Raw genomic sequence first — 57,671 nt, 5'->3', positions numbered from 1 at the left:
CGGGACGATTGAAGGCTCCGGTACAACCGGACTCATCGTTGCCCCAACTGGAGCGCCGGCTACACGTTATCTTTTCAGCAATAACCATGTACTCAACCCGTCCAATATAGACAATCGGGAGGCCACGCTTCAGCCAGGCGGAGCCGATGGGGGGACGGATACCCGAGATCGTATAGGGCGGCTGTATCGGTATATACGCCTGAACCCAAAGGGAACCAATTTCATTGATGCGGCGCTTTCCTTGCCGACTCGCAACAGCTTGCTCAGTCCGCGTTACGCTACGGTAGGAGTAGTTCCGGGCCATGTGACCGCTTATCGTGTGGGAGAAAAATTCAAAAAGGTGGGGCGCACGACCGGATTAGTGAATGGCACGGTGGAGTCTGTCTATACGGATTTGCAAATTAATTACGGCGGAAGCTTGGGGCTGCTGACCTTCCAGGATCAGACCGTTATTAAAGGTACCAATCCTGTATCTCTGCCCGGGGATTCCGGCTCTGTCTGGCTGAGACGGTCGGATAATTATGCGGCTGCGGTCAATTTTGCAGGCACGGCAGACGGTCGTCTGTCCATTGCTTTCCCGGTGCAGTGGTTCATGCAGGCGTTCAACACACGGGTAGCCCGCCCCGTCGGGGCAGGCAGGGTGCGCAGAGTAGATACAGGATCATCTCCACGCTCTTATACAAGACAGCTCACCAGCGAGGAATTGGCACGTTTGAAGCCAAGAACAACGCGGATTAGACGGAGCTAATGATCTACAGGTGGAAAAGCTGCCGCTAATCATCCCGGTGAAGCGGTCGCTTTAAAAGCTTTCCATAGGAAGGCTAGCTTCGGAAGCACCATCCATCTGCGCAGTGGCAATATTGGTAACCTTTAAGATCGGCTTATATAGCGTGAATGATTCACGATGCAAATCATTCACGGCACGAATCATTCACAAGTTAAACAGTTAATGGCATAAAATAATTACATCCGTTTAATCTGCCCCTTCGGCATACGAGCTGGCTACCTTGTAAAATTTAAAGGCATACGTTTTGCTTTCGCCTGGAGCCAGCGACAGACTGGTGTTGGAAAGATAGCCACGGTTGGTGCTCCTCGACTCTCCGCAGGTCCTGATATTCAAGACCTGCGCCTGTAGAGGAATCAGGGACAAGCAGTAGATAAGGCCCGATGCCGCCAGACCAATACTCGTTAAACGGCAGCGGCAGCCCTCAATGTCCGATTTCCAGCGTTGATTGGAAGTGCTCGTTACTTTCATCTGCCGTATTTTGTTTGGGTGCATTGGAGCTGTTCATGACATAGTTCGTATTGAATGTGTCTCCTACCAGACGTAAGGAAGAGATATCGCCGTAATCTCCGACCGAGATAGAGAACACATTATTGGATAGCTGTACTGCCATGCTATCAACCTCCTTAAAAAAAGGTTCGTGAGTATACTCACAACGTTAATATATGTGACAGACATGCTTTTGCTACGCTATGTGTGGAGATTGATAGAAAATAGATTCGTATATTCGGGTGCATAGATGACAGATTCGAAATCCGGTGACCCTCTGGGTAGCGCGGCTTTTTTCATTTTTCAGGTACGTGTATAAAGCCATTGTTACTGCGCTGCATCATCATATAAACTAGACATATGCCGGAATAAGCACTCAGAAGGTGGAGATAGCTATGGAAATTAAGATAGAGTTGCCGAAAATTCCTTCAGACTTACCTGTATTAACCGATGAAATGTACTCCTTACGATCTAAGGATGAATTTAACACGGGGTCTGTAGAGGATATGACCATGGATAGTGTGGAAGCTACCAGGGTTTCGTTTGAGAAGATGATTTTCAAAAATGTGACTATTATGGAATCGTCATTGCCGGAAAGTGAATGGACAGATGTTATTTTCGATAAATGCGATCTGTCCAATATTAACTTTTCCGGTTCCTTTATTCACCGGGTAGAGTTCAGAAATTGCAAGCTGCTCGGAACAGACTTCTCCAGAAGCAGACTCCAAAATGTTCGTTTTCTGGATTGCTTAGGAGATTATTCGATGTTTCGCTTTGCTAATTTCAAACACGTTGGTTTTGAGGATTGTTCATTGATAAGCTCCGACCTTTACCATTTGACGCTGCAAAAAATTTCTTTTACCCGTTGCAATATGGATCAGGCAATGCTGTCGGGGTCCAAGCTCAAGGGGGTTGATCTGAGCGATTGTGAATTCGATGGACTACAGGTGGATATTGAAGACCTGGATGGGTGCATGATCTCACCGCATCAAGCTTCGTCTTTTGTGGGGCTGTTAGGGCTAGTTATTAAATAAGGGGGACCCATGATGTTTCAGTATCAGGAGCAGCAATATGAGGGCATTGATTATAGCGGGAAAGATTTAAGGGATGGTGAACTTATTCGTTGCACCTTTGAACGTTGTACGTTTACGAACGGTTCGTTGGAGGAAATCATGACCAGCGAATGTCGTTTTATCGAATGTGATTTTCAAGGTGCGCTGTTGAACGGTTCCATTCATACTGAATCGGCTTTTATAAATTGTAACTTTATTGAAGCCAACCTGTTCGTCTCCAAATTCAGCAATTGTAAAATGACGGGGTCAGACTTTTCAAAAGCAAAGATAGACGGCATTACGCTCGTTCAGGGGGATTGGTCTTATACCAATTTGCGGCAGGCCCGTCTGGAAAAGCAGGATTTGAGAGGAGTACGCTTTTATGAAGCGGATCTCTCGGATGCCAATCTACAGAAGGCAGACCTCAGAGATTGTGACCTGACCAGAGCTATTTTAGCTCATGCCAAGCTACAGGGAGCCGATTTACGTGGTGCTAATATGGATGGAGTCGATTTTAAAGCATTTATTGTCAAAGGTGCACGGATGGATCGAGACCAAGCTCTATCCTTCTTGCGCTCATATGGTGCCAAGGTCGATTGAGGCGAAGGTGCCACTCATTTTTTAATACTATCCCAAGCCTGGCTCAGACGGTGAATGCCTTCAATGATTTGGTGTTCCGTTAAATGGGCAAAAATAAAACAGGCAGATGGGGGGCCTGGTGTCAGTTGGTAATCGGCTGCATCACGCCATGTGACTCCGAAAGACCGTGCTGCCTGCATCAAATGGTGATACTGAGCAGGCTCATGCTTCCAGATGGCGTAGGCATGCAGGCCGCAGTCGGTCTGATGCCAGTGGAACAGTCCACTCAACTGCTGCATTTCACGCTGGAGCACGTCGTAGCGTGATCTGTACATCCGGGTCATCCGGCGCAGATGGCGAACATAATCGCCGCGCATCATAAAGCGTGCCAGTGCGCGCTGTTCCAGACGGGCAGGGGGGAGCGGGTCATAGAGTCGTTTGGCGGCGGTCAGCGCTTGGGCCAGTGCAGCGGGCAGAATAGCGTAGCCCAGTCGAAGACTGCTGAACATGCTCTTGGAAAAGGAACCGACATAGATTACACAATCCGCGCGATCCAGTGCTTTCAGCGGCTCAATCGGTCGTCCTGCCCAACGGAATTCGCTGTCATAATCATCTTCGATAATCCACGCGCCCCGGGACACCGCCCATTGCAAAATGTGTTGACGGCGTGCTAATGGCAATACAGCTCCGGTTGGAAACTGTCGTCCCGGTGTAACAAACAGCAAGCTGGAATCCCAATCCTGCGGGATAATTCCTAGCTGATCCATCTCAGCAGTTTGTACCAGTCCGCCCGATGCAGTAACCGCACGGTGGATACCGGGGTAACAGGGATTTTCCAGCACGATTGGATCTTGCTCATTAATAAGCAACTGGCATAATAACGTTATCACTTCCATGGAACCACTGCATAATACGACTTGGTCCGGGTGGGCCGCAATTCCCCGTGTTCTTCCAACATGCTGACAAATCGCTTCGCGCAACCATTCATCGCCATTCACCGGTGCTGTCATCAAGGCAGACGAAGGCTTTTGCAGGTCTTTTCCAGCGGCAGCCATTGCGCTTTTCCATGCGGTCTGTGAACTGCCTTCCAACACGACTTTTCCTGCCTGAAAAGAAATCAAGGGTTGTGGAGCCTCATCTTCATTCACGGCAGAAGCAGAAGACGGCTGTGACTCTCTTTCCATCTGCATGATCCGTTGTCCCCATGCTGACAGAGCTGGGGGAGTTTGTTTTACAGAAGGTGCTTGCCTGTTTTGCTCATCCATCTGTGATTTGTCCGGTAGCATCGCTGTCTGTTCAATGACAAAGGTCCCTCTGCCTACCGCCGTTTCCACATATCCTCCCGCCAACAGCATATCGTAGGCTTCTGCAACACTGCCCCGCGAAATTTCATACATCACAGCCAGATCACGACTGGAGGGCAGGCGTGTACCGCTGGCAAGTGAACCGTTCAGAATTCCTTCCCGGAGGGCATGATACAATGCCAAATATTTATGGTGATACATTTGAATAGCACGCTGATAAGCAATCGTAATATCCATATCATTCTCCTTCATTGGACTACTCATTTTCAATCATATTGGATCTATCCATTGATCCATTTTCAACATAATCTTAAATGTATCGCTGGTCAATAGACGAAAGGAGCATGATCCATGAGAAGAAAAGAATTTACGGTGGCAGAAGAAGAGGAAATAGAGCAATTTCTGAGCGAGGTCAGCTTCGGATTTCTGGGCATGAATAGCGAGGATGGGTTTCCGCGGGTTGTACCCCTGAATTTTGCTTATGGAAATGGTGTTTTTTATATTCATGGCAGCCGTGCTGGAGAGAAGATGGAACGGATGAAGAATGACAACCGGGTCACTTTTTCCGCCGCCAAAGAGTATGCGCTAATTCCATCTTATTTTACGGATGAACATATGGCATGTCCGGCGACTTCATTTTTTAAAAGTATTACCGTGCGTGGTCATGCGGAGCAGGTAGTGGAACTGGAAGAAAAGGCGTCTGCGTTTTCCATTTTTATGAGTAAATTGCAACCGGAAGGCGGCTATGATGATATTGATGCCAGCGATCCCCGGTATGCTTCACGTCTGAAAGGGGTCGCGCTGATCAAGATTGTACCGGATGAGTGGACTGCCAAATTCAAATTCGGACAGAATATTAAAGATCAGGAGCGTCAACAGATTATCGACGGTTTGCAAAACCGAGGGCTGGATGATGATCTGACAACCATTGAAATGATGCACAAATTTTGTCCTCACCCCTGATCCGGCGTCATCATTCTTGCTTGCTCACGGTCTAATTGGTTAATACTACCTTAAAGGGAGATGCCCTTATATTTTCAAAACCTTCATTTCTTCTGTATTAGGACTTTGGAAGGACAGGCATATATCATCCTCAAGCCCATTGTTCTTACCGCAAGGGAACTTTATAATACGATAGATTTGTGGAGTAAGGGGGCAGGGACCGTGACGAGAGCAGGAGTCAGAAGTCGGGAAGGTCGACGGTTGTTACTGGAGGCGGGGGCTGAGGAGTTCGCTCAGACCGGTTTTTATCAGACCAAGGTAAGTTCGATCGCGGCGCGTGCGGGATTGACGCAGCCGGATTTTTATATTCATTTTGAGAGTAAGGAGCAAATGTATGAGGAGCTTGTTGAGAGCTTCCGAGTGTTGGTGAATGAGACGGTTCAATGTATGAAGGTGGAGCCGGAGCAAAGCCACGCTGAAATTTTGAGCCAGGGACAAGTGTTTCTGGAATCGGTTTTTCGTATGTTATCCAATAATCCGGCGATAACCCGTGTCGGATTTTACCAGGCGGCAGACTCGGTGCGTATCAAGGCAGAAATGGCAGGTCATATTAAAAAAAATCTGCTTGCTGCACAACGATGGGGCTCTTGCCGTGAGGAATTGGACCCGGAGCTGACGGCGGAATGCGTCGTTGGCTTGATTGAACGGTTGACGTTAACCAAATTGCTGACTGGACGCGAAAGTCCATCCGTGCTTGCCAAGCAGACGCGAAGCCTGCTGTATCACGGCATGCTGGCGCATGAAGGATAACGGAACCAAAGCGAATGACCTACATTTGGGCGGGAGGCGCGGCATCTGTACCTATCATGGTTGGCAACATACGCATAAGATGCTTTTGTAAACCATGAAGGGAGGAATCAGTATGTCTGGAGTAGGCGCTGGTTATGGAGCTTTCACATCTACAGGAGCGATTCTGGTACTTTTCATTTTGCTCGTTATCATCTCTAAAGCATTTGTTATCTAACTCGTTGTTAACAATCTGAATTGAAATCAGGCGATGTATTTGTAATCAACGGAGGGAGGAGGAATTTGAGATGGGTGAAGTAGACAGAGGTTGTGGCGGTGGTGGCTACGGCATGTGGACTTCCACTGGTGTTATTCTGGTACTCTTCATTTTGCTGGTTATCATCACTCGCACTATTTTCATCTAAATTATATATTTCATGGGCTTGAGCGCCGATGCTTCGGGCCTATGACTACGCAAGCCGGAACAGGAACCGTCTCCAATAGGGGCGGTTTCTTTTTTTCTACTACAGCAAGATTAACTAGCAGGTATTTCCAGTCTTCTGTCGAAGGTATATAGGTCAGAATTTACCCTAGGAGATGACCTTCATGCTTGAGAAAAATAGATTGGGTGCCGCCCAGAGTTTACTTCAGACCTGAGTTTAAAAATTGTCTACACTGTGAATCTAAATTGCGGAGAACCCATACCGCATGGGAGAAAAAGATTGTCACAAGAGACGGAATCATCCATGCATGGAGCATGGCTTATGCTTGTAAAAATCCAGACTGCGCACACGCAGGCGTTGCGTATAAATCTGCTGAAGCTGAGATGCTTAGCATGAAGCATTCCTCGTATGGATATGACGTGCTTGCTCTCGTTGGGAAACTACGCTTTAAGCAACATCGAACGGTTGCAGAAGTTGCCGAAGCATTGAACGAACAAGGCATTCCAACGAGTGAAAGACATGCTCAAAATTTGTACGAACGTTATCAAATCTTGCTTTCAGCGAGTTTAGATGATCATGTTAACAAAGTCCTTGCAGAAACAACGGAACAAAATGGAGGCGTCATTCTTTCCATGGATGGGGTTCAGCCTGAAAAAGGCAATGAAACACTTTATGTACTAAGAGAAGTATTCAGTGGAACCGTGCTTACCGCACAAAATATGAAGAGCGGGACTGCGGAAGAATTGAAAACACTTATCGAACCCATCCTGATGCTAGGGTATCCAATCGTAGGTATTGTAAGTGATGGGCAAAATCCATACGGCTGGCATTTGAAACACTTTTGCCAGATGTGCCTTACCAGTACTGTCAGTACCACTATCTGAAAGACATTGCTAAGCCCATTGTCGACGCCGATCGCAAGTTAAAAATGGAACTCAAAAAGAGCATGCGCGGGATTCGCGACATCGAACGAAAAATAGAGCAAGTTGAATCCAAAGCGCTTGTAACAGAGAAAACGGAACAGTCAGAATCGCAACCTGCTGAAATGACCGAAGCGCAGATTGCTAAGGGATATGTGGCAGCCGTTCGAGCTCTGCTCCTTGAAGATGGAGATCCACCATTGGAGCTTCCTGGATTAATTATTTATGAACGTGCACAAGCCATACAAGCTTCCTTACAAAGATGCTTGAGTAAAAAAAGAGCCTAATTTACTTCAAGGTGTTGTCAGAATATTCAGTAAAATTGAAGAATTAAAACCTAGTTATACAGCCGTTTCGCGGCTAGTGAAACCCTTGGAACATATCGCTAGCATTCTCACTCCTGAGGAAGACAAAAGTAGTGAGACGGCTGAGTGGGAACTGTCCCTGCTACTGGAATGGGTGAAACAAACCTACACGCATCAGAGTGACGAGCTAATGGTTAACAAATTACTTAACTTTTCCAGAGGGTTTTGGAAAGGTTTGTTCACTTGTTATGACTATTACTACATTCCAAGAACGAACAATGACTTAGAGCAATTCTTTCGACGGACGAAGGCTAGTCACCGTCGTATTACGGGACTTCGTAATTGGAACAGCTACATCATACGCAATGGTGAAATGATCGTATTAGTGAATGATGCACTGCGCCAGGAACATGTCATTTCACGACTGCGCTCAGTTTGCTTTACTCGCTATAAATCTCGAAAAACATTGTGGGATCAGCGTTTAACCAGCGTTATATTACGCGAAAAATTTAATCGCAATAGCGCAGGCTACCTCAACGACTTAGAGCAAAAATGGAATTCACTTATGAGCTAGTTAATTATGCTGTCATAGTTAAAAAACTATTTAGTTAAGGGAAGGTCGGCTTATTTGAAAATGGAAAGGACAGTTAAACCCAGTTCAGACATTGTCATAGAGGGTTATTTAGATACATTCTCCATTGTGAATCGAATATCTGAAGAAGTAACAAAAAGGTTATCTTTACTCAACTAACCGTTTCCTGTTTTGGCCAACACTCGCCCTCCGCGTTCGCGCTGCCATCGTTCCGGTCCCATTCCGTTTCTAAAATTTATTCAAATTTAGGATATATCAAATTTTATAGCGATTTACATCCTTTCAATAAGATTGCATAATGATGTATTATAAAGTATGCATATTTATATCATATACTTACCAAAAGGAGAGTGTAACTTGTGCGCGAAACCTATATTCCAACTGGCGTGAAACTAAAAGAAACTGGCTTTGGATACACGTTGTCCTTAATAGGCGGTAAATATAAAATGATCATTATGTATTGGCTGTCTGAAAATAAGGTAATGCGGTTTAATGAGCTGAAGCGATGTATCGGTACCATTTCCTTTAAAACGCAAAGCATCATGTTAAAAGAGCTGGAGGCAGATGGGCTTATCATACGCAAGGAATTTCCCCAAATACCTCCAAAAGTTGAATATTCATTATCTGAAAGTGGTCTTTCTCTCATTCCATTGTTAAATATGATGTGCGAGTGGGGAGAGAAAAACATTTCGCCAGCTCTGGAGGCTGTACAGCGGTAGGCATAGTTGTTTTGTTTATATTACAAAGAAGTATCTCCTGAACAGGGAAATACTTCTTTTTTATAGCAGTCTTAATAAAGCTAACTATTACAGATTGTCAAGAAAACTCAAATAATTTAGTGTGCTTTTTTCCAATTCGCTTACAGACGGCTCATTTTCTGTATCAGGCACATTTTCACCAGACTCGTTTTCCGTACCATAATACGCAAAGAACGAACGATAATTTGCATTACAGTATAGGAAGGTAGTTTCAAAAGAAGATAATAAATAATCAAGTGTATAGTGATATCTTCCATCTTAACCATAATCTCCTTTTTTACTTCCGGCAGATACAGCTAAAGCAGCTTTGCGATTCTTTAATTTATCTCCTCCATTTGAACCATGAGCCCACCCATAAATTAAAACATCGTCAAGCCATTTTTTAAGGAGAGGCGGACAATTAAACCAATATATAGGGAACTGCAAAACAAGATTACCATGTGATTCAACCAATTTTTGTTCTTTTTTTACGTCTATGCTTCCATCAGGGTAAGCCTTATGCAATTCGTGAACAGTATACTTTTCAGGATATTTTTTGAGTTCTTCTACCCATCGCTTATTAATTACGGATGTTTCTATGCTTGGGTGTGTCACGACAACAAGAGTTTTCAAAGATTTGTCCTCCTTATTTCTTATATAGCCTCTCGGCATTCGCCGAGGCAGACGGTGCAAGGGTTTCCTTGAACCGTTAAACTTGCTTCCCTCCTACTTTTCAGTAGGAGTTTTTTATTTTTCAGCTCAATGAACTGGGAAATAAAATTCACAATTTCGTACTTTAAAACACGAAAATTCACTTGACTTTATAAAATGTCCAGGCATTTGTACCAGAAGGGGCTTACCTTACTACCAGTAGATGGGTGATTCAATTGAAACCAGCGGTAATTTCTCACAGAGCGTTTCAGAAACAGGCCTTGTCTTTACTCAAATAATGTTATGCTCCACCGACTGCCATCCTCGTTAAAGCAGATTGGCATCTCATCTACAAATTTCTCATTACCGACCTTTCCTATGCCACGACCATGCTCATGGATTCCTACAGTCCGAAAGGTCCTAAACCTCGTGACTCCGCCTCTAAGCTGCGTTCTTACTTGCTCTTCCTTATGACCAAGCCGGAAGTCGGCATCACCGAATGGATCAATGAAATGAAGCGATATCTGCTCTACGCTATTCTTAGTGGTTTTGATCCCGGTGATGTTCCCGGTGTCGGTACGTTTTATGATTTTCTTTCTCGATTCTGGGCTGCCGACGATAACAATCTCAAACCTATGGTCTTACCCCGCAAGCGCAAACCCAAGAAAGGAAAAAAGAAAGGCGAGAAAGCGCCAACCACCTCTCTTGGCAAGGTACAACGACTCGTTGACCGGATTCTTAAGCAAGGTATGACGGCCAAAATCCAGCCTATGGATCGATTGTTTGAATTCTTCCAGTCCCAGTTTCTTGCTGTTTCTACAAGCTTAGGCTTGCTGGGGGACACAGCCGGATTCGATGTGACTGGCGACGGCACTCCGGTCGAAACGGCTGCCTGGCCCCACAGCAAACCAACTTGTGATTGCCATGCCCGCGGCCTTACGAAATGCAACCATCCACGCGCTTATTCTCAACCAGATCGCAACTCTGGTTGGGATAGCTCTCGCGAAAAGTACTACAACGGATACCATCTGTACATGCTTACCGCTGCAAACAGCAAACATGATCTGCCACTGTATCCTAGGCTTCAACCCGCGTCACGCCATGATTCGGTCAGCTTTGTCGTCAGTACGGTCGAATTCTCGCAACGTTTTACCTTGGGAACGGTAGAAAAAATGCTCCTTGATGCTGCTCACGATGCAGGTGCTATCTATGATCTTTTGAAGCATCAAGGGATTTAGCCGTTCATTGATCTCAATGAGCGTGTCACCAAAAATCTGGAAACTGAAAACGATATGAAGATTTCTCCCAAGGGGATCCCAATCTGCCTTGCAGGCAAGAAAATGAAACCCTACGGCTTCGACCATGCCCAGAAGCGGCATAAGTGGATCTGCCCAATGATGCAAAACAGAACGACCAACACTTGCTCTACACCTTGCTCTGATGCCAAATACGGCCGAACCTTCCATACCTGCAGCAAGGATAACCCCCGGTTGTTTCCCGATGTGGCCAGAAGCTCAGAGCAGTGGAATCTCACCTACAAACGCCGCACCACCGTGGAGCGCTGTAACAAGCGAGAGAAGAACGATTACAACTTGAGGCAGGCCGCCATCGTTCCACCAAGATGTGGTACATCCGTCTTTACGGCATTATGATGTGCCAGTACATGGATGCTTGGTATCTTCATAAGCGTGAGGAACTTGAGGCCAAACAGCACGATTTATTGCCTCAAATAGCTTAACTCGCATAGCCTCCCGGCTAAACTGTGACGGGCTCTTTTAGCCTACGCGGAAGGTCGCATCGGAGGCGGGCAAGGTTTCCTTCAACATTAAGCGCCGTGCTACTTTCAAAAAAGCACCGTTTTCTGGTATTGCAACGGGCTCAACGCAGTGACGAGCTTGAAATGTTTATGAAACGCCGACGTACTCATGTTTACGGACTTTGCAAGCTGCTCGATCACGAGCGGACGGTCGTATTGCCGGTTAATCAACTGGATCGCTTGAGCGATTTTGTGCGCGTTGGCTTTTGCAGTTGGTTAAGCACTAGCCTCTATATCTTTACTAAGTTCTGATGGAGCTTTGGAGTGGGTTACTCGTAAATATACCATAACGGTTATTGCAGCGATGGCAACAACCGCAGCTCCAATCCAGCTAATCGAAGCTAAGGAAGCTTGTTCCACGACAACGCCTCCAATTCCTGCACCAGCACCCATAGCAAGCTGTAAAACTGAACTATTCATACTCACCATAATGCCTGAGGCCGCCGGAGCAAGCGTCATTAAGTGATATTGCTGAGTTGGACTTGTTGACCAAGCGGAGAGAGCCCAAAATATGAGCACAAGGAAAACAATAGCAGGCGATTGGGCTGATAATGACAGTAGAACTAAGGCTACTACATGCAGTACCATACTGACAAATAAAGTACGAGGGAATCCCCATTTATCCGTACTATAGCCGCCAAGCTTTGAGCCGAATAAGCTGGCAATCCCGAAAGCGAATAAAGCAATGATAACTGTTTTACTGTTCATCCCTGTAATCGACAGCAGGAAGGGAGAAATGTAGGTGTAGACCGTAGAATAACCAGAAATCCATAAGAAAGTGATCATTAGGGCTGCAATTATTTTCGGTTGCTTAATTAAAGCAAGCTGTTTGCGCAAGGGAACCGACTCATCGCCATTTGAGCGTGGGATGACTAAGAGTATAACGATCATCGCAAGAATACTAAGTGCACCGATTCCTCCGAAGATCAATCTCCAATCATAAGCGGAAGCAATAACTCTGCCTAGCGGAACACCGATAATCAACGAGGTGCTAAAGCCCATAAGGATTGTTGCAATTGCACTTCCCTGTTTATCAGGTGGAGTCATCTTGGTAGCGACAGTAAAGGAGGTTACAACGAATACTCCCATGCTTAGTGCAAGAATAACGCGTGAGACTAAAAGAAATCCAAAGCCAGGTAAAACTACGGCGATAATATTTCCAATCACAAATACACCAAGTGAATAAACTAAAAGCTTGCGCTGCTCCATTCGTGCTGTAAATGCGATAAGGAAAGGTGTTCCAAAAGCATAGGCGAGTGAAAAAACAGTAATGAGCTGACCAGCAGCAGCGACGGAGACATTAACGTCTCTTGCAACTGTGTCGAGAATCCCTGCTATGATATACTCGGATGTTCCAAGCAAGAAGCTAACAGCGGCTAATAAGTAAACTTTCCAAGCACTAGACATATAATTATCCCTCTTTCTTAAGTTTCTATATTCCCGGGTGTATAGAAATTTATTAATTTCCTTCTTTGAGTATAAAGATTGTACTATAAATATGTAAGTACGCACATTTAGTACAGGTACTGTCATAAAGGTGAGTGTCACCCTGAGCATATACACTAAATTTTGTTAACAAAGTATGGTGTTATCAGAATATTCAGTAAAATTGAAGAATTAAAACCTAGTTATACAGCCGTTTCGCGGCTAGTGAAACCCTTGGAACATATCGCTAGCATTCTCACTCCTGAGGAAGACAAAAGTAGTGAGACGGCTGAGTGGGAACTGTCCCTGCTACTGGAATGGGTGAAACAAACCTACACGCATCAGAGTGACGAGCTAATGGTTAACAAATTACTTAACTTTTCCAGAGGGTTTTGGAAAGGTTTGTTCACTTGTTATGACTATTACTACATTCCAAGAACGAACAATGACTTAGAGCAATTCTTTCGACGGACGAAGGCTAGTCACCGTCGTATTACGGGACTTCGTAATTGGAACAGCTACATCATACGCAATGGTGAAATGATCGTATTAGTGAATGATGCACTGCGCCAGGAACATGTCATTTCACGACTGCGCTCAGTTTGCTTTACTCGCTATAAATCTCGAAAAACATTGTGGGATCAGCGTTTAACTAGCGTTATATTACGCAAAAAATTTAATCGCAATAGCGCAGACTACCTCAACGACTTAGAGCAAAAATGGAATTTACTTATAAGTTAGTTAATTATGCTGTCGTAGTTTTTTTCAAAGTTAACGTTGACGTTAATGTTAGATAGGCGTAGTATTTATATATAAACTTTTTCATAAGGTGGGTGTCATGGTTACGTATAAAATTGATGAGGTCGCCAAGCGATGCGGTTTGACCAAGCGAACCATTCGTTATTATGAGGAAATCGGTCTGTTGCCCTCCCCGCAGCGCAGCGAAGGGAATATGCGGCTGTATACGCAGGAGGATGTGGATTTACTGAAAAAAATTGTGAGTGCCAAGGAAGTGCTTGGTTTCTCCTTGCAAGAGCTTCAGCGTTACATGTCCGCAGCGGAAATGCTCAAGGGTCAGCGGGAGGAATATCGTGAGCGAACGGATATCCTGCATCCTGTTGAGCGCCGGGCCATGTTGGAGGATATGGAGGTAACACTGAACGAACAACTGGAGCTGATGGAGGGAAAAATCAACAGCATCCGTATGCTCCAGACCGAGCTGGAGGAGCTGCGGGTCAGGGTTCGCGAACGAAAGGTTCTGCTTGATAAGGAACTTGGCAGCGACCCGTCATAAGCGAATCATTTTACATTTAGATATGGAGGTTACATCCTACTATGAGTTCACAACACGCATTACCTGATGAGTTAAAAAAACAGGCAGGCTTGCTGTCTCAGCCCAAGGCGGTATGGGCGGTTGCTTTTGCCTGCGTTATTTCATTTATGGGACTGGGATTAGTCAATCCTATCCTTCCGGCCATCGCCGATCAGCTTCATGCCACCAAGAGTCAGGTGTCACTGCTGTTCACCAGCTATAATCTGGTGACAGGCGTAGCTATGCTGATTACGGGCGTAGTGTCCAGCCGATTGGGTGTCAAATGGACGCTGCTGACCGGGATATTGTTGATTATTGTGTTTGCCGGGTTGGGAGGTACAGCCGATACGGTTGGCGGGATTGTGGGCTACCGGGCAGGCTGGGGTCTGGGGAACGCCCTGTTTATTGCAACGGCTCTGTCTGCGATTGTAGGTCTGTCCACTTCGGGAACAGCCAAAGCCATTATTTTGTATGAGGCGGCCCTGGGTCTAGGGATTTCGGTCGGCCCGCTGCTTGGCGGTGAGCTAGGCTCCATTTCTTGGCGCGGTCCGTTCTTCGGTGTAGCTGCGCTGATGGTGGTGGGATTTTTGTTCATTACATTTATGCTGCCTTCGATTCCGAAGCCTAAAAAGCGCGGTTCGATTGCTGATCCGTTCAAAGCGCTCACTTATCCGGCCCTGCTAACGCTGGGCATTGTGGCTTTGTTGTATAACTTCGGATTTTTTACGCTGATGGCGTATTCTCCATATGTGATGCATTTGGACGAGCACGGTTTGGGCTATGTCTTTTTCGGCTGGGGGATTATGCTGGCCTTTACCTCGGTGTTTGTAGCACCGAAGATTCAAGCACGTTTTAGCGTGGTATCTTCCATTAGTGTCATGCTGACGCTGTTTGCCATTGATTTAGGCGTTATGGCGATAGGAACGGTCGCAGGATCACCGAAGACTGTCATTGTTGCGGTGATCGTGGCTGGTATTTTTCTGGGGATTAACAATACATTGATCACAACGGCTGTGATGCAGGCAGCTCCGGTGGAGCGCTCCACGGCATCTGCGGCTTACAGCTTTATGCGCTTTTTGGGTGGCGCAATCTCGCCGTGGCTTGCAGGGAAGCTGTCCGAGTGGTATACGGCGGAAACTCCATTTTATTTTGGTGCATTGATGGTACTGCTGGGTGTAGTGGTACTGATCGTACGTCGTCGACATATGCAGGATATACAGATTGATGCTCACTAACAATGAACTTCTGAGGAGGAAAAGAGTATGAGCGAATACAAGCATATTCTGGTCGCGATCGATGGTTCGCAGCACGCTATGAAGGCGTTGGAGACAGCCAAAGCGCTGTCCAAACAGCTTCAGGGTGAACCGCGTCTGACCGTATTGCATGTGAACCCGGCTTTATCCATGAATGAGCCCCCGGTTGGGGTGGATGTGGATGAGCGAATTGAGGAAGAAGGGCGCCATATATTAGAGCCAGCTTCCGACTTTCTGAAGGACGAAGGTATTTCTTACCGCATGCTGGCGGGTCATGGTGATCCGGCGAGTATCATTTGCAAAAGTGCAGAGCAAGAGCAGGTGGATCTGATCATTATGGGAACACGGGGCAAAGGGCTGGTTTCAGAAATGATCCTGGGCAGCGTCAGCCATCATGTGATCCAGCATGCACCTTGCCCTGTGCTGACGGTAAAATAAACGGTAGAATAAACGTTAATATAGGGAGAAGGAGGCCATAAGTATGCAGCAGCATTTATTTATTGGCGGTGAATGGAAAGCAGCACAATCGTATACGGCACTGAAATCACCGTATTCCGGTGAGGTGGTTGCTGAGGTGGCAGAGGCCACAGCAGAGGATGCCAAGGCTGCCATTCAGGCGGCATCTGATGCCCGCGCTGAAATGCGGGCTATGCCTGCGCATCAGCGGTCAGCCATTTTGGAGAAGCTGGCTGATTTGCTGGACGCGCGGCGTGATGATGCGGCGCGTATCATTGCACGCGAAGCGTCCAAACCGTGGAAGGCTGCGCTGGCAGAGGTTGACCGGACGGTGCAAACCTACAAGTTTGCAGCCGAGGAAGCCAAGCGGATTCACGGGGAAACGATCCCGATGGATGCCGCACCGGGGGGTGAGGGGCGTATGGCCTACACCCTCAAGGAGCCTGTAGGCGTTGTGGGAGCCATCACGCCGTTTAACTTCCCGATGAACCTGGTCGCTCACAAGGTGGGTCCCGCTTTGGCGGCAGGCAATACGGTCGTATTGAAGCCAGCGGAGCAGACGCCGCTGTCGGCTTACTTGATCGCGGAGCTGCTGGAGCAGGCAGGATTGCCTGCGGGCGCTCTTAACGTGGTCAGCGGCGACGGTAAAACGATCGGCAACGTTCTCGTTACCGATCCGCGCGTCAGCTATATCACCTTTACCGGTAGCCCGGCGGTAGGTACGGAAATCCGCTCCAAGGCTGGCTTGAAGCGGGTCACATTGGAGCTAGGCTCCAATGCAGCGGTCATCGTCGACAGCGATATGGACGTGGACGCGGTCATTGACCGCTGTGTGAGCGGAGCTTTTGCCAATCAGGGACAGGTATGTATCTCGGTCCAGCGTATTTACGTCGTGGACGAGATGTATGATACTTTTGTATCCCGATTCATAGAGGTGGCCCAACGCTTGAAAACAGGTGATCCCCTTGATCCGGACACGGATGTATCTGCGCTTATTTCAGCGAAGGACGTCAAACGTGTTCGTGAATGGCTGGATGAAGCCGTTCAGGCGGGCGCAAAGATCGCTCTGGGCGGTCAAGCCGAAGGCGGGATTTTGGAGCCGACCGTTCTGCTGAATGTGGACCCGACTTCCAAGGTGTCCTGCCGCGAGGTGTTTGCCCCACTGGTGCTGATTCATTCCGTAAGCTCTATAGATGAAGCCGTTCATCATGTGAACGATTCGATCTATGGCTTGCAGGCGGGGATTTACACCCGTAATATAACGACTGCGCTGGATGCGGCGGACAAGCTTCAGGTCGGCGGTGTGATGATCAATGATATCCCGAGCTTCCGCGTCGATCATATGCCGTATGGCGGTGTGAAACAAAGCGGTACCGGACGTGAAGGTGTGAAGTACGCTATGGAAGAAATGCTGGAAGTGAAGCTGGTCGTGATTAAAAGATAAAAAAAGCCTGTCTGAAAAGGGAAGGAGATACACGTAATGTGTACCTACCCAGATTCAGCGGGCTTTTTTTGTAAGGATCTTTAGCGCAAAATTTTCTGAACCCACTTGAGTTTATCGCTGTAAGGCGGGTAAGCACTTCATGTTCAACCTGTTTATCTTCTGTAAATAAATACAGTGCCAGTGGCATCGGATGATCCATTACTGTCTGGATGGCCTCTTCCAACTGTTCAAATTCCAGCATCGGCAGATCGGACCGAATATTTCACTGCATCGCAGCATCAGACCAGGATTGGGACTCCAGAAGAGTAGTTTGCTTGTTTTCCCATATCTATAAGTTATCCTTAAATGTTTAATCATTTAAGCCTAATGGAAGGAGTATAGTCTTCTTGATGCGTGTATTCAAGTTGAAAAAGTTACTATTCTTACTCTTTAAAACTCTTATAAAATAAATTGACTTTCATGCAAAGCTAAGTTATCTTAGATTAACTAAAGCTGAAGGGGGTTATTATGAAAACACCGGCTTCTGAAGTTATAAGAAAGACAGCTCTAAAAATATTAACTGAAAATCCAAATGGTATGCGTCTTTCTGATTTGAAATTTTCAACTGAAAAAGAACTAGAAGAATTTATTGAACCAGATAATTCGAAGAACGGAAAATTTAGATCAGCATTATGGGATCTGGAGAAACGTTATCCTGAATATGTTCTTAAGGAAAAGCAAGAGAAATCGGCAGTGTTTTTTCCCACTGAGAAGTTACAAAATGAAAAAGAGGATATCGTAGTTCCTAAATATTCACCCACGGCGAGGCAAATGTATGAGGAGATGCATTCCAGGGGGGAGAATAGACATAGTGATTATATAGAAATGAAGGCAAAATTAATGGACGTTATTGAACTAATTGAGGAAATTAATCTAGATGGTTTTGATATCAAAACCATAGAGAATTCTAAGGAAGCTACGGATATTGTAAAGGCTTTGATTTACTTAGAAGGCTTAAAGGATCTAAAATACAGTATGCAAAATGTTCAATCACAACCTCGTCATCATTTTAGGTATTAAAAACTTATTAAAAATAAAAAACAACCCAGCTCTGCTAACGAAGCGGAGAAGGGTTGTTCCTAAAGTGTAGTCAGCACTGCTAACGAAGCGGGGAAAACTACACTCAATCTTATTATATATATAATTAATGATAATATGTATCGAGGAAAATGTCAAATTGAACTTTATTAATCTTATGCAATCAACGAAGGGAACGGTAATACAAAATGAGTTTTCATTTGTACTTTGATGAAGCCAACAAAATTGATCAACCGGGAAAAGCTTTCTCGTACTATGGTGCCTATGGTGGAATGGACACCACAATGGCTAACATAACCAAAGCAATCAGAGATATCTATATATCTCTAAATACACAGAGTGAACTTCACTTTACAGAATATAATCATGATCAGTATTTAAAAAAATACTTCAAAGTGCTTAATCATGTTATCAATCAAGACATAAATATCAATATCATAATTGTTAACAATCAGAATGCACATTCAATTGCTCAGCAAATGAATTTAACCATGCTTGAGCTTCGAGGGTTATTATACATAAAGATTCCTGAGAGGCTATTTTATGGGGTTACCCGGCATTTAAACTTACCTAGTAATATTGATGTCAAAATAAGTGTGGATCGTAACGATGAATATAAAGTATTGAGATTATACTCAAAAATTAAAGAGCAAATGAATGCACATTCAGTATACAGAAACCGAAGATATACAATTGAATCAGTTCGTTCACAAAAATCCCATGAATCCATTCCGTTGCAAATTATAGATACTTTTATGGGTATAATTGTATTTTTGATGGAACAAGGTTATGCAGAAAACTCTGATACTTCGATGATTAAAAGTGACTTAATTTATCGGTTTTTATCAGAAGGTCAGAACATTGAAAGATTTCAGAATCAGATTAAGTTATTTCAATGGGATGGTAGTAATAAGTTGTCGAATTTGCCTGTAAGCAATTATATATCAAAGTTTATGGTTCACAAAACGCAATTTGATATAAAAGAGATAACTAAGTTAAATTCCTTATTAATTAGGGACCCAAACCGGACTACCAGAGAATACAGGGAGCTAATGGGGTATCCCAATACGAGATTGCGGATGATGTTAGGCTATAAAGATGAAATAGACGGCCGAGGGAGGAATACGTTCTTATTAGCTTGAAAAACACTAGATATAAAGAACCACCGGATACAGGTTATTCGCCTGGCATCGTCCGGTGGTTCTTTATGCCTAGTATGAAATTCTCGTCATGTTGGTCCATGGATTTTGTTGGTTAGCTATGATGCTGCGTATCATGGTTCAAACGTAATTGTACATGGAATTTGTGATATATACCTATGTAGGGTAGCAAGCTGTAGTTATAGCAATTTTTTGAGCTGGGATATACGGGCTTGGGAAACCTCAAGTATCTTTGCATATTCGTGCTGTGCTGCATTGGGTTGCTTCTGCATCAATTCTTTTAGGCTTTCGATCATTTGTTGCGTCGAACGGCGCAGACGTTTGGAATGCTTCATTGGCCTTTCTCCGTTGGAGAAAGTCGATTTGGACGGCCTTGTGATAGGGGTGGAATTTGTACCATTCTTCAAATTATGAATACATTCCCCACAAATAAAGCTGTCTCTAAAATAAGTCAATTGCTCCGTAGAACCACACATTTTACACGTCACCCCGGTATATTTTCGTAAGGCGAGAATACCCGTTTCCTCATCAGCAAAAATCTCAACTGGATCACCCATATTGTAATCCATTGAAATACGCATCTCTTTGGGAATGACGATACGACCTAACGAATCTAAGGGACGTGTCATACCTGTACTTTTCAAATGATAACCTCCTTTTTTTATATCCTTATAATACTAAATAAAGAGGAGAAAAAAAAATAGGCTTAGAGGAGCAATCGCATATATTAAGTAAACTGTTGAAAAGTATACAAGAAAATTCTATAAAATGGTATACTATTTTGTAGAAAAAACAATGATTCTAGTACAGCTTGCGTCTAATACCAGATTGTAATCGGATTTGTTGCCACAGAGCAGCATCGTAACTTTATCCTATGAACGCTAAAGGGGTTGTTTATTGTGAACCATACAACCACGATTCGAGCAGAGCTTGATACATACATGAAGACAAACGGACTGAACATTACCCGACTTGGACGAACAGCAGAACTAAATGCAGGTACGGTGAGTACCTTGGTAAATGGAAATCGTACGTTTTCCGTCGATCGACTGGATCGGATTACGGCAGTTATGGGACATCCCAGAGGGCATTATTACAAGCAATATATGCAGGAATATTTAACGGATATCACGCCTAACTGGCGGAGGGTCAGACCTTTTTTGTATAATTGCGCCGAGTTGGACAAGCTGGACTGTATCCAGCAAATGGCCGATTTGTTAATGGACAATCTGGTGTATTCCGTGTTGCTGTTTAATGTGGCGGAAGACTTCTTCAAAGACGGCAAACATGCGGCGGCAGCCATTCTTTACGAGAGCGTGGCGATCAGCGAGAGAAAGCAATATTCGGAACGACTGGCCCTTTGCCAGTATCGTTTGTTTACGATTAACATCGGAGATGACCAAAATCAAAATTTCGAGGCAGCATGCCATTTTCATCCCTTCGTAGATCGGCTTGATGAAATAGACCAGCTTGATGCGCTGAAAGACCTGGCGAATGTATATCGTTCCTTGCGTCAGTGGGCGAAGGTTGATAAGACAGTTCAAAAAATGCGGGATAAAGCGAAAATTCAATACTCCCTAGACCATCGTCAGCATAAGCGAAAGAAAAGGGGAAATGAAAGGAAAACAAGGGGTCCATTGTTCGGATACATCGCTTACGCTGATTTGTTATGCGCAAGTGTTTGTGAAGCACAGGGAGATTATAGGCAGGCATTACAACATACTTACGCGTATGCTGATCTAAGCTGGGTTAAAGAGACGGATGAAGATACGCGGCATTGGATGGAATTATTTCAGCATTGGGCGCAGGGTAATATCTATGTGAACAAGCTATTGTCTGGAGATGTAAGCGTACTTTCTGATTATGTGGAGTATATTTGTGCTCCTCCGGATAAATCCGAAAAAGAGTTGGTTACAGAGCTTTTGAATATTATGATGGCGGCTAACCGCTATCAAATAGATGTGGATGATATACTTCAACGATTTGAAACGGAGATTGATTCTATTACCCAACATCAACCATCTGCGGACATGTATACTCATCAAGTGATACCAGAACAATCAACGCGTTTTAAATATGAACTGGCTAAATATTATTTAAATAGAGGTACGTACGAACATGGTTTTAAATACTTACTGGACGTTTTGTCTAGATCATTTACGATAAATCACGAAGCCTTTTTTATCAGGTGTGTAAGATTATTTGAGAGTTTTCAAGATTTTGCAGATGATCAGACCTATTTAGACTTCGAAAGTCTGGTGAGAGAAGGGCAGAAAGAAAAATTATTTTATTATTAGTATAACTCAGTCCATTGCCTTGGATTAACGCTCTCGTGATCAAAGAAGTTAACATTACAATGTCATTTGTTCTAAGACCAGCTCTCTGAGTTGGTCTTTTTTAGTATGTTTCTCATTACTTTGCACTCTATTCTATGAAAACCTATACTTATAGTTAAAGCTGACTTTAAGAACTACAACAAAAACGAGGAGGGGAATGACCATGTACTCCATCAGAGAAGTTCAAATCAAGAGCGGACTGCCTGCATCTACACTTCGTTATTATGAAAAAGAGGGGATATTACCTGAAGTGGGGCGGGATGAGGGTGGAAGAAGAGTATATACGGAAAAACAAATTGACTGGTTAAGGTTCGTTATGGCTATGAAAGATACGGGGATGACGATTGAAGAGATTAAGGCATACCTTGAGCTTAATGCAAAAGGCGAAGCCACCATACATGAAAGAAGAGATCTTCTCGTAGCTCATAAGACAAAGGTAGAAGAGCATATGGCCCAAACACAACACAATTTGGAGAAAATCATTCAGAAGATCGCTTATTATGATCATGTGGTTATGGGAAAAAACTTCTCTTAACCATGTATTTGATGCAAAGGTAAAAAAGCCAAAGCCGTTTGCTTAAAAAGCAAACGGCTCTTCGGAGGGAGCAGGGCACTATATATTTCTGGTAACCTCATACGCATCCCAGACAGCGTACATAATATTTTGTACTTGCTTGGCATCACCGATTAAGTAGGCTTCGGAAACGTCATTTTGGATATCTTCATAAAGCGATTGTTGAGGAGTATATCCTACAGCTAGAATCGCTGAATCGGCCTTTAGAATCGTTTCTTCACCATTTTTGTTTTTAAGAACAAATTCTTGATCGTTGGCATCGATAATTTTGGCGTTGGTCAGGAGATGGATATCCTTAAATGCAACAAGGTCACGCAGCATATCTTCATTTGCATGGCACAGGGGTCCGCCTACGGTTAAAATATCTTCTTGCATTTCCACCAAGGTTACTTTTTTGCCTTGATCAGCAAGCCAGAGTGCAGTTTCGCATCCCACAAGCCCGCCCCCGACAATTACAGTGGAAGCACCGGGATCTTTTTTCCCAAGCAGAACCTCTTCTGCGGAATACACCTTGGTAGATGTACCGATGGAGAAGGTTTTTGGAGAGGAGCCGGTAGCAAAAATAACGGCATCTGCTGCATATTCCTTTACGGTAGTCCGGTTAACCTCGGTGTTCAATCGGACGTCAACTTTTAAATCCTTTAATTCCCCTTCGTACCAGGTCGCAAGTAAATGATCGTCTTCCTTGAAGTCTGGAATTCCGCCCGGGATTAGATTACCTCCCAATCGGTTATTTTTATCAAATAAGGTAACGTGATGTCCCCGAATAGCAGCTACACGGGCAGCTTCACATCCTGCCGGCCCTCCACCAATCACCAAAACTTTTTTGGACTGGTCTGCTTTTCCAAGTGCGTAGTCTTTTTCTCTGCCGCAAGCCGGATTAACCGCACATGAAATCGTTGCAAAAGATGCCAATCGACCCATACAGCCCTCCTGGCAGGAGAGGCAAGGACGAATCTTTTCTATTTTCCCAGCCTTGATTTTATTAGGGATATCAGCATCAGCTAACAATGGTCGACCAAGTGCAATCATATCGGTTTTTCCTTCACGTATAGCCTTGCTGGCCAAGTCTGGATTATCCAATCTGCCGGCAGTAATCACAGGTACCTTTAGAATGGTTTTTAAAATTTTGTTGTAAGGAAGATAAAGTCCTTTTTCCTGATACATGGGTGGATGTGCCCAATACCAAGAGTCGTAAGAACCGACATCGCCATTGAAAGCATCATACCCGGCTTCCTCTAATATTTTGGCAGCTTCAATCCCCTCTTCAATATCCCGTCCCTGCTCCTTAAACTCTTCGCCTGGCAATCCGCCCTGACGCCAATCTTTAATAAAGCTTTTGATGCTGTATCGAAGAGATACCGGGAAATCCTGACCACATTCGGCTTTGATGGCTTGAACGATCTCTATGGCAAATCGTAAGCGGTTTCTCAGACTTCCTCCGTATTCGTCTTTCCGATGGTTAAAGAAAGAAATCGCAAATTGATCCAATAAATAGCCTTCATGAACTGCATGGATTTCAATACCGTCAAAGCCTGCCTTTTTGGCAATAGCTGCGGATTCCGCAAATTTTCTGATATAGGTGTGGATTTCGTCAATGGTCAGTTCACGACAAGTGACATCAGGAAGCCAGCGATGAGGAATGGGAGAAGGGGCGACAGCCGTTTTACCAACAATTGAAGGGATACTTACTCGGCCAAATCCTGCGGATAATTGTAGAAATATTTTTGCGCCGTATGCATGAATCCGCTCTGTCATCATTTTACCCGTTTTAACAAAATTCAAGGGATTTAGAGTAGGACAGGGCATGGACGGCAGGGCACATTTCTCAATTTCATTTTCAACCATCGTTACACCTGTAATGAGTAGACCTGTCCCACCTTTTGCCCGTTTAACATAATATTCGACGCCACGTTCATTAAAAGTACCATCGGCATCACAAAGCCCACCAGGACCCATGGGAGCCATGACAAAGCGGTTTTTAATGTCTAGTTTTCCAATTTTCATAGGCTCGTATAAAATTTGATGTTCTTCTTTCATAAGAATGCCTCCTAAGTATGGATCATTCGTTTAACTGAATACATTCACCGAATGGGTTCAGTATAGAATAGGAGTAGGTATTATTATGTGATTGTTTTCACAATTAAACAAAATAGCATTTCCTATTATAATTAAGTAATATGAACAAGGCACCTGAGAAAGAGAAATACTTACAATAGAGAGGGAGAGTAAGTGAGTGTCAAAAAAACAATTGAATGGACGCAAGCTGCAAAGTCTGCAGACTAAAAAAAATATATATAACAGTACATTAGAGCTAATGCATGAAAAGAGCCTGGAAAAAATTAAAATTGAGGATATCTGTCGGAAGGCCGGCGTGTCAGTAGGGTCATTTTATAATCATTTCAAGACTAAAAGTGATATTTTGGTGGAGATGTATGCACAGGCGGATGGCTACTTTGAATTGAAATTTAAGAATGAACTACCATCAGAAAGTATTATGCAGGATCTTATTCAATATTTTGAGGTTTATGCGGAATATAATCAGAATGTTGGTTTAGAGACGGTGAAACAGTTATATACAAGTAATAACAAGCTTTTCATTACTAAGGGTCGTGGTATGCAAAATATACTTCAACAGATTATAGAGAGAGGGCAAGCCGTGGGAGAGTTGGATCAAAGCATGACATCCGAAGAGATAACAGACTACTTATTTATTGCAGCTCGTGGGATCATGTACAACTGGTGTCTTCATGATGGCGACTCGGATTTAATTGTAAATATGCGTGAATATATGAGTCGCCTGATCACGATCTTTAAATAAAGGAATTGATTTTATCCTAGTCACAGGGACGGTTCACCACAAGCTTAACGGGTAAAAGGTATACTAGGGCAATAATGCTGGGTTGACTCTCACGCCACGTGAGGCTGTAGACTGTGTAACAAGGGAGGTGAAGCGGAATGGCTTACACGGTGAAGGAAGTATCCGGTCTGTCGGGAATCAGCGTACGAACTTTACATTATTATGATGAAATCGGATTGCTAAAACCCCATCATGTCGGGGATAACGGGTATCGCTATTACGAACAGGAGCAACTGTTGAGACTACAGCAGATTATGTTATACAGAGAGCTGGAATTACCATTATCCGACATTGGCGACTTGCTGGAGCAGACGAAGGAAAAAACGGCCGAGGTTTTGTTGGAGCATAGAAGCAAGGTGCAGAACAAAGTCTTCCGCTTGCATACTCTCCTACAGACCATCGACGAAACGGTGGCTCATGTGAAAGGAGAACAGACGATGAAACCGGAGCAATTGTATCAAGGGTTTGACCCGGAAAAGCAGGAAATGTATGAACGTGATCTGACGGAACGTTATGGTCATGAGGCAGATGAAAAAATTCAGGAGAGCAAAACAGCAACGGAGAACTGGTCCAAAGAGGATTATTTGGATTCTCAGGCAGAGGTGGATCAAATTCATCGGCAGTTGGCAAAAGCTATGAATAAGGGATTGAAGCATAGTAGTGAAGAAGTACAGGCTTTGATCCGCCGCCATCTCCAATGGGTAAGCAGATTCTATACACCTACAGCAGAGATTTATAGCGGGCTGGGAGACTTGTATGTGGAGCATGAGGACTTCAGAAAAATGTATGAAGGATATGAACCCGGATTGGCTGAGTATTTGCGAGACGGGATGAAGGTGCTGGCCGAACGTGAATTAAGCTAACTCAACAGCTGGTGGGAAAGGCTGCGAGAAGAAGTATAAAAAGGGATGAACAGCAAGCTAATTTAACGGCTTGCTGTTCATCCCTTTTGCGTGTAAAGCAGTTTTACATGCTACTGTGTGTCGCTCTCATGCCTTGCTGGCTGTTGTTACCGTAGTGTTGCATGTTGCCGCTGCCTGCATAATGCTGCCCAGTTGCACCCATGTGTTGCGGAAAGCTTTGATTCATGTGGCTTCCCATACCATAGGAGGACGGTTGCATACTACGGGAGGCGTAGTTATCGCCAAAGCCAGGTTGAGTCATTTGGCTGCTGGAGCGTATGGTGTTTTCCAACTGACTGCACAATTGAATGACTTGCTGGCATTGCTGTACAGCTTGTTGATGGTGCTGGATTGCGGTTTGGATCATTTGAGCTGCATTACGTTCACGTTGCACCAGGTCCTCTAGATTGGATGCATTTTGTTGCTCCTGTTGCAGCAACTGCTGATACATAGCAGTTCCTTGCTGTGTTTGTTGTACCAATTGCTGCATAATTTGTTCACATTGACGAAGCTGCTGTTGTGGAGCCATGGTGTTGTTGTACATTGTCATCAATCTCCTTCACCGGAATGGTTTTGGGTTCCAGACCCTCATATATTGTGGCGAAGGAAGACGATGATTATACACGGATTTTGATTACAAACTGGCTACCAGAATAGCCGTAAATTCCTCTAGGAATACACGATCTTCGTGGTCAAAGCGGGCTTTTAGCGGGCTGTCAATGTCCAGCACTCCCAGCAGTTCCCCGTTCTTGATGAGGGGGATGACGATTTCGCTGTTGGAAGCCGCGTCACAGGCGATATGGCCCGGGAACGCATGCACATCTTCTACGACAAGGGTCCGTCGCTCCACTGCGGCTGTACCGCATACACCGCGTCCCAGCGGAATTCGTATACACGCGGGCTGGCCCTGAAATGGACCGAGTACAAGCTCGGTTCCATCATAGAGATAGAAGCCACTCCAGTTAATATCCGGCAGAAAATGACCAAGCAACGCAGAAGCGTTCGCCAGGTTTGCAATAGTATTGGGTTCATCATGAATGAGTGCCCGGAGTTGCCCAAGAACCGATTCAAATTGTTCGTGACGTGTGCCTTCGTAAGGGATGGCCTGAAACATGTAGTCCACGCTCCTATCAGTGAATTTTTTACCATTATCTGTTGTATATGTGGGCAGAAAAAGGTAATTCTGCAAGCTACTTTTACCATTGGTTAATTAATTTAAGATATAACGATTGTATATATTCAGTCAAGAGGAAAATACATCTGTAACCTTTTCAGCGACCTCCGTACTCTAATCTTTGTACAGCGTAATTTCAAGAGAAGAACAGGAGTTGTCAGGTATGAAAAAGGTACATAGTGCAATCAGATCAGCAGTGGTGACCAGTCTGATTCGACGGCAGTCGTACATTTTATGAAAAGTGGATCACCTTCGCTGCTTGGTTTCTACAATTCAAAAGGGTTGCCACTCATTTGTTTCCGGCTTGTTTCCTATGGGTAAAAACAATATAACGATGTTGGCTTTAAGCCGGGAAGGAGCTACAACCATGCATGCAGATGTTCAAAATTTGTTTATCCGTATACAGATGCTTTCCTATGCACATCAAAACGATTTGACGGTGAGAGATATTCAACCTGTACTCGAAGAACGCGGGTACCGCGTAGGAGAACGTGAGGTCAAGCAGGAGCTGGAGAACCTGACGCAGGAAAACTTCCTGACCCCGCATGAAGATTTGTTCAGCATTACCGGTGCAGGGATCGAAGAATTGAAGGAAATTCAGTCGATGCTGGGCGTATTGTACAAGGATGTTGTGAAGAAACAGGCCCGCTCGGCTTCTCGTTCCTCCTCCTAAAGTGGCATTGGAATGCAGAGTATAGTCATCATTCATGTCTGCCTAACTACTTGGAAATGAGCGGCTCAAAACATACCCTCCTGTCTCATGGATGCCGGACCGGCGCATTTGTGGAGCAGGGGGGTGTTTGCGTTTGTTGAAGGGGTATGCTTAAATGTAGCGTATATTTATTGTCACTTTGATGCTGGAGGGATGATTGAACATGTGCGCATATGCATGTAAGGGGCATATACCACCGCTGGAAAGCCCGCGTCTTCGGCTCCGAAAGATGGAAACCGGGGATGCGGCTACGATGTTTGCCTGCTGGTCTGATCCGGAGGTTCACCGTTATATGAACCTGACGGGGATGTCCGGACGTGAGGATGCGGAGGATATGATCGAGTTGTTGAATGAGCTGGCGAGGACCGAGGATGCGTTGCGCTGGGGCATAGAGCTGAAGGAGGACGGGAAGCTGATCGGCAGCTGTGGCTTTAATTATTGGCAGACCGAGGGAGCCTACAAAGCCGAAATCGGCTACGAGCTGGCTACGCCCTATTGGAGAAAGGGCTATATGTCGGAGGCGCTGCGGCTGGTGCTGTCTTTCGGGTATGACACGATTCGGCTGAATCGGATGGAAGCGCTGGTGGACCCGCGAAATACGGGATCGCAAGCTCTATTGTCCTCTATGGGCTGGACGCAGGAAGGGCTGTTACGGCAAGTGCAGCATACGTCTACAGGCTTTAAGGATATGCTGATGTACTCCTTGCTACATGAAGAATGGCTCAGACTGGAGGCGAAGCGAAATGCTGTTTCAGTATAACGGAGGGGCGTCCCCGCTGCACAGGCTGGGGCCATTAAGTAAACTGATTCTGGTGGGATGCTTTAGCCTGCTGTCGATGTCATGGGATTCAACACTGCATGAAGCGGCACTGCTGGTTGTATTGATCGTTGCGGCTTGGTTTGGGGCAGGCTTAACGTTGGCACGTCAGCTTCGGGCCATGTCATTTCTGATTAGTCTGGGTATTCCGTATTTTATATTATCTATTCTGGCGATTCGGGAAGGACATATCGTGGCAGCCTGGGGGCCGATTTGGATTACAGCGAAAGGGCTGGATATCGCAGGGGCGTTGACGCTTCGCATTTTTGTGCTGTTTTTGGCCTCGTATATTTATTTGTCGACAACCGATCCCAGAGATTTTGTACAGGCTTTAAATCTGCGTTTGCGTGTTCCTTATCGGTTTGCGTTCGGTATTTCTGTGGCGCTGACGTTTCTCCCCTTATTGGAAGAGGAAGGACGTACTATAATGGCGGCACGGCGTGTGCGTGGACAGGAACCGCCGCGAGGGCTGCGGAACCGGCTATTATGGTGGGGCGGGTATGTCGGTGCTATGCTGGTAAATGCCGTGAGGAGAGTTCAGCAGACGGCGCTGGCGATGGAGGGCAAAGGCTTTGGGGCTTATGCTGATCGTACCTATCTCCGTTCGCTGGAGAAGGGGTGCTCCGGTTATGTATGTGCTGTGGTTGCTGTATTAGGTACTGCTGTTTTATGGTGGAGCTTATAGGGAGCAGCCTCTTTTTTTGATCTTATTGTCAACCATATAAATAAATTTAGGTTGACAATAAGGGCTTGTATGAATACATTTAGAATGTGCTCGTTTATATTTGGAGAGGAGATAGGGAATTACATATGAAGGAATCTCGTATTTTTGCAAAGTTTACGACGCTGGATATCGTATTGATGGCGATGCTGGCAACGCTGAATGGAGTCATGACGGTTTATTTGTCGATGATTAACAAAACATTAAACAGTCTGGGAGGGCCTATCGCGACTTCCTCCATTGTCGGGCTGTACATGATATATGGTTTGCTGGCCTATTATATTATTCGTAAGCCGGGGACGGCGATAATTGCCTATTCATTTGGCGCAGTGGTGCAGTCCTTTATGGGTTCAGTCTACGGAATCGCATCTATCATCGCGGCTGCGGTCTGCTATATGATTGTCGCTGAACTGGTATTTGCTATACTGCGCTATCGATGCTGGAATGCCGTTTCGCTGATGCTGGCAGGCGGGGCTATGGTGCCGTTATGGTTTATCGTGGCAGCCAATATGTTCGGATATATGCATTGGGGCTGGAAGGTGCTGACGATTGCACTGGTCGTGCGCATCCTGAGCGGTATCGTATTGTGCGGTCTGCTTACTAAGTTGTTGGGCGATGCATTGAATCGGACAGGACTGTTAAAACGTTTTGAGCTGGGGCGCGCTTCACGTGCATAGCACTTGCCATGGCGAGATTGTATTCTTCAAGAACAGGGATAGAGGGTATTTCGGTTATGAATGAACATAGCGATAATGGTTCTGGATGTAAAATAGCCGTGTCCATGAAGGATTTTGGCTATCGGTATGATGATCAGGAGGAACACGCGTTACATGGCTTGACGCTGGATATTGCGGTAGGTGAGCATGTTGCGATTGTCGGGGCCAGCGGAAGTGGAAAATCTACGCTGTGCCAGCTTCTCCACGGCGGATTGTCCCGCTCCGGTGAAGGAGAACGGGTTGGGGAGCTGACCGTGTACGGGATGGACCCGGACACGGCTGACCTGGCGGCTGTCGCCTCCACCGTCGGCGTCGTGCTTCAGGACCCGGATGCCCAACTGGTGCAGGGAATCGTCGAAGACGAGATTGCCTTCGGGCCGGAGAACCTGCGCGTGCCTCCGGCGGAAATAGCGCAGCGCCTGACGGCTGCGCTGGAGGCCGTCGGCCTTGCCTCCGAGCGCGGCTCCTTCGTGCGCCGCCTCTCGGGAGGCCAGCGCCAACGCACCGCTATCGCTGCGGTGCTGGCGCTGGAAGCGCCGCTCGTCGTGTTCGACGACGCAGCGGCGCAACTGGACCCGCCGGCCCAAAGCGACTTCGCCCTGCTATGCCGGCGGCTCCATGCCGCAGGCCGGACGGTGGTCACCGTGTCCGGCCGCATGGACGATGCCGCGCGTGCAGCGCAGCGCGTCATCGTGCTGGAGGGCGGGGCTGTGCAGCTGCAAGGCCCGCCCGACAAGCTGCTGCGCGAGCATGGCGCGCAGCTTGCCGCCTTGGGGCTGCTGCCCTCTCCCGCAGGGAGGGGAGGCGTGCCCCAAGGGCCGGGGGCGAAGCCCGGTCTGCCGTTGTTGGAGGTGAAGGGGCTGACCTTCACCTATCCCGGCAGTGGCCGGGCAGCGCTGGCAGGCGTGAGCCTTGCCCTTGCGCCCGGCGAACGAGCCGTCCTGCTGGGCGAGAACGGCTCCGGCAAAACAACGCTCGGCAAGCTGCTGATGGGCCTCCTGCCTGCACCTAAGGGGTGCATGTGGTGGGAGGGTCAGGATATGGCGAAGCTGCCGATCCATCAACTGGCCGCCGGGATCGGCTACGTGTTCCAGCAGCCGGAGCATCAGTTTGCGGCTACAACGGTGTGGGACGAATGCTTGTACAGCGTCCGCGTCAAGCTTGGATTACGGGCTGGGGAGGCGATTCCTGCTGCGTATGAGGAACGGGCGCAGCGGCTGCTGACAGCCGCCCGACTGGATCACAGGCTGAATGCCTCTCCGTACCTGCTGAGTGGCGGTGAAAAAAGGCTCTTAAGCGTAGCCGCGCAGTTCATTCTGCCCAAAAAGCTTTACATTCTGGATGAGCCTACTGCCGGAACGGATTATGAAGGAGCGAACATCCTGCTTCGCATGTGCGCTGAACAAGCGGACCAGGGAGCAGCCTTTCTGATCATCACCCACGATATGCAGTTCGCTGAAAGCTTTTCCAGCCATATTCTGTACATGGAAAAGGGGCAGATTAAGGAAGCGGAAAGTGCCGGGGATTTATCATACGATTACAGTTGACAAAATTTAAGTATATGTAGACAATAATATATATACATCGTATAAAACAGGCGGCCTATATAGGCCGCCTGTTTACGATTATGCAGTGCGGGTAATACCAATCCTGTGCAGTCGAATTGCACAGGTGCAACCAGTTTACACAAGGAAAGGATTTGTGATTTGCTTGGGAAAAGATAAACCCATGAAGCGCGGGCTCGTGCTGACCGGCGTTCTGTTGGCTACCTTTCTGGCCGCGATTGAGGGAACCGTCATCGGTCCTGCCGGACCGACTATTGTTAGTGAACTGGGCAGCGTGAATTTGCTCAGCTGGATTTTTACGGCCTATTTGCTGACGATGGCTGTAACTACACCTATTTTCGGCAAGCTTAGCGATTTATTTGGTCGCAAACCGATTTTTCTGATCGGCTGTTCATTGTTTATACTCGGTTCTTTTCTTTGTATGCTGGCTGGTAGTATGGAGCAGCTTATTTTGTACCGGGCTATTCAAGGGATTGGAGCGGGCGGAGTGATTCCCGTTACCTTTACCATTATCGGAGATATATACAAAATGGAGGAACGCGGCAAAGTTCAGGGAATGATCAGCTCGGTATGGGGGATTTCTTCCCTGATCGGGCCTTTGCTGGGCGGTTACGTGGTCACTTATTTTGGCTGGGAATGGATTTTCGGTTTTAACGTCCCTTTTGGACTGCTTGCAATGTTCTTCATCGCTCGTTACCTGCGGGAGCAGGTAGCCAAGCGTACCGCGCGCATCGACGTGCCGGGAGCTGTTACCTTTACCATTGGAATGACGGCCCTTTTGCTCGTATTGGCACTGGGCGGACAATATATCGGTTGGGCTTCTCCTGAACTGCTAGCCTTGGCAGCCGTTGCTATTTTATTCCTGATTCTGTTTTTGGTTATCGAAAAACGCGCTCAGGAACCGATGGTGCCCCTAAAGCTGTTTCGGATACGGGATATCGCCTTTTCCTGTGCCGCAGCCCTGCTGGTCAGTTCTCTGCTGATCGGGCTGACCAGCTACCTGCCGCTTTGGATTCAGGGCGTACACGGTGGAGATGCCGCTTCATCCGGTCTGGCGCTGGCACCGATGTCAGTAGGATGGCTGTTCGGTTCCATGATCGGGGGACGCATTTTGCTGACTTTGGGTTCACGTCGAACCTCATTAGTCGGACTAACCCTGATTGTACTGGGTGCCTTCGTGATGACCCTGATGGGCGAAACGGCGCCAATCTGGCTGCTGTTCCTATCCACATTATTGTATGGATTGGGCTTTGGTTTCTCCATGACCGTGTTTACCATTATTGCCCAGTCTTCGGTCGGGTTCCAGTTGCGTGGTGCATCTACAGCATTGAATACGTTCCTGCGAACATTGGGGCAAACCATTGGTGTGGCAGCCTTCGGTTCATGGCTTAATTATCGCATTGCTGCCCAGACAGCAGATGGACAGCTTACACAGCAGGGGGTTACGCAGGAGGATATTAACGGTTTGCTTGCACCTCATGCCTCACAAAGTTTGAGTGACAAGACCGCTGGCTTGCTCCGTTCCGTGCTGGAAAACAGTCTGCATTCCCTGTTCATCATCATGGTCTTTATTGCAGTCATTAGTTGGTTTGTCGTCCTCGGGTTGCGGAACCGTCCACCGGGTACGGAGGAAGAAGCAAGCAAGCCTGCAAAGGCGGCACAGGGAGGAACTGCATAGGAATAAAGGAATCGTAGACCGTTTCCTTGTTACATGTGGTGCTTGCCAACAGAAGTTTATTGCTTGTATAGCGGTATGAAAATACAGAATATATAGGAAAATAGCGGTAGCTTGGGGCAGGGAAATAGCGTCCAGAGCTACTGCTATTTTTTGGATTTCCCCCCTAATCACAGGCTTTTTTCGAGAAATCCGGGGGGCGGTGGCGATGGGAAGCTCTATCCGACTGCGTAGTGGCACCATAGGTAACTTTTAAGTTCAGTTTATATAGTTGGGCTAATGAGCATCAAAGGTGTATTTTTTATGTCAGAAATACTGTATGTGAATAATTACATAAGTAAATTAATGGTAGAATAGTCTTATTACACATGTATCTAATATTTTTCTCGAAAATTAAAGGGGCCCTAAAGTACCATTTTTCTGAATTCGTTTGCAAATGGATTTTTTGATGAATGTTTCTGAATGATTTTGAAGGAAAATGAAGCGACCTACTTAGCAAAATTGAATATGCAAAAAAAGCAAGGAACGAACTTATTTAAATGTAAATGAAATGAAAGAAATGGTATTTTCAGAAATTAAATAGGAAAATATGAGGATAGAGTTCGACGTGTCTCCTTCTTTTAGCCTTGAATAAAAGGGGATATCTAGTCTATATCAATCGTTTGACATACAATATAAAATGGCCCTACCAACCAAAAAGTTGGGTTTCTAATCTAGAAAGCATAATTAGAATAAGGGAGATGGAGTACTTGAAGTTTAACAACTTGTTCAGAAAAGCAGCTACCGTAACAGTAGCAACTACCTTGCTGTTAGGGGGCGGCTTTCAAGCTTTTGCGAAGGAAAAAGACAGTGGTGATCTCGAGGATGACAGCAGATTTACTCAAATCACGCGTCATGATATGCTGAACATTTTCAAACAGCAGGGCAAGGAAAAATTCGAAGTTCCATCCTTTGATGCATCTACCATCAAAAATATTCCTTCGGCAAAAGGCCGCGACGGGTCGGGCAAGCTCATTGATTTTGATGTGTGGGATTCTTGGCCGTTACAAAATGCAGATGGCACGATAGCTAATTACAAGGGGTACAATATTGTGTTTGGATTGGCAGGCGATCCTAAAAGAGCAGAGGATACGTTTATTTATCTGTTCTATCAAAAAGCAGGCAACACCTCGCTGGAAGGCTGGAAAAATGCCGGAAGAGTATTTAAGGATAACGATAAAATCCTATCCAATGATGCAATCCTGAAAGATCAGGCGGAGGAATGGTCCGGTTCTGCTACTTTAACGTCGGATGGAGAAGTGCGTTTATTTTATACCAGCAGACAGCCTTATGAGCCGGAAAACAAACTGTACGGCAAGCAAACTTTGGCTACCGCCCAAATTAATCTCTCTCAACCCGATGAAGAAAGCTTGAAAGTGGACGGTGTAGAGGATCTCAAATCCATTTACGATGGTGGCGACGGAAAAATTTATCAGAATGTTCAGCAAAGCGTGGGAGTAAGCCTAGATAATCACACATTCAGGGACCCTCACTACATTGAAGATCAAGGGAAGAAATATATCATATTTGAAGCAAATACCGGTACAGAGACGGGTTATCAGGGAGAGGATTCCCTTCAAAAATCTGCGTATTATGGCGGAAATAACGAATTTTTCACCAAAGAGCTACAAAATCTGCTGCAAAGTCCCAAGAAAAACGGGGCCGAAATGGCGAACGGTGCTTTGGGAATCGTGGAATTAAATAATGACTATACGTTGAAAAAAGTTATGGACCCGCTAATTGCATCCAATCTGGTAACGGATGAGATTGAGCGTGCTAATGTTTTCAAAATGAACGGTTTGTGGTATATGTTTACAAGCACCAGAGGTTCTAAAGTTACCGTTGATGCCATTGGAAGTGATGAGATTTACATGCTGGGTTACGTATCGACTTCTTTGACAGGGCCTTATAAACCCTTGAATGGAACCGGTCTCGTTCTTCACCAAAATCTGGATCGTGATGATATTACCTGGACGTATGCCCATTTTGCTATTCCGCAAGGCAAAGGAAATAACGTTGTGGTAACCAGCTATATGACGAACCGTGGACTGTTCCCGGATCACAAATCCACTTTTGCGCCAAGCTTCCTGCTGAACATTAAAGGCACCAAAACTTCTGTTGTGAAGAACAGAATTCTGGAACAAGGGCAAATCACGATTGATCCAACGGACGACAAAGAAGTACCACCATATGACTATGGGAAAAAGTAAGCAGGTATTCACTTAAGCGAGAGAGTGCAGCAAAAAAAGAAAGTCCGGTGGGACGATATCGGGAACTGAGATTTGATTTACCGAGCCGTCCCATACCGGACGATACATATCGTGCAATGAGAGGATGGGATCCGACCATTCCCGCATGCTCGTCAGACTATCCAGACAAAGAGAGTGGGGAGGATCGTCAGGATGAAAAGCATAGCTTCTAAGAGCATTTGGATACGATCCATCATGGTCATCGTGGGCCTGAGTATATTAATAGCCATTGGCTGGAGCCTTTATCACCCGGCTAAAAGTGAAAGTCTAGAAACACAGAAGAGGCAAACCTACCGGGCATCCTATCATTTTACCGTTCCGGATAAGTGGAAGAACGATCCTCAACGGCCTATTTATTTCGATGAAAAATATCATTATTACTATTTATATAATCGTGACTATCCCAAAAAGAACGGTACAGAATGGCGACATGCCACATCAACCGACCTGGTTCATTGGAAAGATGAAGGGGTGGCGATTCCCAAATATACGAACCGGAATGGAGATCCTTGGTCCGGCTCGGTCGTGATCGATGATAATAATACCGCAGGTTTTGGAAAAGGCACGCTGGTAGCCATTGTGACACAGCCCTCCGCAGATGGAGGAAAGCAGGAACAATTTTTGTGGTACAGTACGGACAAAGGCAAGACGTTTACTTCTTACCGCAACAAGCCTGTGATGTCCAACCCCGGTACAAAGGACTTCAGAGATCCCAAAATCATCCGAGATATTCAACGTAATCAATGGGTGATGGTCATGGCAGAGGGAACAAAGATTGGTTTTTATAAGTCAAAAAATTTAAAGGATTGGCGGTATACGAGCGGCTTTCAAACGGAAAATATCGGGCTTGTGGAATGTCCTGACCTTTTCCCAATGCGTGCAGATGATGGAACCTATCAATGGATTCTGGGCGTGAGCGCAAATAGCAAATCGACAGGTGGACCTAACACGTATGCCTACTGGACGGGAGATTTTAATGGAGAAGGATTTCTGCCTGATCGCAGTGAGCCTGAGTGGCTGGATTATGGCTTTGACTGGTATGGTGCAGTTACGTTCGAGGATGGGAAAGACAAAGATAAATACAGTCACCGTTATGCTCTGGCCTGGATGAACAATTGGGATTATGCCCATAACACGCCTACCCTGAAGGAAGGCTTTAATGGAATGGATTCGATTGTTCGTCAAATTCGGTTGAAGCATACAGCAGATGCCGGATATCGCTTGGTTTCACAGCCGGTAAAAGCTTTGGAGCAATTCCAAACCTCAACGGAATCATTTGGACAGATCAAGGTAGAGGGTGCTCACCCGCTTCCGGTAGCAGGCGATGCCTATCAGTTAGAGGCGGATGTATCTTGGTCAATGATCAAAAATGTGGGATTGAGGCTTCGAGGGTCAGCGGACGGTAAGCGTCATGTGGATGTGGGTGTTTCGGTGGATGGGCAATACTCCTACGTAAATAGAGCCAACACCGGGCAGCCGGATCAGAGTGGAAAATATATAGAGAGCAGGGCGCCTTTTGATGCCACTAAGAAAAACGTTCACCTGAAAATTCTCGTCGATAAAACCAGCATTGAAGTCTTTGTAGATGACGGAGAAGTAGCGTATTCCAGTTTAATATTCCCGCGATTAGAGGATCAGGGAATTACTCTTTTTACCGATGGCGGCCCGGCTATGTTTAACAATGTAGTGATCAAGCATTTTAATCGTTAGCGGGTACTTATGCTGCTCGTAAGCTTGGGCATATTTCGCTCTATTCAGGTATATAAAAAGTCCACCCATGAATATAAGGGTGGACTTTTCTGGTGTAAATCTAATTTTCGTTTAGCACAGCTATAAGATTGTTCGTTTATTCACAAGCGATCATTTGCTAAAACTACAATTCATTCTATTTGTGATAAGGTGACAGGTTATCAGCGCTACGGCCCAATTTTTTGAGCAAGCCGATGAGTTGATCTCTTTCGGTTTCACTGATTCCGCTAAAAGCACGTTCAATTTGACGTGTATAATCAGGATAAATCTCGTCCATGACACGTTGTCCCTCGTCCGTCAATTCCGCATATATAATCCGACGATCCTGGTCGCACGGGTGACGGTGCAAATAACCGCGGCTCTCCAGCTTGTCAATAACATAGGTGACATTTCCACTTTGCAGTAGCAGCTTTGCTCCAATTTGCTGGATCGGCTGCGCGCCCTTGTGATATAAAACTTCCATCACGGCGAAGGCCGTTGGGTTAAAGCCCACCGTTTTGATGCCAGCAACCGCATGTTCATTTACACTTTTGAATGACTTGCCAAACACGCTATACAAATGCATGGATTGCTGTGTCACCAATGTTCGGTAATCTATCATCTTCATTCCGCCTTTATGTATGGATTTGGGCATCCTTGACCGCTCGGCTTGGATGACCGGGCAACCATACCCTTGTTACTAGCATAAAGGGATTTACGTAGGGAAAACATGCGTTTTGTCACAGTAGCTGCTTTTTTAACTATTTAATTTCAAAGCTTTAAAGTAAATTTTTGAAAAATAAAGGTTTTGAATGTAAAAATACTGTTCCGGTTGGTTATATTAAAAATAACATACCTAACCTAATGAACCCCAATTAACAAAATAAGCTACTTCAGAGGAGATGAAACACATGGATACGGGCTCTTTCCGTTTTCAATTTCGTGATCCGCAGCAAGCCGCCCAAGCCTGTGAAACATTAAAGGAAATTGGATACTCTGCCAGCACAAATGGTGACACAGGTCTCAGTGTTCATATTGAGAACCAGGATGTGCTGTCTGCATTGGAGATTTGCCAAGCCTATGAAGGAAGTATGATTGAGGCAGGGACTCTTTTCTCTAGACCTGATGCAATTCCCGATTTGCAAGGAAATGTCGGTGTACAAAATCCAGGTTATAGCCCAGAGGACTGGATTATCCCAGCGCACACGATCAACGAGGATTGGAGTGAAGCGTATAAAAACGGTTCCTCTCGAACGTACAGCAACACAACGGAGGAGCACAACGTCAGCTCTGATCAACAACCGGAAGACGAAGTGGATGGATTTTCTGGAAGCATCCATATTTGACTCAAATGATGACGCAATGTCGATTAGGCGGTTGTTTCTTAGTTCTAAAAATGTTTTGTGAAGTAAGGAGCACCAGTAAACCTTGAGCGGGTTTGCTGGTGCTTCTTTTTTGATAAAGAAGAGTCATTCACATGAAATATATTGGAGAGGGCAATCTAAAGAATGGGGAGATCTGTCCCAAAATTCAGGAGTAGGGTGACTTTTTAAATGGACAAACCGTCTGATATGCAAAAAGAACAAAAACTAAAATGGTGGCAACTTAGCTTGTTAGGAGTTGCAGGTACTATCGGTACAGGATATTTTCTGGGGTCCGGCTTAGCAATTTCTATTGGCGGTCCAGCCGTACTGATTGCATATTTTTTAGCAGCAATGGGAACGTATGTAGTGTTTGATGCTCTTTCACGAATGACGGCAGATCATCCTGAACAGGGTTCTTTCCGTTCCTATGCCCAAAAAGCATTTGGGAGCTGGGCAGGATTCGGCAGTGGCTGGGTATATTGGTTCTCGGAACTACTTATTAATGGGAGCCAGTTAACTGCGCTGTCTATATTTTCACGTTTTTGGTTCCCTGAAGTACCGATGTGGATATTTGCGGCAGGCTTCGGGATTTTAGGGCTTGTGATTGTTTTTTTTGGCAATAAGGGTTTTGATCGAGTTGAAAATGTACTGGCCATCATTAAGATGGCAGCTATTGTTATGTTTCTGGTCTTGGCCGTTGCTCTTTTGGCAGGCTGGATCGGAGGAGGAAAATATAATCCAAAGTTCCCCATCAGTTACAAAGAATTTTTTCCAACTGGGGGCATGGGATTGTGGTCATCTTTTATTTTTGCCTTTTATGCATACGGAGGTATTGAAGTGCTCGGAATTATGTCTAATCGGCTTCAAAAACCGGAGGATGCACCCAAAGCAGGAAAAGTAATGCTGATGACGCTGGTTGTAGTGTATGTGCTTTCGATTGGTCTGGCTGTGTCTATGGTGCCATTAAGTGCCTTTAACCCGAAAGAGAGTCCTTTTGTGCTTGCGCTCAGCAGCGATCATCTGGTTTTTGTGCCTCATTTATTTAATGGAGTGCTTATTATTGCAGGGTTCTCAACAATGACAGCATCTCTATATGCAGAGACATCTATGATGCTTACGCTTGCACAGGAAGGAGATGCGCCCACATTGTTTTCACGGAAGTGGAAGGGCAAATATCCTCTTTATGCACTTAGTTTGATCTCCGTTGGATTAATCTCAGCCATCGTAATGTCGTTGCTGCTACCGGGAAAAGTATATGAATATATCACTACTGCAGCTGGTTTAATGCTGTTGTATAATTGGTGCTTTATTTTGCTGTCTTCAGGTAAGCTACTGGAATCGAGCAGATCAAACCATATTAAACGTTGGATTGGATTGTTGTTGATAGCTATGGCCGTGGTCGGATCATTTTTTCATAAACTTAGCCGCCCGGGGGTGTACATCAGCTTACTGCTTGTCTTGTTAATTGCAATATGTGACCTTATCGTACAATGGATTCGCCGAAAACATACGAAGGTATCTCGGTAATTTTGCCAAGAAGCCAAGAGTTAGCGGAAAAAGAGTAATTGAAATGCTTGTACACCAAAATAAAAGCCAAAACCGATAAGAGATAATCCGGACATCCAAGAGATGGTTTTAAGCAATCCGGTTTTTAGAAACCTACGGAAAATACTTGAGGCGGCTGCCATGGTCACATCCCAGAGTAACACGCCTAATACAATCGCTCCGCTAAAGATCAATAGCTGTTGTACTGGATATGTATTAGCTACGTTTGCCAGTATGGATCCGTAAATGCCAAGCCAGAAAAGGATGGAGAGAGGATTAAATAATGACATCAGGAAGCCCGCTAGAAATGAGTTGGTTAGGGTATTAGCATTTCCCCTTAATTCAGACTCTGAAATCACACCTGCATTTTTGATGCTTTCAATACCCGTATACACAAGTACGAAAAAACCAAACAACCATAAAAAAGCTTTAACAAACGGGGCGTTGAGAAGGTGGATCATTCCCAAATAGACAAGCAGCATATAGATAATGTCTGCTGTAATTGCACCAAGCCCAATAAACCAGGCATGCCAAAACCCATTCTTAATACCTCGATCCAACTGTGCAGCATTAATCGGTCCAATGGGGGCCGAAAGTGACAGACCAAGAAAAATATAACTGATAAATGTAATAATGGTGTTTTCCTCCTTGATTTTTTATTGGATGTTATGTATTTGTCTATTTTAGTTTATTCGGACAAACCCATTGGGAAGACCAATTTTTTGCGTATATTGGAGGAGTAATCTCGTTATGACCAAACACTCAATGAATCAAATCCAAATAGGGAGCTCTAATTCTTCCACAAAAGGATTAGAGCTTTTTTAATGCAGATCATAAAAAGTTCATCGAATAAATGGGCTTGACACTATTAATGAAAGCGCTTATATTTATCTCGTAAACAATACGTTATATAACGTTATATAAAAAGGAGAGATAATAATGAATGTACATCAGACGGTTCAGACGATTTTTGAACAAACGAGTGGAGAGATTTCCGAGGTTTATTTAGTAGCCTGCGGGGGCTCATTAGTCGATATGTATCCCTCGAAATATTTTCTGGATAGTGAAGCGAAGAAGCTGGTTGCTGGGATGTATACGGCGAATGAGTTTGTGCACGCGCTGCCAAAACGATTAGGTCAAAACTCAGTAGTCATCGTTTGCTCCCACGGCGGAAATACGCCGGAATCGGTAGCGGCTGCTAAATCAGCCAAAGAGAAGGGTGCTTACACTATCGGCTTAACCCATAATAGTGAAGCGACACTGCTTAACTACTCTGATTATGTTTTCCTCTATGAGTGGGGAGACGAGAGTGATGTGAAAAATAACCCGATGGCTATTATTTTGGAACTTGCTGTTGAGTTGCTTCATATCACTGAAGGCTATGCACATTATCAGGCTTTCCAGAACGGACTGGGGGCAATCAACGGAATTATTAACCGGGCCAAAAAGCAAGTTGAACCACGTGCTAGTATATTTGCCGACAAGTATCGCAATGAGGAACTCTACTATATCCTGACCAGCGGAGCTTCTTATGGACATGCGTACGGATTTGCTATCTGTTCTCTGATGGAAATGCAATGGCTTCATGCGGCTTCAATCCATTCCGGTGAATTTTTCCATGGTCCGTTTGAAGTAACGGATAAAGAAACTCCATTTATTCTGATGATCAACGAAGGACGCACACGGGCATTGGATGAGCGGGCACGGACTTTCCTGAATCAATATGCCGAGAAAGTGGAAGTGATCGATGCGAAGGAGCTTGGAATCGGAACCATTGCCGACGAGGTCGTCGAGTTTTTTAACCCGGTTTTATTTTACAGCATTGTATGTGTTTATCGTGAAGCACTCGCAAATGTACGCAATCACCCACTGGAAACTCGTCGTTATATGGGCAAAGTAGCTTACTAAGCGCACTTACCAACAGGAGGAAACCATCATGAAAGTTCTAGGCATTGGCGATAATGTGGTAGATAAATATGTTCATCTGCGCATGATGTATCCTGGCGGCAATGCGCTTAATTTCAGTGTGTTTGCCAAAAAAGCGGGAGTAGATGCAGCCTTTATAGGAGTATTCGGAGATGATAACGAAGCACAGCATGTAGAACATATCCTCCGTGAGCTGGAAATCGACATTTCACGGTGCAGACATCACCGCGGTGAGAACGGCTGCGCACGTGTAACCCTGGAAGACGGAGACCGAGTATTTCTGGGCAGCAATGAGGGAGGAGTTACACGTCTCCATCCGCTGGAGCTGAGTGAAGATGACATGGTCTATGTTGGTGGGTTTGACCTTATTCACACCGGCTTGTACAGTCATACAGGGCACTTGCTGCCTGAATTGGAGACGCTGGGAATCCCTCTTTCTTTTGACTTTTCGGATGATTTCGCAGATGCACAGGTGGAGAAATATATTGCGTATGCCGATTTCGCTTTCTTCTCTTGCAGCCATATGACGGATGAAGAGACACAAAACTATATCCGCTCCAATCGAAGAAAAGAGGGGCAAATTCTGGTAGCCACACGCGGCGGAGATAGATCTATTGCCTATGATGGTACTAAGTTCTATTTTCAAATGCCTGATTCCGTTGACGCTGTGGATACGATGGGGGCAGGAGACTCTTATATAACCGCCTTTTTATTGAGCTTTTTGAAAAACGGTAACATTCAGGACGCTATGGCAGAAGGCTCGAGGGTTGCCGCCCAGAGCTGTCTGGTAGAAGGTTCTTTCGGATACGGCGTCCGTTACTAAAAATTATTTTCAAATATCTTCACTTGTAAGAATATGTAACATTTGATACTCTAAGTGGGAGTAGTATAACGTTATATGACAAGTGAGGGCACAATATGTTGAATTCAGACCAAGCAGAGCCATTATATATTCAATTACAAAAAGCAGTCAAAACCGCTATCCATAATGGAACATTTACGCAGGGAAGCCGTATACCGACCGAAACTGAGCTAAGCGAGACCTACAATGTAAGTCGAATTACCGTAAGAAAAGCAATTGCCGAATTGGTTCATGAAGGTTATCTGACCAAACGTCAAGGAAAAGGTACCTTTGTCAATGTACCCAAAATTGGGCGGAAGATTGAACATGTCATCAGCTTTACTGCTGCCTGCAAATCCAACGGCCTCTCTTCACACAGTGTGGTCACAGAACGTGAAATCATAGAAGCGGATGAGGAAATTGCACATCAGTTGCAGCTCCTACAAGGAGAAAAAGTGCTATATATTCAGCGCAAAAGATACGCCGGTGACCGACCGCTAATGCTGGAGAATAATTATTACCCTTATGACCGATTTTCTTTTCTAATGGACGAGCAGTTGGAGGGCTCTGTATACGAACTGCTGCGTCATAAATACAGAATCGATCCTAACCAACCGGGAGAGACGATATTACAAATCGCTTTGGCGGATGAATTTCAGGCAAAGCTGCTGGAGACGGCTATCGGGCAGGCGTTGTTCTACATGCATACGATTATCTATGATCAGCATGGAAACCCCGTTCATGTAGGTAAGCAGTACATCATTGGAGACCGTTATCAATTCTCAATATAAATCCGTTGCCTGATATACAAGGTAATTCAGGTACGGCGCAGCTTCTGCTTCCACTCCATGAGAGAAGCAGAAGCAATATTATAACGTTATATTACGTTATGTTATAGGGCGGATAAATAATGAGGGGGTGAAACTGTGCAAGGGAAGAATGACACATTTGCGGACAAAGTTCTACTGTCAAATGCTATTTTTAATGGCTTAGTAAATGAAGCTTCGCCTGGGTTTATTGCACTGCAAGGAGAACGTATTGCGGCAGTGGGGCGTTCCGAGGAAGCACAAGCTTGGATAGGAGCGGAAACGGTTGTCTGTGATTTGGGTGATGCTTTTATCATGCCAGGAGTTCATGACAACCATGTATTTTTTACCGGATATATGTCGATGCATCGGGGCGTGGATTTGACTCATACAGCCTCGATCGAAGAAGCAGTGAAACTTATGCTACAAGCGGCAAACAACCTTCCGCCAGGGAAAGATGTAATCGCTTACGGATGGAGCGAGGAAGGATGGGGCAAGCTGCCTGAGCAAAGCTTGTTGAACGAGCTGTTCCCTGATCGGGCGGTAATCGCCATTAACCTAAATAAAAACTACTGCTGGATGAACCGATTGGCTCAGGAGAAATATCAATTTTCCCCGGATCAATGCAGTGCTGAGGCACGCGCTTTGCTGCTCCAAGCTATGATGCAGGACCACAGCCTTGTCAAACAAGAGTTTATGGAGTTTTGCCGCATGCTGGCTGCACGAGGAGTTACTTCTATAAAAGATATTGGCTTCGACCAGCATAGCGAGCTGCTGCCGATTCTAGAAGAATTGAAAGAAGCGGGTGAACTGCCGCTCAGATTTCATTTCTCACTTGAACCCGTTGTTGAACCGCTTGATATTGCCACCGGTATGAAGTATAAAGCCCTTTATAACGGAGACCTTATTCGTTTCCAAGGATACAAGCTGATGCTTGACGGCGTCGTAGCAGATCATACGGGGGACATGCTGGAACCTTACGCAGATATGCCCGGAGTAACGACTTTGAGGACGGTTGACTACGAAAAGATTGAAGACTCTGTGCTGGAAGCGGACAGCCAAGGTATCAAATGCTGCCTAACTGCAGAAGGTGATGCTGCGATTCGCCAAGCGGTATCCATGATTGAAAAATGCCGCGAGCAGCAAGGTAATAACCTTATCAGGCATTCTATCAGTGATATGGAATACCCTCATCCAGATGATCTGATCCGAATGGGCGAGAACAAAATTTTTGCCGAAGTCTATGCCCAAATTCTGCTACTGAATCCTTCCTATGAAGAGGCTTATATGTCTGCTGTGGTAGGCAAAAGTAATGAAAACCGATTTTATAATTATAAATCCATGCTGGAGGCTAACGTGCCGATAACCATTGGGACTGATCTGCCCTTATTTATCACCAGTGTTCCCGATTCACTGTACTCAGCTTCTCATCGATTATTTCCAGATGGATCACCTGCTGGAGGCTGGTATCCCGATCAAGGGATGCCGCCATCCGAGGTTTTAAAGGCATGGACCATTAATGGAGCCAGACATTGTTATATGGAAGAAGTCACAGGTACGCTGGAGGCTGGGAAATATGCTGACATCGCCGTTTTTGACCGCAACCTCCTTAATGCATCCGCTGGTGATATCAGGGATGCCCAAGTGATACTGACCATTATGGGAGGGAAGGTTACTTATAACCATTCTTGGAATGAGGGATAAACATGAACACCGAGAAAAAGAAATGGAAATTATCCTTACCCCATAGCTATACCTTAATATTTTTGATTATTATTACAGTCGCCGCATTGACATGGATTGTGCCCAGCGGACAATTTGAGCGTCATGAAGTGACAGTGAACGGTGTGACCAAAACGGCGATCGTTTCGGGAACTTATCATACTGTACCCAAAACTGGTGAGAACGGTGATTTAAGACAGGGACTCCCCCAAATCCTTAGCGCTCCTATTGAGGGGATTATTAATGCCGCCGATGTCGTCTCTTTTGTCCTTATTGTGGGCGGTTCCTTCGGGATTATACTGCAGACGGGAGCCATCGATCGTGCCCTGACAGTTCTTGCTAGACGGCTGAAGAATAAGGGGATTCTGCTGATTCCAATTGCCATGGTTATATTCAGTCTCGGAGGCTCTACCTTTGGGATGAGTGAAGAAATTATTCCGCTTTATGCGATTTTTATTCCGTTAATGTTTGCCTTGGGTTTCGATTCTATGACTGCTATTCTCATTCTATTTCTGGGAACGCAAATTGGCTATGTTGGTTCGACTGTTAATCCATTTTCAGTATTGATTGCCCAGGGGATCGCAGGAGTGGAGGGGAATCCCCAGCTCTGGCTGAGATTTATTGAATGGCTTGTATTTACTATGATTTCCATTGCCTTTACGATGTGGTATGCGCATCGGGTTAAGCGAAATCCGGAGAAATCCATTGTGTTTCAGAGTGATATTATAAACCGTGAGCAATTTATAAAAGAAAATACAGGTGAGGACGTCGTCTTCACGTTTCGGGACAAATTAATTATAGGTGGATTTATTGTAACGCTTGGAGCAATTGTCTGGGGAATTTTGGCCAAAGGCTGGTATATGACTGAAATCGGCGCCCTTTTCTTCGCACTCGGTATTTTTGTCGGGATAGTTACCAAAATGAGCCAGAAGGAAATAGCTGAGAATTTTGTAAAAGGGTGTGGAGAATTTATCTACGCTGCAGTGATCATAGGTCTCGCCCGCGGAATTCTGATCATCGCTGAGCAGGGTATGATCATCGATACCGTATTGAATTCACTCGCAAGCATCCTGGAAGGATTGCCAAGCTACTTGTTCACTACCATTATGTTGGTTGCACATAATATTATTACTTTCCTGGTCCCATCTTCTTCGGGGGAAGCTGCACTAACAATGCCTGTACTTGCACCGCTTGGCGATCTTGTAGGCATTAATCGTGAAGCAGTAGTCACAGCGTACCAATTCGGTAACGGGTTAACCAATCTCATTTCACCGACGGGTGGCGTACTGCTGGCAGGATTGGCCATTGCCCGGATCAGCTTTGGACAGTGGCTAAAGGTAATCTTCAAGCTATTCCCGATTCTGTGGCTAGTTGCTGTTATTTTTGCTGCTATTTCGGCAGCGGTGGGTATTTAATAAATCAAGTGAGAGCCCCTGTCTTTTAGAGACAAGGGTTTCTTTTTGTGCATAAGTTTACGTGGAAAATGAATAATATGGATAGCATTTTCCTAAGGAGGAAATAAAATTGATGCATGCTGATAATAGATTACTCATTGCTGCTCTAGGCGGTGTGAATGAAATCGGGAAAAACATGTATTTCATCCAATACGATCAGGATATTGTCGTTATCGATTGTGGCTCCAAGTTTCCTGATGAGAACTTGCCTGGTATTGACCTTATTGTGCCCGATGTCACCTATCTGCAGGAAAATCAGGATAAAGTCAGAGCGCTCATTGTGACTCATGGGCATGAGGATCACATCGGAGGTATTCCTTATTTACTGAAGCAGATCAACATTCCCGTATTCGGGACAAAGCTCACCATCGAATTAATTAAGATTAAGCTAAAGGAACATAACCTTTTGCGTGATGCCGAGCTTCATCTTATAGATGCGAATTCAACCGTTGATGTGGGTAAGATTCAGGCATCCTTTTTCACTACGGTCCACAGTATCCCGGATTGCCTGGGTGTCTTTTTTCAGACACCGGAAGGAAATGTGGTCCATACCGGCGATTTCAAATTCGATATGTCTCCCGTAAGCGGACCTTTTCCGGATCTTCATCGAATGGCTGAAATAGGAAAGAAGGGGGTGAAAGTGCTGCTCTCCGAAAGTACAAATGCGGAAAGGCCAGGATTTACCCCTTCAGAACGTTTGGTTGGCGGGCATATTCTAGATGCATTTGCCAGAGCCAAACAGCAGGTATTTATCTCCACGTTCGCTTCTAATGTGAATCGTGTCCAACAAGTCATTGACGCGGCTGTAGAAACGGGTCGCAAACTGGTTTTACTCGGACGCAGTATGATAAATGTGGTATCGGTGGCCAAGGAGCTGGGCTTCTTGCATATGCCTGAGGATTTGTTGATTGAGCCGGGGGAAACAGAGCGGTTTCCAGCAGAAGAAATTGCAGTTTTATGTACCGGAAGCCAGGGAGAGCCGATGGCTGCATTGTCACGTTTAGCCAATTCCCTGCATCCCAAAATCGAAATTTTGCCTGGTGATACGGTCATCATTGCTGCGGGAGCCATACCGGGGAATGAGCGAAACCTTTCCCAGGTCATTGACAACTTGTATGTGCTGGGCGCCAACGTTATTTATGGATCAGGCAACACCACAGGGATGCACGTATCCGGTCATGGTAGCCAGGAAGAGTTAAAATTAATGATGACCCTGATGAAACCCGAGTATTTGATTCCCATACACGGTGAATTCAGGATGTTGTATCAGCATCGTCAGCTAGCGGAGTCTGTGGGGATACCGATGGAGAATGTATTTATCGTCCATAACGGTGACACTATTCAAATTGAAGAGGGAAGGGCATCCCTGGGGCCCAAAGTACCAGCCGGCAATAGCTTGGTAGACGGGTTGGTAACAGGTGACGTGGGTAATATTGTACTGCGAGACCGTAAAAAGCTTTCTTCAGACGGAATGCTGATTATTGTGATGACGTTGAGCAAAAACGAGAAGCAAATGCTCGCAACACCAGAGGTCATTTCAAGAGGCTTTGTATATGTTAAGGATTCCGAAGAGCTCATGCGTCAGATCCACGACACGATTATGTCCACAGTGAACGAGTTAACAGAAATCGAAATGAGTCAGTGGGGACTGATTAAGCAGATGTTAAAAGATGATGTTGGTCGGTTTATTTACGGTCAGACGAAGAGAAGACCCATGATTTTACCTATCATTATTGAGGTTTAAGAAAATGGCATAGATTTTGGTCGTTACGCTTATCAGAAAAGACTTAAATCAGCAATACAACTGATTTAAGTCTTTTTCATTTCCCTTTCCTACCTCCCCAAAAAACGAGGATGCAGTGGCGGTATGCAGCGAAGCGGAGGATTTGAATCTGGAGAAGCGACAGCGATCGTAAGATCAAAGCCTACGCGCAGCGTCTCCACACTCCTAAAGCAAGCCCACTCCTACATCATTTCGTTTAAAGCCGCCTGTGTTCCCGCCGTATGTCCCGTGGTAAACGCCGCCGTAATATTATAGCCGCCCGTGTACCCGTGAATATCCAGAATCTCACCGCAAAAAAACAATCCCGGCATCAGCTTGGACTCCATCGTTTTCGGATTGATTTCCTTCAAATTCACACCGCCTCCGGTAACGAACGCCTCCTTTAGAGAAAGCGTACCGTTCACCCGAATCGGAAATGCCTTGATTCGATGGGCTAACTCCTGCCATTGCTGCTTTGGAATATGATCGTACGTCAAATCCTCACGCAGCTCGGTTTGCTGGAGCAGTAGCGGAATCAGGCGTTCCGGCAAATAAGGCTTGAGTACGTTTTTAATTGCTTTTTTGGCATCTGCTGCCGCCAGCTCCAGTGTTTCACGGTAGACTTCATCGGCATGCTTATGAGGCTGCAAATCCAGAGTCAGCAGCACCGTGCTGGTCTTATCCTTTTTCATCCCTTTAACGACAAACTGGCTGCATCGCAAGGCGGAGGGACCAGACAGGCCAAAGTGTGTAAAAATCATGTCTCCCTCGTGGACGACGACCTTTTTTTGCTTCGCATTCCACACGGTCAGGCTGATGTTGCGCAAGGATAGCCCCTGTAGCTCCTTCGTCTGAATAAAGGTCTCACCTGATGTCAGCGGTACCTCCGTTGGATACAGCTCGGTAATCGTATGTCCTGCTTGCTCGGCCCATGCGTAGCCGTCACCTTCCGAGCCTGTATGCGGAACAGATTTGCCGCCGACCGCGACAATAACGTTGCGGCTGCGAAGGGTTTCACCAGAACGCAGTCTTACCCCGGCAGTGTGGCCTTCTTTGTAAAGAACCTCCTGTACGGGACTTCCTGTCCGAATGTCCACTCCTTGAGAACGAACCTTGTTTACCAAAGCATCGACAACCGTTTTGGCCTTATCCGTCACCGGAAACATACGCCCGTTGTCTTCTTCCTTTAAGGCTATTCCCAGTTGTTCAAAAAAGGCGATGATGTCCCGGTTGCCAAAGGCAGCCAGCGCACTGTGCAGAAAACGGCCATTGCCGGGGATGTGCCGAATCAGCTCGTCCAGCTCTTTTGCATTCGTGACGTTGCAGCGCCCTCCACCGGAAATACCCAGCTTTCGTCCGAGTTTATTTCCCTTTTCCAGTAAAAGCACCTTGGCGCTCTCACCGCTGGCTGCCGCAGCGGCCATTAATCCGGCTGAGCCGCCTCCGATCACAATAACGTCGTATGTCATGAACCTCTTCCTTTTTGTAGAAAAATTTTTCGAAAACCCAAAATGGAGTAACAGGATTTTCATCATATCGTAATACCGTTATCTTAGATACACATTATCGCAGTATTTTTGTATAAAGATATAACATACCACAATCTTGGGTATTCGATTTCATTTGCTCTAGAATGCAATATATAGATGAAAAAGATTATCTCAGTCCATATATAGATAGTAGAAGCCATCATCTCGATTTTTCCAGAAAATACGTAAAGCCGTCATCTTCATATCTATTTGGTGTTTCGCAGATTTTGTCGTTCTATACCGGGATTTTAACACATATATTGTAATATATTGTAGCCTGTGCTTTAATTCAACTAACGGCGTCAAGGAAAGATGATGAGGGGGAGAAGTCCTTGTTAATTGCGTTGAAGGAAAGTGTGCTTCAAGTTCTCCTTGCCGTGATGTCGGCGGGTTTTTTCTCTATATTAACGGATTATGGGGATAAGAAAAAGGTTTGGGGTGGCAATCTGCTTTCCGGATCTAATCAAGGGATCCTTTTTTGGTGTTGCTTGCCAGCCATATTGCTATGTTCGCTCTTTCAATATCAGTCTCCTTATGGCCTACCTTCCAACCTGGGAATTATCCCCCTCGCTGTTGGCATCATGTACGGCAGACGGCGCACCGCATTTGTTCTTGCCGCTTCTGCGCTGGTCAGTGTTCTGATTATAGCGCAATCTACGGCAATGTCGCCAATGTATGTGGGCACGGGTTTTATTCTTTTTCCTTTTATGCTGCTGCACGTCAAGTTCTTTCAAAGAGGAACATTGTTGGACAAAAAACTTCTGATTTCTGCCTATGTTGCGGCTGATATGCTGTTTAAGGCGTTATTCCCACTATTGTGGGGCAAACAGGATATTTGGGTATATGTTCCTGATCTCCTTACGACGCTTTGGAACATTGCAGTAGGTGTGCTGGCAAGCTTTACGGTCGTCAGTCTGATGCAAAATGCCTTCGAGAAGATAGCGTTACGGCGGGATGTGACCGAGTTTACGAGCAAATATTTAATTGAAGCCGATAAGCTGCGTCAAGTTATGGATCTGATGCCGTTAGCTCTGGTCACTCTGGACAGCGAAGAACGGGTTATACATATGAACAAAACGATGCTGGAACTCTATCGGGACGTCGATCCGTTTATTACGCTGCCTGAGGTGGTGGGTCGTCCTTTGACATCGCTGTTTGGTTTTAGCACTGCACCAGTGGTCAATGAGCGGGTTGCGAGGGCTCTTGAAGGAGAGGCGGGTGCTGATTTTATAAATGTGTCTCCCAAAGTGTTTTTCTCAAGCTTCCTTCCCATTCGTGATAAACATGCAAGCAAAACGACAGGTGTCATTATCGCCTTGCAGGACATTACAGAGCTGGAGACACTGCGCAGCGAACTGGGTAATTTCGAGAGGCTTAGTCTGGTCGGACAGATGGCGGCAGGCATTACTCATGAAATACGCAATCCAATGGCAGTTGTGCGCGGATTTTTACAGCTCATGCGCGAAAAGAGTCCCGACTCCCTCGGTCATTACTACCGTATTGTGATGGAGGAGCTGGATCGGGCGAACGGAATTATTAACGATTTCCTGTCACTTGCCCAGAACCGAATTGTCGAGAAGGAGCAATGCCATCTTCATGACATTATTCGTGAACTCACTCCTCTGTTGTGGGCAGATGCCAACCTGAGAGGACAGACGATTGAACTGAAGCTGGAGGAGCATATCACCATGCTACATTTGAATCCTAAGGAAATGAAGCAATTGCTGCTTAATCTGTCGCGTAATGCGATGGAGGCTATGGGGGATAAAGGCGTGCTGACGATTTCGACTCGTGAAGAGGGCGATTTTGTGGAGCTGGAAGTGAAGGATACGGGTCCCGGTATTCCGCAAGATCAGCTTGAAAAGCTGTTCCAGCCTTTTTACACGACCAAAACGAAAGGGACAGGTCTGGGCCTGGCCTTATGCCAAAGCATTGTGGAACGTCATCACGGTACCATTGCCGTAGATTCGGTGGAAGGAATGGGAACGCAGTTTAGGGTTCGATTGCGCAGAACCATTCCGGCTTACAGGGAACATTCTGAATCCCCTTCCATGAATTCCATACAGAAATAATTGTACAAATATATGTCTGGATTTTTGCAAACTGCGTGAAAAAGATTGTATAATAAAGATTAGATGTCCATGTCTTTAACACGGCAGAGGCTGAAATTAGCAATGTAATATACATGATTTTTCGAAAAGGAGTGAACGAATATGTCAATGTCTTTTGATCAATATATGAAAGATTCTGTTCAGCCGATGCGCGATGAACTGACAAGTCTCGGAATTCAGGAGCTGCGTACTCTGGAAGATGTGGAGGCCAAGCTGCCTGATGCCAAAGGTACAGTGCTGGTCGTTGTGAACTCGGTATGCGGTTGTGCCGCAGGTCAATGCCGACCGGGTGTAGCCGAAGCGCTGAAGCATGATATTACACCGGATCACCTGTACACGGTTTTTGCTGGTCAGGATAAGGAAGCAACCGCGAAGGCACGCGAATTTTTCGCACCGTATCCTCCATCTTCTCCTTCGATCGCGCTGTTGAAAGACGGCGAACTGGTTCACTTCATCGAGCGTCATCAGGTGGAGGATCGTTCGGCAGATCAAATTGCTGCTGATTTGACCAGTGCATTTGACCGTTTTTGCCGGTAAAACTGCTCAAGCTATGCCCCCGCATTTTTCGCTTGCGAAACTTGCCGGGGCTTTTGCATGTTGGCTTGTGAAGGAAATTCCTAAAAAAGAGGTGCTTATCTGATGAGTTTGCAGGAACAGATTATTGCTGAATTGGGAGTACAACCTACCATTAACGTAGAGGCTGAGGTCCGCAAGCGTGTGGATTTCCTCAAGACGTACGTCACGAAAACCGGAAGTAAGGGTTTGTTGATCGCCATCAGCGGCGGGATCGACAGTGCCGTAGCGGCTGCCTTGTGCAAGCAGGCAACGGACGAGCTAACGCAGGAGCAAGGTGAAGAGTACAAAACGCTTGGAGTATTCCAACCGTATGGCAAGCAGGAAGATATCGAGCACAGCTACGCAGTAGCCAAAGCGTTCAACCTGAAATTTGCCGGGGAAACGAACATTCAGGAAGCGGTGGACACGATTGCTGTGGAAGTAGAGCGTTCGTTGAAGGATATCGGTCTTGAGCGTTCCATTACTCCGCAAGTGAGAGGAAATGTGAAGGCCAGAACACGTATGGTGGTTCAATACACGCTTGCGAATGAGCTGAATCTGCTCGTTGTGGGCACAGATCATGCCTCGGAAGCCATCACAGGCTTTTATACCAAATGGGGCGATGGTGCCGTTGATATTACGCCGCTCAGCACGCTGAACAAACGTCAGGTGCGTTTGCTGGCGAGTTACCTGGGAGTTCCGCAGGCCATTCTGGACAAAGCCCCTACAGCGGGATTGTGGGAAGGCCAGACGGATGAAAAGGAACTGGGTATCTCTTACGAAGCGAACAGCGACTATTTGGAAGGCAAGGAAATTGACCCGGCGGCACGTGAAAAGCTGGAAAGCTTCTTCACACGCACAGCGCATAAGCGGACAAGCATTCCAGGCATTTAAACAGCGAACAATTATGGAATTGTAAAATAATAATGCGGCGATCCGCCCGGCGGATCGCCGTTTATTTTGGTGACAGGTTGTAGCCTAATTAGTGATCCATTCAATAAAGCGGCGGGTTTCGGTAATCGCCTGATCCAGCGGAAGGCTGCTTCCCTGGAACGGATGAACGGTATTGAAGGTATGATTGCCCCCTTGAATTTGCACCCATTCAATATCAGGCCGAACTGAGGTAAGCAGGGCAGAGCCTTCACGCAGGCGTTTGGAATCATCGGTTCCTTGAATGAGTACAGCAGGCAATTGGCTGTCTTTAAGCCGGTCCACGATGGCAAAGCGTTGGCTATTTTGCTCCAGATCTTCCAAAATAACAAGATCCAGCGGGAGCTGCTGCCCGGTTCTGGCGTTTGATACGTAGCTGCGCCCCTTGGTCCGCATTTCTTCTTTTTGTGGCAAGGTGAACAGGTCCAGGTCAGTTACGCCATTCCATGAAATGACGCCGGATATCTCGCCGGGATGATCCAGACCGTATATGAAGCAGCTTCCCGCACCACGACTGTGTCCTAACAGAAACAACGGCAGTTCTCTGAACTCGTGGCGTGCTCTCAGATTTGTCAGCAGTACATCCAAATCCTCTTGTTCCCGGCTGTAGGTGTTCCGTGCGAACTTTTCCAGCTCGGTAAAATTCATTAGATCCTCACCTATGCCGTTATGTGAAAAGTTGAAGGTTACGACATGGTTGTCTATGCTCAAGGCTTCTGCTACATAGGGGAACATGCCCCAATCCTTGAAGCCCTTATAGCCATGAGCGATGACGAGCAAGCTTTTGGCTGTATTTTTGGCGGGAAACCAGGAAGCCCGGATTACCGCATTTGTTCCTGCTTCCGTACCTGCTTCAATAACGAGTGATTCTGACATCCTATCCTTCCTCTCTACTGGAATTTTAAATGGTATATAAGCTAAATCAACATTCGCAAATAGCCTCTCTTATTTTAACATATTTTGGTGCTGCTTTTACGGCTTTGTGACTCGCCATGTTGTGGACACGCTGTTACAATAGGTGCAGCAAAGTATAAAAGGACGGGGAATACCCAAATGATCTACGGAATCGGACATGATGTGCTGGAAATAAGCCGGATGGCTGACATATTGGCAGGCAAGCATGCAGATGCTTTTTTAAATCGGGTGTTGACCCCGGCTGAACGTGACCTTGCTGTGGAGCGAAAGGGCAGGCTGGCGGAGTTTGTAGCAGGGCGCTTTGCCGCGAAGGAAGCGATAACGAAAGCCTTCGGCTGCGGAATCGGGCAGATCATCGGGTTCGGCGATATGGATATTTTACCGGAGCCAGGGGGCAAGCCAGCGGTCTATTTGTCTGCCCCTGCGTGGGACAGACTGGGGCTACCGGGTGCGGGCGGCTCGGATTATAGCATTCACCTGAGTATTACACATCAACCCAACATTGCCTCTGCTTTTGTGATTGTTGAATATAAGGAGACGTGATGTGATGACTACCCATACATTGGAACAAAAACGCTATTTCAGCTTCGAGCTGCTAAATTGGTATACACGAAGCAAGCGTGATTTGCCGTGGCGCCGCCATCGGAATCCTTTTTACATCTGGATTTCGGAAATTATGCTCCAGCAGACGCGTGTGGATACGGTGATTCCGTATTTTAACCGTTTTATTGCACGCTTTCCGACGATTGAGGCGCTGGCGGAGGCGCCTGAGGAGGATGTGCTTAAGCTGTGGGAAGGGCTAGGTTATTATTCACGGGCCCGGAATTTGCAAACGGCAGCGAAACAAGTGGTTGAGCTTCACGGCGGGGAAGTGCCGGATGATACGCAGGCTGTCGCGGCTCTGAAAGGCGTAGGCCCGTATACGACGGGAGCGATTATGAGCATTGCCTTCAATCGGCCGGAGCCTGCTGTGGATGGGAATGTGATGCGGGTGCTGTCACGATATTTTCTGATTGAAGAGGATATTATGAAGGGCAGCACGCGGGCGCATATGGAAAGTCTGGTGCGGGAGCTGATCCCCGAAGGGAGAGCCTCCGACTTCAATCAGGCACTGATGGAGCTGGGGGCGCTGGTCTGCACGCCGAAGTCGCCCCAGTGCCTGACCTGCCCGGTCATGGAGCATTGCTCGGGCCGATTGGCAGGCCGCGAGGAGACGCTGCCGGTCAAGACGAAGGCGAAGCCGCCGCGGCTGGAGCCGCGTTCCGTCGCCCTCATCGAGGGCAGCGGCGCGAACGCAGGCCGCCTGCTCGTGCGTCAGCGCCCGGCCAAGGGCCTTTTGGCCCGCATGTGGGAGCTGCCGCACGAGCTTGTCGGGCCGGAGGGCTATAACGGCCCGGTGCCGGATGAGCCAGCCATGGATCACCTGGCGGCTCATTTGCTGGCGGAGGGCGTGCTTGCCCGTCCGGTGCGGTTCGTACGTGAGGCGGAGCACACGTTCAGTCACATTCACTGGAACCTGCGTGTGTTCCAGTGTGAAGAGGCCGCCAGCCCTGCTGGGGAGGCGGGCAGACAGTCGCTGGCTGCCGAGCAGCGGGCAGACTACAGCATAGACGGTGCGAAGCCGGGTGCGCTGATTGCGCTGGCGGAGCAGGAGGAGGGCACGGCACCGCCTGCCGGGTACCGCTGGATCAGCGAGGCCGATATGGACACCTTGGCGTTTCCCAAGGTGTTCCTCGATCTGATCACTGAATATTTTGCAAAGCAAAAAGGGACCTTGATGTAGGCCCCCAAGCTGTCGGGAGAAGTCCCGGCAGTTTTTTTGTGTTCTTTTTTTATTAAGCCCGACATCTCATTTAAATAACGATACGTATAGGCAATACCTATCCATAGTCGTAGCTGAGGTTTTAGGCTAATTCTTTATTTACATCGCCTGTTCAAAAATGTCGATCACTTCTTGTTGCGTAGGCTGAATCGGATTCGTTGCACCGCAGGCATCTTTGAGTGCGTTAGCGGCGAGAACAGCGAAATCTTCGCGTTTGACGCCGAGTTCTTCCAGCCCGGAAGGGATGTTGACCCGTTTAGCCAGTTTTTCGATAGCGTGCAGGGCGAGGTTGGCACCTTGTTCTGGTGTAACACCGTCCGTTTTTTCGCCAAGTGTACGGGCAATGTCGGTGAGTCGTTTGGCGGAAGCCTTGGCATTATAGCGCTCTACATGCGGCAGCAAAATGGCGTTACAGACCCCGTGCGGTAGATTATAGAAGCCACCCAGTTGGTGCGCCATGGCGTGAACAAAGCCTAATCCGGCGTTATTGAACGCCATCCCTGCGAGGAACTCGGCGTAGGCCATTTGGCTGCGGGCTTCCACATCATTTCCGTCATCGACGGCTTTGACCAGATGATCCCGAATCAGCTCAATTGCTTTAAGCGCGCAAGCATCTGTGATCGGTGTGGCATTTGTGGAAACATAAGCTTCAATAGAGTGAGTGAGCGCATCCATCCCCGTTGCGGCAGTTAATGATTTGGGCATAGCCATCATCAGATCAGGATCATTGACGGCAATGAGTGGTGTCGTGTGCTTGTCGACAATCGCCATTTTGATATGACGCTCTTCATCCG

Annotated in this window: 54 protein-coding genes and 3 pseudogenes (2 of these 57 cut by a window edge); 44 read left to right on the top strand and 13 right to left on the bottom strand. The window is 46.1% G+C overall.

Annotation, left to right across the window (positions count from 1 at the left end; all coding sequences use genetic code 11):
* Positions 1-748, top strand: partial view of a hypothetical protein gene (locus ACQ4MX_RS10845; RefSeq protein ID WP_431090537.1) — the 3' portion only. It extends 299 nt beyond the left edge of the window; 748 of the gene's 1,047 nt are visible here — the last part of the coding sequence; the start codon falls outside the window, past its left edge; the stop codon is at positions 746-748.
* A 261-nt stretch (positions 749-1,009) separates the two neighbouring features.
* On the opposite strand, the pseudogene ACQ4MX_RS10840 reads toward ACQ4MX_RS10845, so the two are convergent.
* Positions 1,010-1,397 (bottom strand): annotated as a pseudogene (locus ACQ4MX_RS10840) (hypothetical protein); the annotation flags it as partial.
* 271 nt (positions 1,398-1,668) lie between these two features.
* On the opposite strand from ACQ4MX_RS10840, the gene ACQ4MX_RS10835 reads away from it, so the two are divergent.
* A complete protein-coding gene (locus ACQ4MX_RS10835) occupies positions 1,669-2,307 on the top strand; it encodes a pentapeptide repeat-containing protein (RefSeq protein ID WP_431090536.1) in 639 nt (212 codons plus the stop codon).
* A gap of 12 nt (positions 2,308-2,319) precedes the next feature.
* On the top strand, positions 2,320-2,925 hold the full coding sequence (locus ACQ4MX_RS10830) for a pentapeptide repeat-containing protein (RefSeq protein WP_431091302.1): 606 nt from the start codon (positions 2,320-2,322) through the stop codon (positions 2,923-2,925).
* Between the two features lie 14 nt (positions 2,926-2,939).
* Here ACQ4MX_RS10830 and ACQ4MX_RS10825 read toward each other — a convergent pair whose 3' ends face one another.
* Positions 2,940-4,445, bottom strand: a complete 1,506-nt coding sequence (locus ACQ4MX_RS10825; RefSeq protein WP_431090535.1) for a PLP-dependent aminotransferase family protein — start codon at positions 4,443-4,445, stop codon at positions 2,940-2,942.
* A 114-nt stretch (positions 4,446-4,559) separates the two neighbouring features.
* Between ACQ4MX_RS10825 and ACQ4MX_RS10820 the strand changes: the two genes are divergently transcribed.
* From ACQ4MX_RS10820 to ACQ4MX_RS10790, 7 genes are all read left to right on the top strand, one after another.
* Positions 4,560-5,171 carry a pyridoxamine 5'-phosphate oxidase family protein gene (locus ACQ4MX_RS10820; protein WP_431090534.1) on the top strand — a complete coding sequence of 204 codons (612 nt, stop codon included), beginning with the start codon at positions 4,560-4,562 and terminating at the stop codon, positions 5,169-5,171.
* A gap of 201 nt (positions 5,172-5,372) precedes the next feature.
* Positions 5,373-5,960, top strand: coding sequence for a TetR family transcriptional regulator (locus ACQ4MX_RS10815; RefSeq protein WP_431090533.1), 588 nt, complete (start codon positions 5,373-5,375; stop codon positions 5,958-5,960).
* Between the two features lie 112 nt (positions 5,961-6,072).
* Positions 6,073-6,174, top strand: coding sequence for a hypothetical protein (locus tag ACQ4MX_RS10810; protein ID WP_014599460.1), 102 nt, complete (start codon positions 6,073-6,075; stop codon positions 6,172-6,174).
* Positions 6,175-6,546: 372 nt separating this feature from the next.
* Positions 6,547-7,263 carry a transposase gene (locus ACQ4MX_RS10805; RefSeq protein WP_431090531.1) on the top strand — a complete coding sequence of 239 codons (717 nt, stop codon included), beginning with the start codon at positions 6,547-6,549 and terminating at the stop codon, positions 7,261-7,263.
* A complete protein-coding gene (locus ACQ4MX_RS10800; RefSeq protein ID WP_431090529.1) occupies positions 7,221-7,586 on the top strand; it encodes a hypothetical protein in 366 nt (121 codons plus the stop codon). The genes ACQ4MX_RS10805 and ACQ4MX_RS10800 overlap by 43 nt, the downstream gene beginning before the upstream one ends.
* 85 nt (positions 7,587-7,671) lie before the next feature.
* Positions 7,672-8,178, top strand: coding sequence for a hypothetical protein (locus tag ACQ4MX_RS10795; protein ID WP_431090527.1), 507 nt, complete (start codon positions 7,672-7,674; stop codon positions 8,176-8,178).
* A 377-nt stretch (positions 8,179-8,555) separates the two neighbouring features.
* Complete coding sequence (locus tag ACQ4MX_RS10790) at positions 8,556-8,915, top strand: winged helix-turn-helix transcriptional regulator (RefSeq protein WP_431090526.1); 360 nt, start codon at positions 8,556-8,558, stop codon at positions 8,913-8,915.
* 87 nt (positions 8,916-9,002) lie between these two features.
* On the opposite strand, the pseudogene ACQ4MX_RS10785 reads toward ACQ4MX_RS10790, so the two are convergent.
* Positions 9,003-9,566, bottom strand: a pseudogene (locus tag ACQ4MX_RS10785) (NAD(P)H-dependent oxidoreductase).
* Between the two features lie 488 nt (positions 9,567-10,054).
* On the opposite strand from ACQ4MX_RS10785, the gene ACQ4MX_RS10780 reads away from it, so the two are divergent.
* A complete protein-coding gene (locus ACQ4MX_RS10780) occupies positions 10,055-10,822 on the top strand; it encodes a hypothetical protein (protein ID WP_431090525.1) in 768 nt (255 codons plus the stop codon).
* 156 nt (positions 10,823-10,978) lie between these two features.
* Positions 10,979-11,236: a hypothetical protein gene (locus ACQ4MX_RS10775; RefSeq protein ID WP_431090524.1), complete on the top strand. Its 258-nt coding sequence runs from the start codon at positions 10,979-10,981 to the stop codon at positions 11,234-11,236.
* A 380-nt stretch (positions 11,237-11,616) separates the two neighbouring features.
* Here ACQ4MX_RS10775 and ACQ4MX_RS10770 read toward each other — a convergent pair whose 3' ends face one another.
* On the bottom strand, positions 11,617-12,807 hold the full coding sequence (locus ACQ4MX_RS10770) for an MFS transporter (RefSeq protein WP_431090522.1): 1,191 nt from the start codon (positions 12,805-12,807) through the stop codon (positions 11,617-11,619).
* Between the two features lie 162 nt (positions 12,808-12,969).
* Between ACQ4MX_RS10770 and ACQ4MX_RS10765 the strand changes: the two genes are divergently transcribed.
* The 7 genes from ACQ4MX_RS10765 (at position 12,970) to ACQ4MX_RS10735 (ending at position 19,509) form a co-directional block, all read left to right on the top strand.
* Positions 12,970-13,566, top strand: a complete 597-nt coding sequence (locus tag ACQ4MX_RS10765) for a hypothetical protein (protein ID WP_431090521.1) — start codon at positions 12,970-12,972, stop codon at positions 13,564-13,566.
* Between the two features lie 97 nt (positions 13,567-13,663).
* Complete coding sequence (locus ACQ4MX_RS10760; protein ID WP_134911254.1) at positions 13,664-14,119, top strand: MerR family transcriptional regulator; 456 nt, start codon at positions 13,664-13,666, stop codon at positions 14,117-14,119.
* 41 nt (positions 14,120-14,160) lie between these two features.
* Positions 14,161-15,372 (top strand): MFS transporter, encoded by a 1,212-nt coding sequence (locus ACQ4MX_RS10755; RefSeq protein ID WP_431090520.1) that lies wholly within the window; start codon positions 14,161-14,163, stop codon positions 15,370-15,372.
* A 27-nt stretch (positions 15,373-15,399) separates the two neighbouring features.
* On the top strand, positions 15,400-15,828 hold the full coding sequence (locus ACQ4MX_RS10750; protein WP_431090519.1) for a universal stress protein: 429 nt from the start codon (positions 15,400-15,402) through the stop codon (positions 15,826-15,828).
* A 43-nt stretch (positions 15,829-15,871) separates the two neighbouring features.
* Complete coding sequence (locus tag ACQ4MX_RS10745) at positions 15,872-17,290, top strand: aldehyde dehydrogenase family protein (protein WP_431090517.1); 1,419 nt, start codon at positions 15,872-15,874, stop codon at positions 17,288-17,290.
* 507 nt (positions 17,291-17,797) lie between these two features.
* Positions 17,798-18,349 (top strand): hypothetical protein, encoded by a 552-nt coding sequence (locus tag ACQ4MX_RS10740; RefSeq protein ID WP_431090516.1) that lies wholly within the window; start codon positions 17,798-17,800, stop codon positions 18,347-18,349.
* Positions 18,350-18,555: 206 nt separating this feature from the next.
* The gene (locus ACQ4MX_RS10735; RefSeq protein WP_431090515.1) at positions 18,556-19,509 is read left to right on the top strand and encodes a DUF3800 domain-containing protein; all 954 of its coding nucleotides are present in this window, start codon (positions 18,556-18,558) and stop codon (positions 19,507-19,509) included.
* A gap of 197 nt (positions 19,510-19,706) precedes the next feature.
* On the opposite strand, the gene ACQ4MX_RS10730 is transcribed toward ACQ4MX_RS10735, so the two are convergent.
* On the bottom strand, positions 19,707-20,171 hold the full coding sequence (locus ACQ4MX_RS10730) for an AbrB/MazE/SpoVT family DNA-binding domain-containing protein (protein WP_134911249.1): 465 nt from the start codon (positions 20,169-20,171) through the stop codon (positions 19,707-19,709).
* Positions 20,172-20,426: 255 nt separating this feature from the next.
* Here ACQ4MX_RS10730 and ACQ4MX_RS10725 point away from each other — a divergent pair, with 255 nt between their 5' ends.
* Both ACQ4MX_RS10725 and ACQ4MX_RS10720 read left to right on the top strand, forming a co-directional pair.
* Entirely contained in the window at positions 20,427-21,824 is a 1,398-nt protein-coding gene (locus ACQ4MX_RS10725; RefSeq protein ID WP_431090514.1) for a transcriptional regulator, read from the top strand.
* Between the two features lie 202 nt (positions 21,825-22,026).
* Complete coding sequence (locus ACQ4MX_RS10720) at positions 22,027-22,398, top strand: MerR family transcriptional regulator (RefSeq protein WP_431090512.1); 372 nt, start codon at positions 22,027-22,029, stop codon at positions 22,396-22,398.
* A 78-nt stretch (positions 22,399-22,476) separates the two neighbouring features.
* Here the strand turns inward: ACQ4MX_RS10720 and ACQ4MX_RS10715 are convergent, their stop codons facing one another.
* On the bottom strand, positions 22,477-24,477 hold the full coding sequence (locus tag ACQ4MX_RS10715; RefSeq protein WP_431090511.1) for an FAD-dependent oxidoreductase: 2,001 nt from the start codon (positions 24,475-24,477) through the stop codon (positions 22,477-22,479).
* Positions 24,478-24,673: 196 nt separating this feature from the next.
* On the opposite strand from ACQ4MX_RS10715, the gene ACQ4MX_RS10710 reads away from it, so the two are divergent.
* A complete protein-coding gene (locus ACQ4MX_RS10710) occupies positions 24,674-25,258 on the top strand; it encodes a TetR/AcrR family transcriptional regulator (protein ID WP_431090510.1) in 585 nt (194 codons plus the stop codon).
* Between the two features lie 137 nt (positions 25,259-25,395).
* Complete coding sequence (locus tag ACQ4MX_RS10705) at positions 25,396-26,160, top strand: MerR family transcriptional regulator (RefSeq protein WP_431090509.1); 765 nt, start codon at positions 25,396-25,398, stop codon at positions 26,158-26,160.
* A 103-nt stretch (positions 26,161-26,263) separates the two neighbouring features.
* On the opposite strand, the gene ACQ4MX_RS10700 is transcribed toward ACQ4MX_RS10705, so the two are convergent.
* Both ACQ4MX_RS10700 and ACQ4MX_RS10695 read right to left on the bottom strand, forming a co-directional pair.
* Positions 26,264-26,743, bottom strand: coding sequence for a hypothetical protein (locus ACQ4MX_RS10700; RefSeq protein ID WP_044646143.1), 480 nt, complete (start codon positions 26,741-26,743; stop codon positions 26,264-26,266).
* A 90-nt stretch (positions 26,744-26,833) separates the two neighbouring features.
* Positions 26,834-27,313, bottom strand: a complete 480-nt coding sequence (locus tag ACQ4MX_RS10695) for a GAF domain-containing protein (RefSeq protein ID WP_134911241.1) — start codon at positions 27,311-27,313, stop codon at positions 26,834-26,836.
* A gap of 427 nt (positions 27,314-27,740) precedes the next feature.
* On the opposite strand from ACQ4MX_RS10695, the gene ACQ4MX_RS10690 reads away from it, so the two are divergent.
* The 8 genes and pseudogenes from ACQ4MX_RS10690 (at position 27,741) to ACQ4MX_RS10655 (ending at position 37,577) form a co-directional block, all read left to right on the top strand.
* Positions 27,741-28,046 (top strand): hypothetical protein, encoded by a 306-nt coding sequence (locus tag ACQ4MX_RS10690; RefSeq protein ID WP_431090508.1) that lies wholly within the window; start codon positions 27,741-27,743, stop codon positions 28,044-28,046.
* A 202-nt stretch (positions 28,047-28,248) separates the two neighbouring features.
* Positions 28,249-28,845, top strand: a complete 597-nt coding sequence (locus ACQ4MX_RS10685) for a GNAT family N-acetyltransferase (protein ID WP_134911239.1) — start codon at positions 28,249-28,251, stop codon at positions 28,843-28,845.
* Complete coding sequence (locus ACQ4MX_RS10680; RefSeq protein ID WP_431090507.1) at positions 28,829-29,587, top strand: energy-coupling factor transporter transmembrane component T family protein; 759 nt, start codon at positions 28,829-28,831, stop codon at positions 29,585-29,587. The genes ACQ4MX_RS10685 and ACQ4MX_RS10680 overlap by 17 nt, the downstream gene beginning before the upstream one ends.
* A 125-nt stretch (positions 29,588-29,712) precedes the next feature.
* Complete coding sequence (locus ACQ4MX_RS10675; protein ID WP_431090505.1) at positions 29,713-30,300, top strand: ECF transporter S component; 588 nt, start codon at positions 29,713-29,715, stop codon at positions 30,298-30,300.
* A gap of 56 nt (positions 30,301-30,356) precedes the next feature.
* Positions 30,357-31,896 (top strand): annotated as a pseudogene (locus tag ACQ4MX_RS10670) (ABC transporter ATP-binding protein).
* A gap of 171 nt (positions 31,897-32,067) precedes the next feature.
* A complete protein-coding gene (locus ACQ4MX_RS10665) occupies positions 32,068-33,582 on the top strand; it encodes an MDR family MFS transporter (protein ID WP_431090504.1) in 1,515 nt (504 codons plus the stop codon).
* Between the two features lie 746 nt (positions 33,583-34,328).
* Positions 34,329-35,828 (top strand): glycoside hydrolase family 68 protein, encoded by a 1,500-nt coding sequence (locus ACQ4MX_RS10660; protein WP_431090503.1) that lies wholly within the window; start codon positions 34,329-34,331, stop codon positions 35,826-35,828.
* A 192-nt stretch (positions 35,829-36,020) separates the two neighbouring features.
* Positions 36,021-37,577, top strand: coding sequence for a glycoside hydrolase family 32 protein (locus ACQ4MX_RS10655; RefSeq protein ID WP_431090502.1), 1,557 nt, complete (start codon positions 36,021-36,023; stop codon positions 37,575-37,577).
* Positions 37,578-37,752: 175 nt separating this feature from the next.
* Here the strand turns inward: ACQ4MX_RS10655 and ACQ4MX_RS10650 are convergent, their stop codons facing one another.
* A complete protein-coding gene (locus ACQ4MX_RS10650) occupies positions 37,753-38,217 on the bottom strand; it encodes a MarR family winged helix-turn-helix transcriptional regulator (protein ID WP_014279758.1) in 465 nt (154 codons plus the stop codon).
* A 289-nt stretch (positions 38,218-38,506) separates the two neighbouring features.
* Here ACQ4MX_RS10650 and ACQ4MX_RS10645 point away from each other — a divergent pair, with 289 nt between their 5' ends.
* Positions 38,507-38,941 (top strand): hypothetical protein, encoded by a 435-nt coding sequence (locus ACQ4MX_RS10645; protein ID WP_431090501.1) that lies wholly within the window; start codon positions 38,507-38,509, stop codon positions 38,939-38,941.
* A 207-nt stretch (positions 38,942-39,148) separates the two neighbouring features.
* Entirely contained in the window at positions 39,149-40,486 is a 1,338-nt protein-coding gene (locus ACQ4MX_RS10640) for an amino acid permease (protein WP_431090500.1), read from the top strand.
* Positions 40,487-40,506: 20 nt separating this feature from the next.
* On the opposite strand, the gene ACQ4MX_RS10635 is transcribed toward ACQ4MX_RS10640, so the two are convergent.
* A complete protein-coding gene (locus ACQ4MX_RS10635; protein ID WP_431091301.1) occupies positions 40,507-41,139 on the bottom strand; it encodes a LysE family transporter in 633 nt (210 codons plus the stop codon).
* A gap of 304 nt (positions 41,140-41,443) precedes the next feature.
* On the opposite strand from ACQ4MX_RS10635, the gene ACQ4MX_RS10630 reads away from it, so the two are divergent.
* The 6 genes from ACQ4MX_RS10630 to ACQ4MX_RS10605 all read left to right on the top strand — a co-directional run bounded on the left by ACQ4MX_RS10630 (position 41,444) and on the right by ACQ4MX_RS10605 (position 48,997).
* Positions 41,444-42,412: an SIS domain-containing protein gene (locus ACQ4MX_RS10630; protein ID WP_431090498.1), complete on the top strand. Its 969-nt coding sequence runs from the start codon at positions 41,444-41,446 to the stop codon at positions 42,410-42,412.
* A 28-nt stretch (positions 42,413-42,440) separates the two neighbouring features.
* Positions 42,441-43,253, top strand: coding sequence for a fructoselysine 6-kinase (locus tag ACQ4MX_RS10625; protein WP_431090497.1), 813 nt, complete (start codon positions 42,441-42,443; stop codon positions 43,251-43,253).
* A 95-nt stretch (positions 43,254-43,348) separates the two neighbouring features.
* Entirely contained in the window at positions 43,349-44,062 is a 714-nt protein-coding gene (locus tag ACQ4MX_RS10620; protein WP_431090496.1) for a GntR family transcriptional regulator, read from the top strand.
* A 135-nt stretch (positions 44,063-44,197) separates the two neighbouring features.
* Positions 44,198-45,781 carry an amidohydrolase gene (locus tag ACQ4MX_RS10615; protein ID WP_431090495.1) on the top strand — a complete coding sequence of 528 codons (1,584 nt, stop codon included), beginning with the start codon at positions 44,198-44,200 and terminating at the stop codon, positions 45,779-45,781.
* Between the two features lie 2 nt (positions 45,782-45,783).
* A complete protein-coding gene (locus ACQ4MX_RS10610; protein WP_431090493.1) occupies positions 45,784-47,214 on the top strand; it encodes a YfcC family protein in 1,431 nt (476 codons plus the stop codon).
* A gap of 112 nt (positions 47,215-47,326) precedes the next feature.
* On the top strand, positions 47,327-48,997 hold the full coding sequence (locus ACQ4MX_RS10605) for a ribonuclease J (protein WP_431091300.1): 1,671 nt from the start codon (positions 47,327-47,329) through the stop codon (positions 48,995-48,997).
* A gap of 221 nt (positions 48,998-49,218) precedes the next feature.
* Here ACQ4MX_RS10605 and ACQ4MX_RS10600 read toward each other — a convergent pair whose 3' ends face one another.
* A complete protein-coding gene (locus tag ACQ4MX_RS10600) occupies positions 49,219-50,484 on the bottom strand; it encodes an NAD(P)/FAD-dependent oxidoreductase (protein ID WP_431090491.1) in 1,266 nt (421 codons plus the stop codon).
* Positions 50,485-50,876: 392 nt separating this feature from the next.
* On the opposite strand from ACQ4MX_RS10600, the gene ACQ4MX_RS10595 reads away from it, so the two are divergent.
* The 3 genes from ACQ4MX_RS10595 to nadE all read left to right on the top strand — a co-directional run bounded on the left by ACQ4MX_RS10595 (position 50,877) and on the right by nadE (position 54,104).
* The gene (locus ACQ4MX_RS10595) at positions 50,877-52,616 is read left to right on the top strand and encodes a two-component system sensor histidine kinase NtrB (RefSeq protein WP_431090490.1); all 1,740 of its coding nucleotides are present in this window, start codon (positions 50,877-50,879) and stop codon (positions 52,614-52,616) included.
* Between the two features lie 141 nt (positions 52,617-52,757).
* Positions 52,758-53,192 carry a BrxA/BrxB family bacilliredoxin gene (locus ACQ4MX_RS10590; protein WP_134911229.1) on the top strand — a complete coding sequence of 145 codons (435 nt, stop codon included), beginning with the start codon at positions 52,758-52,760 and terminating at the stop codon, positions 53,190-53,192.
* Positions 53,193-53,294: 102 nt separating this feature from the next.
* Positions 53,295-54,104: an ammonia-dependent NAD(+) synthetase gene (gene nadE, locus ACQ4MX_RS10585; protein WP_431090488.1), complete on the top strand. Its 810-nt coding sequence runs from the start codon at positions 53,295-53,297 to the stop codon at positions 54,102-54,104.
* An 84-nt stretch (positions 54,105-54,188) separates the two neighbouring features.
* Here nadE and ACQ4MX_RS10580 read toward each other — a convergent pair whose 3' ends face one another.
* Positions 54,189-55,016, bottom strand: coding sequence for an alpha/beta hydrolase family protein (locus ACQ4MX_RS10580; protein WP_431090487.1), 828 nt, complete (start codon positions 55,014-55,016; stop codon positions 54,189-54,191).
* Between the two features lie 177 nt (positions 55,017-55,193).
* Between ACQ4MX_RS10580 and acpS the strand changes: the two genes are divergently transcribed.
* Together acpS and mutY are read left to right on the top strand one after the other, a co-directional pair.
* Positions 55,194-55,598, top strand: coding sequence for a holo-ACP synthase (acpS, locus tag ACQ4MX_RS10575; RefSeq protein WP_014279767.1), 405 nt, complete (start codon positions 55,194-55,196; stop codon positions 55,596-55,598).
* A 4-nt stretch (positions 55,599-55,602) separates the two neighbouring features.
* Entirely contained in the window at positions 55,603-56,838 is a 1,236-nt protein-coding gene (mutY, locus tag ACQ4MX_RS10570; RefSeq protein WP_431090486.1) for an A/G-specific adenine glycosylase, read from the top strand.
* Positions 56,839-56,976: 138 nt separating this feature from the next.
* Here mutY and yiaY read toward each other — a convergent pair whose 3' ends face one another.
* Positions 56,977-57,671, bottom strand: the 3' portion of a protein-coding gene (gene yiaY, locus ACQ4MX_RS10565; RefSeq protein WP_431090485.1) for an L-threonine dehydrogenase. It continues 460 nt past the right edge of the window; only the last 695 of its 1,155 coding nucleotides appear in the window; its start codon lies beyond the right edge, outside the window; its stop codon occupies positions 56,977-56,979.

The organism is Paenibacillus sp. 8b26, assembly GCF_050626875.1.
Taxonomy (GTDB): Bacteria; Bacillota; Bacilli; order Paenibacillales; family Paenibacillaceae; genus Paenibacillus.
Note: the sequence above shows the minus strand (reverse complement) of the source record. Positions and strands in the feature narration are given on the sequence as shown.

What these genes read in the sequence shown, in the direction of transcription:
- ACQ4MX_RS10780 (WP_431090525.1), top strand. Translation starts at nt 10,055, where the DNA reads ATGACCAAGCCGGAAGTCGGCATCACCGAATGGATCAATGAAATGAAG.
- ACQ4MX_RS10775 (WP_431090524.1), top strand. Translation starts at nt 10,979, where the DNA reads ATGATGCAAAACAGAACGACCAACACTTGCTCTACACCTTGCTCTGAT.
- nadE (WP_431090488.1), top strand. Translation starts at nt 53,295, where the DNA reads ATGAGTTTGCAGGAACAGATTATTGCTGAATTGGGAGTACAACCTACC.
- ACQ4MX_RS10750 (WP_431090519.1), top strand. Translation starts at nt 15,400, where the DNA reads ATGAGCGAATACAAGCATATTCTGGTCGCGATCGATGGTTCGCAGCAC.
- ACQ4MX_RS10650 (WP_014279758.1), bottom strand. Translation starts at nt 38,217, where the DNA reads ATGATAGATTACCGAACATTGGTGACACAGCAATCCATGCATTTGTAT.
- ACQ4MX_RS10685 (WP_134911239.1), top strand. Translation starts at nt 28,249, where the DNA reads ATGTGCGCATATGCATGTAAGGGGCATATACCACCGCTGGAAAGCCCG.
- ACQ4MX_RS10600 (WP_431090491.1), bottom strand. Translation starts at nt 50,484, where the DNA reads ATGACATACGACGTTATTGTGATCGGAGGCGGCTCAGCCGGATTAATG.
- ACQ4MX_RS10835 (WP_431090536.1), top strand. Translation starts at nt 1,669, where the DNA reads ATGGAAATTAAGATAGAGTTGCCGAAAATTCCTTCAGACTTACCTGTA.
- ACQ4MX_RS10700 (WP_044646143.1), bottom strand. Translation starts at nt 26,743, where the DNA reads ATGTACAACAACACCATGGCTCCACAACAGCAGCTTCGTCAATGTGAA.
- acpS (WP_014279767.1), top strand. Translation starts at nt 55,194, where the DNA reads ATGATCTACGGAATCGGACATGATGTGCTGGAAATAAGCCGGATGGCT.
- ACQ4MX_RS10655 (WP_431090502.1), top strand. Translation starts at nt 36,021, where the DNA reads ATGAAAAGCATAGCTTCTAAGAGCATTTGGATACGATCCATCATGGTC.
- ACQ4MX_RS10625 (WP_431090497.1), top strand. Translation starts at nt 42,441, where the DNA reads ATGAAAGTTCTAGGCATTGGCGATAATGTGGTAGATAAATATGTTCAT.
- ACQ4MX_RS10645 (WP_431090501.1), top strand. Translation starts at nt 38,507, where the DNA reads ATGGATACGGGCTCTTTCCGTTTTCAATTTCGTGATCCGCAGCAAGCC.
- mutY (WP_431090486.1), top strand. Translation starts at nt 55,603, where the DNA reads ATGACTACCCATACATTGGAACAAAAACGCTATTTCAGCTTCGAGCTG.
- ACQ4MX_RS10820 (WP_431090534.1), top strand. Translation starts at nt 4,560, where the DNA reads ATGAGAAGAAAAGAATTTACGGTGGCAGAAGAAGAGGAAATAGAGCAA.
- ACQ4MX_RS10830 (WP_431091302.1), top strand. Translation starts at nt 2,320, where the DNA reads ATGTTTCAGTATCAGGAGCAGCAATATGAGGGCATTGATTATAGCGGG.
- ACQ4MX_RS10630 (WP_431090498.1), top strand. Translation starts at nt 41,444, where the DNA reads ATGAATGTACATCAGACGGTTCAGACGATTTTTGAACAAACGAGTGGA.
- ACQ4MX_RS10740 (WP_431090516.1), top strand. Translation starts at nt 17,798, where the DNA reads ATGAAAACACCGGCTTCTGAAGTTATAAGAAAGACAGCTCTAAAAATA.
- ACQ4MX_RS10810 (WP_014599460.1), top strand. Translation starts at nt 6,073, where the DNA reads ATGTCTGGAGTAGGCGCTGGTTATGGAGCTTTCACATCTACAGGAGCG.
- ACQ4MX_RS10665 (WP_431090504.1), top strand. Translation starts at nt 32,068, where the DNA reads ATGAAGCGCGGGCTCGTGCTGACCGGCGTTCTGTTGGCTACCTTTCTG.
- ACQ4MX_RS10715 (WP_431090511.1), bottom strand. Translation starts at nt 24,477, where the DNA reads ATGAAAGAAGAACATCAAATTTTATACGAGCCTATGAAAATTGGAAAA.
- ACQ4MX_RS10680 (WP_431090507.1), top strand. Translation starts at nt 28,829, where the DNA reads ATGCTGTTTCAGTATAACGGAGGGGCGTCCCCGCTGCACAGGCTGGGG.
- ACQ4MX_RS10825 (WP_431090535.1), bottom strand. Translation starts at nt 4,445, where the DNA reads ATGGATATTACGATTGCTTATCAGCGTGCTATTCAAATGTATCACCAT.
- ACQ4MX_RS10675 (WP_431090505.1), top strand. Translation starts at nt 29,713, where the DNA reads ATGAAGGAATCTCGTATTTTTGCAAAGTTTACGACGCTGGATATCGTA.
- ACQ4MX_RS10760 (WP_134911254.1), top strand. Translation starts at nt 13,664, where the DNA reads ATGGTTACGTATAAAATTGATGAGGTCGCCAAGCGATGCGGTTTGACC.
- ACQ4MX_RS10590 (WP_134911229.1), top strand. Translation starts at nt 52,758, where the DNA reads ATGTCAATGTCTTTTGATCAATATATGAAAGATTCTGTTCAGCCGATG.
- ACQ4MX_RS10690 (WP_431090508.1), top strand. Translation starts at nt 27,741, where the DNA reads ATGCATGCAGATGTTCAAAATTTGTTTATCCGTATACAGATGCTTTCC.
- ACQ4MX_RS10580 (WP_431090487.1), bottom strand. Translation starts at nt 55,016, where the DNA reads ATGTCAGAATCACTCGTTATTGAAGCAGGTACGGAAGCAGGAACAAAT.
- ACQ4MX_RS10770 (WP_431090522.1), bottom strand. Translation starts at nt 12,807, where the DNA reads ATGTCTAGTGCTTGGAAAGTTTACTTATTAGCCGCTGTTAGCTTCTTG.
- ACQ4MX_RS10745 (WP_431090517.1), top strand. Translation starts at nt 15,872, where the DNA reads ATGCAGCAGCATTTATTTATTGGCGGTGAATGGAAAGCAGCACAATCG.
- ACQ4MX_RS10695 (WP_134911241.1), bottom strand. Translation starts at nt 27,313, where the DNA reads ATGTTTCAGGCCATCCCTTACGAAGGCACACGTCACGAACAATTTGAA.
- ACQ4MX_RS10705 (WP_431090509.1), top strand. Translation starts at nt 25,396, where the DNA reads ATGGCTTACACGGTGAAGGAAGTATCCGGTCTGTCGGGAATCAGCGTA.
- ACQ4MX_RS10605 (WP_431091300.1), top strand. Translation starts at nt 47,327, where the DNA reads ATGCATGCTGATAATAGATTACTCATTGCTGCTCTAGGCGGTGTGAAT.
- ACQ4MX_RS10735 (WP_431090515.1), top strand. Translation starts at nt 18,556, where the DNA reads ATGAGTTTTCATTTGTACTTTGATGAAGCCAACAAAATTGATCAACCG.
- ACQ4MX_RS10620 (WP_431090496.1), top strand. Translation starts at nt 43,349, where the DNA reads ATGTTGAATTCAGACCAAGCAGAGCCATTATATATTCAATTACAAAAA.
- ACQ4MX_RS10610 (WP_431090493.1), top strand. Translation starts at nt 45,784, where the DNA reads ATGAACACCGAGAAAAAGAAATGGAAATTATCCTTACCCCATAGCTAT.
- ACQ4MX_RS10720 (WP_431090512.1), top strand. Translation starts at nt 22,027, where the DNA reads ATGTACTCCATCAGAGAAGTTCAAATCAAGAGCGGACTGCCTGCATCT.
- ACQ4MX_RS10640 (WP_431090500.1), top strand. Translation starts at nt 39,149, where the DNA reads ATGGACAAACCGTCTGATATGCAAAAAGAACAAAAACTAAAATGGTGG.
- ACQ4MX_RS10755 (WP_431090520.1), top strand. Translation starts at nt 14,161, where the DNA reads ATGAGTTCACAACACGCATTACCTGATGAGTTAAAAAAACAGGCAGGC.